At 52.4% G+C, this 57671-nt stretch carries 53 protein-coding genes, 3 tRNA genes and 4 pseudogenes (1 of these 60 running past the window's edge); 39 read left to right on the plus strand and 21 right to left on the minus strand.

The window, feature by feature from the left end; all coding sequences use genetic code 11:
• The 4 genes and pseudogenes from AB9F27_RS19345 to AB9F27_RS19360 all read left to right on the plus strand — a co-directional run.
• Positions 1–121 (plus strand): annotated as a pseudogene (locus AB9F27_RS19345) (IS30 family transposase); the annotation flags it as partial.
• A 101-nt stretch (positions 122–222) separates the two neighbouring features.
• Positions 223–435: a hypothetical protein gene (locus AB9F27_RS19350; protein WP_335586351.1), complete on the plus strand. Its 213-nt coding sequence runs from the start codon at positions 223–225 to the stop codon at positions 433–435.
• Between the two features lie 59 nt (positions 436–494).
• Positions 495–689, plus strand: a complete 195-nt coding sequence (locus AB9F27_RS19355) for a DUF2892 domain-containing protein (RefSeq protein WP_335586350.1) — start codon at positions 495–497, stop codon at positions 687–689.
• Between the two features lie 756 nt (positions 690–1445).
• Positions 1446–2576: a site-specific integrase gene (locus AB9F27_RS19360; RefSeq protein WP_335586349.1), complete on the plus strand. Its 1131-nt coding sequence runs from the start codon at positions 1446–1448 to the stop codon at positions 2574–2576.
• A 344-nt stretch (positions 2577–2920) separates the two neighbouring features.
• Here AB9F27_RS19360 and AB9F27_RS19365 read toward each other — a convergent pair whose 3' ends face one another.
• From AB9F27_RS19365 to AB9F27_RS19380, 4 genes are all read right to left on the minus strand, one after another.
• Entirely contained in the window at positions 2921–3634 is a 714-nt protein-coding gene (locus tag AB9F27_RS19365; protein WP_335586348.1) for a helix-turn-helix domain-containing protein, read from the minus strand.
• Between the two features lie 154 nt (positions 3635–3788).
• The gene (locus tag AB9F27_RS19370; protein ID WP_335586347.1) at positions 3789–4751 is read right to left on the minus strand and encodes a substrate-binding domain-containing protein; all 963 of its coding nucleotides are present in this window, start codon (positions 4749–4751) and stop codon (positions 3789–3791) included.
• Positions 4752–4854: 103 nt separating this feature from the next.
• The gene (locus tag AB9F27_RS19375; RefSeq protein ID WP_369758022.1) at positions 4855–6123 is read right to left on the minus strand and encodes an ABC transporter permease; all 1269 of its coding nucleotides are present in this window, start codon (positions 6121–6123) and stop codon (positions 4855–4857) included.
• A gap of 35 nt (positions 6124–6158) precedes the next feature.
• Complete coding sequence (locus AB9F27_RS19380; protein ID WP_335586345.1) at positions 6159–7706, minus strand: sugar ABC transporter ATP-binding protein; 1548 nt, start codon at positions 7704–7706, stop codon at positions 6159–6161.
• A gap of 490 nt (positions 7707–8196) precedes the next feature.
• Between AB9F27_RS19380 and AB9F27_RS19385 the strand changes: the two genes are divergently transcribed.
• Complete coding sequence (locus AB9F27_RS19385) at positions 8197–9774, plus strand: bifunctional UDP-sugar hydrolase/5'-nucleotidase (protein WP_369758023.1); 1578 nt, start codon at positions 8197–8199, stop codon at positions 9772–9774.
• An 83-nt stretch (positions 9775–9857) separates the two neighbouring features.
• Positions 9858–10538, plus strand: coding sequence for an SOS response-associated peptidase (locus tag AB9F27_RS19390; protein WP_335586343.1), 681 nt, complete (start codon positions 9858–9860; stop codon positions 10536–10538).
• A gap of 4 nt (positions 10539–10542) precedes the next feature.
• On the opposite strand, the gene AB9F27_RS19395 is transcribed toward AB9F27_RS19390, so the two are convergent.
• The 6 genes from AB9F27_RS19395 to AB9F27_RS19420 form a co-directional block, all read right to left on the minus strand.
• Positions 10543–12444, minus strand: a complete 1902-nt coding sequence (locus AB9F27_RS19395; protein WP_369758024.1) for an acyl-CoA synthetase — start codon at positions 12442–12444, stop codon at positions 10543–10545.
• Between the two features lie 111 nt (positions 12445–12555).
• Complete coding sequence (locus tag AB9F27_RS19400; protein ID WP_335586341.1) at positions 12556–14337, minus strand: ABC transporter transmembrane domain-containing protein; 1782 nt, start codon at positions 14335–14337, stop codon at positions 12556–12558.
• Positions 14338–14451: 114 nt separating this feature from the next.
• Positions 14452–14525: transfer RNA gene (locus tag AB9F27_RS19405), tRNA-Gly, on the minus strand.
• A 108-nt stretch (positions 14526–14633) separates the two neighbouring features.
• On the minus strand, positions 14634–15875 hold the full coding sequence (gene arsJ, locus AB9F27_RS19410; protein WP_335586340.1) for an organoarsenical effux MFS transporter ArsJ: 1242 nt from the start codon (positions 15873–15875) through the stop codon (positions 14634–14636).
• Positions 15872–16870: an ArsJ-associated glyceraldehyde-3-phosphate dehydrogenase gene (locus AB9F27_RS19415; protein ID WP_335586339.1), complete on the minus strand. Its 999-nt coding sequence runs from the start codon at positions 16868–16870 to the stop codon at positions 15872–15874. The genes arsJ and AB9F27_RS19415 overlap by 4 nt, the downstream gene beginning before the upstream one ends.
• A 17-nt stretch (positions 16871–16887) precedes the next feature.
• Positions 16888–17697, minus strand: coding sequence for a helix-turn-helix domain-containing protein (locus tag AB9F27_RS19420; protein ID WP_335586338.1), 810 nt, complete (start codon positions 17695–17697; stop codon positions 16888–16890).
• Positions 17698–17837: 140 nt separating this feature from the next.
• Between AB9F27_RS19420 and AB9F27_RS19425 the strand changes: the two genes are divergently transcribed.
• Positions 17838–19343, plus strand: coding sequence for an altronate dehydratase family protein (locus AB9F27_RS19425; protein ID WP_335586337.1), 1506 nt, complete (start codon positions 17838–17840; stop codon positions 19341–19343).
• A gap of 41 nt (positions 19344–19384) precedes the next feature.
• Here the strand turns inward: AB9F27_RS19425 and AB9F27_RS19430 are convergent, their stop codons facing one another.
• Positions 19385–20317, minus strand: coding sequence for a 2-hydroxyacid dehydrogenase (locus AB9F27_RS19430; RefSeq protein ID WP_335586336.1), 933 nt, complete (start codon positions 20315–20317; stop codon positions 19385–19387).
• A gap of 108 nt (positions 20318–20425) precedes the next feature.
• A complete protein-coding gene (locus tag AB9F27_RS19435) occupies positions 20426–21118 on the minus strand; it encodes a DUF1045 domain-containing protein (protein ID WP_335586335.1) in 693 nt (230 codons plus the stop codon).
• Positions 21119–21365: 247 nt separating this feature from the next.
• Between AB9F27_RS19435 and AB9F27_RS19440 the strand changes: the two genes are divergently transcribed.
• Positions 21366–22016: an HAD family phosphatase gene (locus AB9F27_RS19440; RefSeq protein ID WP_335586334.1), complete on the plus strand. Its 651-nt coding sequence runs from the start codon at positions 21366–21368 to the stop codon at positions 22014–22016.
• Between the two features lie 697 nt (positions 22017–22713).
• Here the strand turns inward: AB9F27_RS19440 and AB9F27_RS19445 are convergent.
• Complete coding sequence (locus tag AB9F27_RS19445; protein WP_369758025.1) at positions 22714–22992, minus strand: hypothetical protein; 279 nt, start codon at positions 22990–22992, stop codon at positions 22714–22716.
• A gap of 371 nt (positions 22993–23363) precedes the next feature.
• Between AB9F27_RS19445 and AB9F27_RS19450 the strand changes: the two are divergent.
• A pseudogene (locus AB9F27_RS19450) lies at positions 23364–23687 on the plus strand (DUF1214 domain-containing protein); the annotation flags it as partial.
• A gap of 32 nt (positions 23688–23719) precedes the next feature.
• Here AB9F27_RS19450 and AB9F27_RS19455 read toward each other — a convergent pair.
• Entirely contained in the window at positions 23720–24919 is a 1200-nt protein-coding gene (locus AB9F27_RS19455; RefSeq protein ID WP_369758026.1) for an NADH:flavin oxidoreductase/NADH oxidase family protein, read from the minus strand.
• A 283-nt stretch (positions 24920–25202) separates the two neighbouring features.
• Positions 25203–25277: transfer RNA gene (locus AB9F27_RS19460), tRNA-Thr, on the minus strand.
• A 346-nt stretch (positions 25278–25623) separates the two neighbouring features.
• Here AB9F27_RS19460 and AB9F27_RS19465 point away from each other — a divergent pair.
• The 12 genes from AB9F27_RS19465 (at position 25624) to rlmF (ending at position 33225) form a co-directional block, all read left to right on the plus strand.
• Positions 25624–25812: a hypothetical protein gene (locus AB9F27_RS19465; protein WP_335586332.1), complete on the plus strand. Its 189-nt coding sequence runs from the start codon at positions 25624–25626 to the stop codon at positions 25810–25812.
• An 8-nt stretch (positions 25813–25820) separates the two neighbouring features.
• Positions 25821–27086 (plus strand): UDP-N-acetylglucosamine 1-carboxyvinyltransferase, encoded by a 1266-nt coding sequence (murA, locus tag AB9F27_RS19470; RefSeq protein WP_369758027.1) that lies wholly within the window; start codon positions 25821–25823, stop codon positions 27084–27086.
• Positions 27083–27562 (plus strand): DUF2948 family protein, encoded by a 480-nt coding sequence (locus tag AB9F27_RS19475; RefSeq protein WP_335586330.1) that lies wholly within the window; start codon positions 27083–27085, stop codon positions 27560–27562. Before murA ends, AB9F27_RS19475 begins: the two co-directional genes overlap by 4 nt.
• 4 nt (positions 27563–27566) lie before the next feature.
• A complete protein-coding gene (gene hisD, locus AB9F27_RS19480) occupies positions 27567–28868 on the plus strand; it encodes a histidinol dehydrogenase (RefSeq protein WP_335586329.1) in 1302 nt (433 codons plus the stop codon).
• Positions 28869–28876: 8 nt separating this feature from the next.
• Positions 28877–29362, plus strand: coding sequence for a UPF0262 family protein (locus AB9F27_RS19485; RefSeq protein WP_335586327.1), 486 nt, complete (start codon positions 28877–28879; stop codon positions 29360–29362).
• Entirely contained in the window at positions 29363–29824 is a 462-nt protein-coding gene (locus tag AB9F27_RS19490; RefSeq protein WP_335586326.1) for a low molecular weight phosphatase family protein, read from the plus strand.
• A 111-nt stretch (positions 29825–29935) separates the two neighbouring features.
• A complete protein-coding gene (gene infA / locus AB9F27_RS19495; RefSeq protein ID WP_039004513.1) occupies positions 29936–30154 on the plus strand; it encodes a translation initiation factor IF-1 in 219 nt (72 codons plus the stop codon).
• A 3-nt stretch (positions 30155–30157) separates the two neighbouring features.
• The gene (locus AB9F27_RS19500) at positions 30158–30730 is read left to right on the plus strand and encodes a Maf family protein (protein WP_335586325.1); all 573 of its coding nucleotides are present in this window, start codon (positions 30158–30160) and stop codon (positions 30728–30730) included.
• Entirely contained in the window at positions 30727–31755 is a 1029-nt protein-coding gene (locus AB9F27_RS19505) for a ribonuclease E/G (protein WP_335586324.1), read from the plus strand. Before AB9F27_RS19500 ends, AB9F27_RS19505 begins: the two co-directional genes overlap by 4 nt.
• On the plus strand, positions 31756–31938 hold the full coding sequence (locus tag AB9F27_RS19510; protein WP_082802157.1) for a DNA gyrase inhibitor YacG: 183 nt from the start codon (positions 31756–31758) through the stop codon (positions 31936–31938).
• 79 nt (positions 31939–32017) lie between these two features.
• Positions 32018–32092 (plus strand) — tRNA-Phe (locus AB9F27_RS19515).
• Between the two features lie 206 nt (positions 32093–32298).
• Positions 32299–33225, plus strand: a complete 927-nt coding sequence (gene rlmF / locus AB9F27_RS19520) for a 23S rRNA (adenine(1618)-N(6))-methyltransferase RlmF (RefSeq protein WP_335586323.1) — start codon at positions 32299–32301, stop codon at positions 33223–33225.
• A 489-nt stretch (positions 33226–33714) separates the two neighbouring features.
• On the opposite strand, the gene AB9F27_RS19525 is transcribed toward rlmF, so the two are convergent.
• Positions 33715–34521 (minus strand): MBL fold metallo-hydrolase, encoded by an 807-nt coding sequence (locus AB9F27_RS19525; RefSeq protein ID WP_335586322.1) that lies wholly within the window; start codon positions 34519–34521, stop codon positions 33715–33717.
• 440 nt (positions 34522–34961) lie between these two features.
• On the opposite strand from AB9F27_RS19525, the gene AB9F27_RS19530 reads away from it, so the two are divergent.
• From AB9F27_RS19530 to AB9F27_RS19545, 4 genes and pseudogenes are all read left to right on the plus strand, one after another.
• Complete coding sequence (locus tag AB9F27_RS19530) at positions 34962–35144, plus strand: hypothetical protein (protein WP_335586321.1); 183 nt, start codon at positions 34962–34964, stop codon at positions 35142–35144.
• A 214-nt stretch (positions 35145–35358) separates the two neighbouring features.
• Complete coding sequence (locus tag AB9F27_RS19535; protein WP_369758028.1) at positions 35359–35592, plus strand: hypothetical protein; 234 nt, start codon at positions 35359–35361, stop codon at positions 35590–35592.
• A pseudogene (locus AB9F27_RS19540) lies at positions 35591–36475 on the plus strand (transposase); the annotation flags it as partial. The gene AB9F27_RS19535 and the pseudogene AB9F27_RS19540, both read left to right, overlap by 2 nt.
• 322 nt (positions 36476–36797) lie before the next feature.
• Positions 36798–37211: a VOC family protein gene (locus AB9F27_RS19545; RefSeq protein WP_335586320.1), complete on the plus strand. Its 414-nt coding sequence runs from the start codon at positions 36798–36800 to the stop codon at positions 37209–37211.
• 497 nt (positions 37212–37708) lie between these two features.
• Here the strand turns inward: AB9F27_RS19545 and AB9F27_RS19550 are convergent.
• Positions 37709–38209: pseudogene (locus AB9F27_RS19550) on the minus strand (DDE-type integrase/transposase/recombinase); the annotation flags it as partial.
• A gap of 356 nt (positions 38210–38565) precedes the next feature.
• Here AB9F27_RS19550 and rpsU point away from each other — a divergent pair.
• Both rpsU and AB9F27_RS19560 read left to right on the plus strand, forming a co-directional pair.
• A complete protein-coding gene (gene rpsU, locus AB9F27_RS19555; protein ID WP_082802156.1) occupies positions 38566–38772 on the plus strand; it encodes a 30S ribosomal protein S21 in 207 nt (68 codons plus the stop codon).
• A 1547-nt stretch (positions 38773–40319) separates the two neighbouring features.
• Entirely contained in the window at positions 40320–40568 is a 249-nt protein-coding gene (locus tag AB9F27_RS19560; RefSeq protein WP_335586513.1) for a ParB N-terminal domain-containing protein, read from the plus strand.
• Positions 40569–40843: 275 nt separating this feature from the next.
• Here AB9F27_RS19560 and AB9F27_RS19565 read toward each other — a convergent pair whose 3' ends face one another.
• Positions 40844–41734: an NAD(P)-dependent oxidoreductase gene (locus tag AB9F27_RS19565; RefSeq protein ID WP_335586512.1), complete on the minus strand. Its 891-nt coding sequence runs from the start codon at positions 41732–41734 to the stop codon at positions 40844–40846.
• A gap of 257 nt (positions 41735–41991) precedes the next feature.
• On the opposite strand from AB9F27_RS19565, the gene AB9F27_RS19570 reads away from it, so the two are divergent.
• Positions 41992–43233: a lytic murein transglycosylase gene (locus tag AB9F27_RS19570; protein ID WP_335586511.1), complete on the plus strand. Its 1242-nt coding sequence runs from the start codon at positions 41992–41994 to the stop codon at positions 43231–43233.
• 24 nt (positions 43234–43257) lie between these two features.
• On the opposite strand, the gene AB9F27_RS19575 is transcribed toward AB9F27_RS19570, so the two are convergent.
• The gene (locus AB9F27_RS19575; protein ID WP_335586510.1) at positions 43258–44106 is read right to left on the minus strand and encodes a LysR substrate-binding domain-containing protein; all 849 of its coding nucleotides are present in this window, start codon (positions 44104–44106) and stop codon (positions 43258–43260) included.
• A 114-nt stretch (positions 44107–44220) separates the two neighbouring features.
• On the opposite strand from AB9F27_RS19575, the gene AB9F27_RS19580 reads away from it, so the two are divergent.
• From AB9F27_RS19580 to AB9F27_RS19595, 4 genes are all read left to right on the plus strand, one after another.
• The gene (locus AB9F27_RS19580) at positions 44221–44925 is read left to right on the plus strand and encodes an SDR family oxidoreductase (RefSeq protein ID WP_335586509.1); all 705 of its coding nucleotides are present in this window, start codon (positions 44221–44223) and stop codon (positions 44923–44925) included.
• 127 nt (positions 44926–45052) lie between these two features.
• Positions 45053–45757 (plus strand): ABC transporter permease, encoded by a 705-nt coding sequence (locus tag AB9F27_RS19585; RefSeq protein WP_369758029.1) that lies wholly within the window; start codon positions 45053–45055, stop codon positions 45755–45757.
• The gene (locus AB9F27_RS19590; RefSeq protein WP_335586507.1) at positions 45751–46467 is read left to right on the plus strand and encodes an ATP-binding cassette domain-containing protein; all 717 of its coding nucleotides are present in this window, start codon (positions 45751–45753) and stop codon (positions 46465–46467) included. The genes AB9F27_RS19585 and AB9F27_RS19590 overlap by 7 nt, the downstream gene beginning before the upstream one ends.
• Positions 46464–47270, plus strand: a complete 807-nt coding sequence (locus AB9F27_RS19595) for a substrate-binding domain-containing protein (protein WP_335586506.1) — start codon at positions 46464–46466, stop codon at positions 47268–47270. The genes AB9F27_RS19590 and AB9F27_RS19595 overlap by 4 nt, the downstream gene beginning before the upstream one ends.
• A 10-nt stretch (positions 47271–47280) precedes the next feature.
• Here the strand turns inward: AB9F27_RS19595 and rhaI are convergent, their stop codons facing one another.
• Together rhaI and AB9F27_RS19605 are read right to left on the minus strand one after the other, a co-directional pair.
• Positions 47281–48555 carry an L-rhamnose catabolism isomerase gene (gene rhaI / locus AB9F27_RS19600; protein ID WP_335586505.1) on the minus strand — a complete coding sequence of 425 codons (1275 nt, stop codon included), beginning with the start codon at positions 48553–48555 and terminating at the stop codon, positions 47281–47283.
• A 12-nt stretch (positions 48556–48567) separates the two neighbouring features.
• Positions 48568–50670 (minus strand): bifunctional rhamnulose-1-phosphate aldolase/short-chain dehydrogenase, encoded by a 2103-nt coding sequence (locus tag AB9F27_RS19605; RefSeq protein WP_335586504.1) that lies wholly within the window; start codon positions 50668–50670, stop codon positions 48568–48570.
• 189 nt (positions 50671–50859) lie between these two features.
• Between AB9F27_RS19605 and AB9F27_RS19610 the strand changes: the two genes are divergently transcribed.
• The 7 genes from AB9F27_RS19610 to AB9F27_RS19640 form a co-directional block, all read left to right on the plus strand.
• On the plus strand, positions 50860–51663 hold the full coding sequence (locus AB9F27_RS19610) for a DeoR/GlpR family DNA-binding transcription regulator (RefSeq protein WP_335586503.1): 804 nt from the start codon (positions 50860–50862) through the stop codon (positions 51661–51663).
• Positions 51664–51698: 35 nt separating this feature from the next.
• Entirely contained in the window at positions 51699–52694 is a 996-nt protein-coding gene (gene rhaS, locus AB9F27_RS19615) for a rhamnose ABC transporter substrate-binding protein (protein ID WP_335586502.1), read from the plus strand.
• 84 nt (positions 52695–52778) lie between these two features.
• Positions 52779–54314: a sugar ABC transporter ATP-binding protein gene (locus AB9F27_RS19620; RefSeq protein ID WP_335586501.1), complete on the plus strand. Its 1536-nt coding sequence runs from the start codon at positions 52779–52781 to the stop codon at positions 54312–54314.
• A 4-nt stretch (positions 54315–54318) separates the two neighbouring features.
• The gene (locus AB9F27_RS19625) at positions 54319–55302 is read left to right on the plus strand and encodes an ABC transporter permease (RefSeq protein ID WP_039004491.1); all 984 of its coding nucleotides are present in this window, start codon (positions 54319–54321) and stop codon (positions 55300–55302) included.
• Positions 55299–56303 carry an ABC transporter permease gene (locus AB9F27_RS19630; protein WP_039004490.1) on the plus strand — a complete coding sequence of 335 codons (1005 nt, stop codon included), beginning with the start codon at positions 55299–55301 and terminating at the stop codon, positions 56301–56303. The genes AB9F27_RS19625 and AB9F27_RS19630 overlap by 4 nt, the downstream gene beginning before the upstream one ends.
• Positions 56300–56617, plus strand: a complete 318-nt coding sequence (locus AB9F27_RS19635) for an L-rhamnose mutarotase (protein ID WP_335586500.1) — start codon at positions 56300–56302, stop codon at positions 56615–56617. Before AB9F27_RS19630 ends, AB9F27_RS19635 begins: the two co-directional genes overlap by 4 nt.
• Positions 56614–57671 carry the 5' portion of an FGGY-family carbohydrate kinase gene (locus tag AB9F27_RS19640; protein WP_335586499.1) on the plus strand. 310 nt of this gene lie beyond the right edge of the window, so 1058 of the gene's 1368 nt are visible here — the first part of the coding sequence; it begins with the start codon at positions 56614–56616; its stop codon lies beyond the right edge, outside the window. Before AB9F27_RS19635 ends, AB9F27_RS19640 begins: the two co-directional genes overlap by 4 nt.

Here is a 57671-nt window from a genome sequence, read left to right on the forward strand (position 1 = left end):
GGTTCATTCGCAAGCCAAACTCAGCGCTATTGCCAGACAGTTGAACGAACGCCCCCGCAAGACCTTGCAATATCAAACCCCAGCTGAGAAGTTCGCCCAGTGTGTTGCGTCGATCAGTTGATCCCGCCGCGCATAGTGACCAATGCTGCACCTGAACATGCAATCTGCTTCCGTCCCATATACGCTTGATTGGATTGAAACTCGGGATGATCAGTTGAGGCATTGGAAGCTGCATATGTCATCCTCAGCCATGGTCATCCAGAAAACATGGATCAAGTGCAACGTTTCATCCACGATTATCTCGTGTATCTTCGCACCAAAATCGGAGAGCATATAGACGAAAGCGGCGATTTGACCTACGCTTTTTATATTGACCAATCGTCCTACACGCGCCTTGATACATTTGAAGAACCCGCGACCAAGAACGCGGGTTGAGTTTATGAGAAGATGGAGTTTGAGTAATCGAGCAACAAGTTTAGCAAAGGAAAAATACTATGGAACTTACAAAAAACGTTGGATCAACAGATCGCATGATAAGACTAGCCGTCGGCGCAATTCTCGTAGTCCTCACGCTCATGGGGACGATTGGTGTCTGGGGCTGGTTGGGTCTAATTTTAATTGGAACGGCATTTCTTAACTTCTGCCCACTTTACAGAATTCTTGGCAAGAGTACCTGTAAGATGAAATAAGCTTATCAAGCTGAGATCGTGGGACTGTCGGCGAATTTAGAAAAAAGAAGATTTGCCGACATCGGCCCAGCCACATACAAAGCACTGCGCTCCTGACAGCAGCCGAACTGAGGCTAAGAGACCCCCCTTACGACAATCTGGTGATCTGTCGGGATTTTTTCGGAGATATTCATCTTGATTCATACTTTCTATATAGGGAGAAAGCCGATAAGATTGATCTGTCAGGATCATCGTCTCTTTGCTTTCTCGTATGAGTTCGCTTTGATGCGATATTTTTGAAGCCATCATGCTATCTTTTAACGAAATTAGCGCTTGAGCATTGTCTGGGTTCAGGATGTAATTTCTGTTGTAATACGACTTACCTACAACTTCTGATATCACGCAAGCCATTATTATTATTTAATAAAAGTAAAACATGTGTGGTTTACTTTATCAAAATATCTACTTGTAGAAAAAGCGTTTACTTACAAATAGTAAAATAGTCATTTCTGAGAAGTGACCTACGAGAGTTTTACTTTTAGCCGGTTCAGAAAACTAATTATTCGAAAGCCGCTAGCACCAAGCCAAAAAAAGAAAAGTATGTATTTCCAAAGTTTGAGGCAAATTGAAGCGAATCACTGACAGCGGTGTCGCCGAACTGGGGAAGAGAAAATCCTCAACGGAATTCAAACGAAAGTTGTACCGCCCACAAAGGCGTTTCAGTATCGTCGACTCAATTGTTACGAAGTAACGACAACAGAAACGGAAGCAGGACGGATGGCTTTTCTGATTAAAAGACTAAGAAAGTCCGGAAAATGCTGGAAGATGCACTGGGGCGTCAAAGACCAAAAGACAGGCAAGACGAAGATAAAAACCAAGATGTTCGACGGCACTGATAAGAAAACCGCACTCCTAGAGGCTCGGCGCATCGAAGCCGAAATGTCCCAAGCTGGGGATTATGGTGACGGGGCACAACCGCTGGCGGCATTCCTCAAGGTTTGGATGCCTTACGCCTCCGAAGGCCTGAGCAATTCCACTCTTATGCAATACGCTTGGCAGGAACGCGTCTTAATCGAATGGTTTGGGGACTTACCCCTCAATAAAATAAACGCCCTGACCTTCGTATCCTTGGGCCGTAAGGCGAAGGAAAGAGGCTTTCAGCCCTACACCATTCAACTCTTCACGAAAATTCTAAAGCGAATCGTGCGGGATGCCATGGCATGGGATATTTTACCTCCGACGCTAGGGCCGATGTTGTCGACCGTAAAAATGGTGAAGAACCCACGAAAGCAACCGCCCATCCGTTCGATAGAGGAAACAGAACTTCTAGCAAGCAGGGTACGGGCCGCTAACCCAACCGCAGCGGACATGCTGTTGGTCGCGGCCTTTACAGGCGTTCGTTGGGGCGAAATAGCGGCTCTAACGCCAGCCGATATCGACCTCGATACAAAGCGCCTCCATATTGCTAAAACGGTTGCTTACGAGAAAGGGGGCGTGACAGTTCAAAACGCCCCCAAATCGAAAGCGGGCAACCGATACCTGCCCTTAAGCGAAGAACTGATCCGCGTTTTTACACCACGTGTTAATACCACAGCAGAACACAATCTTCTCTTTCCTGCATTTAGAGGCGGCCCATTATCGCACAGCGTTTGTAGTAAGGTGATTAGCGGTCCAGCCGAGGAGTTGGGAGTGGCGACGGGTTGGCATGCGTCGCGTCACTATTTCGCGTCGCATCTTTTGCGAAATGGCGTTCCCCTTCCGGCGGTATCAAAGATGATGGGGCATTCCTCCCCCCAAATTACAGCGTCGCTCTATAGCTGGGTTCTCGATAATTTCGAAGCGGAGGCACAGGTGTTGGACGCCTTGCGGTATAGGGTGGCGAAGCCGAAGCTGCGGGTGGCTAAGTAGTCTTTAATTAAACAAAAATGGCAGAGATGAGACCAGAGGCGACATCGGTCAGGAGTGCAGTGTTTGGTGCTATGGGCGGGAAGGCGACAATCGCTACAGGTGAGAACTCTGATAGACTTTGCGCCAAAGAGGACCTTCGATGCGTGATCACTCCAAAAGGGCCGTCGTTGACATTTAGGGCGGAAACCTACTATTCGTTGTGATGGCTAATTCCATACGACGACGGTAAATTTATTCTTAGACAAGTTGACAATCTTGCCCAAAATAGTTTTTGAAACGACCTTGGAGCGATTGGCGAGTATTTGACAGCGAAGCGGCAGTATTTTCGGAGAAATCTCGATAAATTATAATTGCGGCAAATAAATTTTGACGCGTTGCTGCAATAATTCGACCGCTACCAGAAGGTGAGATTTGCTCGATTCTTTGTCACTCTCGGAAATCATCGCCGACATATAGGGGATCGTAATTGCTGCGATTACAACGTCTCCTTGCCCACCCATGACGGGGGCGGAAAGCTCTGTAATTCCTGGAAATTCTGGGTTAGGGGCCTCAGTTAATTTCGACAAAGAATGTGTCGCATCCGTGTTTTGGGATGCCGTTAAGATGCAGACTCTTGCCGAACTATCGGCCACCTTGCTGCGGTGCCCGACTTGGACAGAAATGGAGTAGCCTTTGGTCGCCTCGGCCTGCGCGACAACAAGGACCGCATCGTCGTCCAGAACGGACAAATGACAGGAAAGCGAGACTTGTTCGGACAGTTCCGCCAACACTGGCATGGCAACTTCAGCGATCCGATTATTTATGGAACGATTGGAACCAAGTACAGAAAGGCGATCAGTAAGAACATAGTGATCATCAGCAGCACGGGAGATGAATTGCCGCTCTTCGAGAACAATCATCATGCGGAAAATCTCGTTTTTGGAACGCCCGACACCTGCTGCAATTTGCGACAACGACAGTTCCTTGTCTGACAGTGAGAGCAACTCAAGAATATCGAGGCCTTTTTCCAGCGCTGGCGCTGAATACTTCTGAAGCTTCGTGAGATTGCTGGACGCCATGACTCGTTTTCTGCATTTCCGGTTAGCGCGGGATGATTATTTCACTATTGCGAACTAGCACCAGAGAAAATTTGGCGCAAGGGAGCCATTTACCCCTTGCGCCTTGGATCATAGTTGACGGGAGTTTGTCAATTTTGATCCGTTTTTATACGCCTTATTTCAACCCGTTGCGCACAAGGATCTCATCGGCATTCGCACTTGTGATTGCCTCGGTTCCCATCACAACTGATTTTTCAACTTGCTCGCCGTCAAGGTAACGAAGGGCTTGGCGCAATCCTTCAGCACCTGGAGTTGGGTAAAGAAAAGTTGCGGCAAGTTCGCCATTGGCAACCCAAGTCACACCTTCACCCGGTAAGCCATCGACGCCAACAAAGATGATGTCTTTGTCACGTCCCGCGTCTTTTGCAGCGAGGTATGCTCCATAGGCCATTGGGTCGTTGTGGCCGTAGACAAGGGTGATATCTTCGTAGTTGCGCAGGGCAGTTGCCATGATGTCATAGGCTTGGTCTTGCTTCCAGTCGCCCGATTGGCGATCAAGAAGGAAGGTTACACCTGCCTCATCGGCAACGGCTGCGTGAACAGGGTCCGAACGATCAAAAGTAGCCTGAATTCCGAGGCCACCATAGATTTCAACAATGGTGCCTTGTGCATTGCCAGCACCACCGAGAGCCTCGAGGATGAACTCGCCAGCCGCTTCGCCGATAAGGACGTTGTCGCCGCCGACCCACTGTACGAATTTGTCGGTATCAACATTGCGATCTAGAACAAAAACAGGAATGCCTGCATCGGTTGCTTTTTCAACAACACCAGTAAGACCCGCCGCTTCTTTGGGAGAAATCAAGATGGCGTCAACACCCTGCTGAATGAAGTTTTCAACTTGGGCAACCTGCTCTTCAGTGCGGTCATTTGCGTCGGCCCAAAGGAGGTTCACGTTCTCATGCAATTCCGCTTCGGCCCGCAGGTCCTTATTAAACTGCACGCGCCAAGGCTCGACAGTCGTGACCTGCGAAAAACCAATTGTATAATCTTTGTCCTGCGCCATCGCACTCATGGGCAAACCGACCACAAATGCGGCCGACAGGAGGGATAACCCCTTGCTAAACTCACGTCTTTTCATAACAGTCTCCTTGTTCAATGGACGGCACTCTTGTGCCCTTTTTTGTTCGCTCTAGCTTCGCGTATTTTCCACAATCCGAAGCTAGAGCATTTACTTTTCGGGCTCAGTTTCGCTTGAGTTTCGAAAAGATCTGGGTCAACTGACCTTCCTGAATGAGCACGGCGGCCACAATAATGACGCCCTTCAGGACCAGTTGAGTATTGCTGTCGATGTTGTTGAGTTGCAGAATATTGCCGAGAAAACCAAAGATCAGCACGCCGACCATAGTGCCTGCGACGGTGCCTCTGCCGCCCATCAGGCTAGTGCCGCCGATGACAACGGCCGCAATGGCATCCAACTCTAAGCCCATTCCTGCGTCGGGTTTTCCCTGCCGAAATTGTGCAACATAAAGGATGCCCGCGAGTCCAGCCAGCGCGCTTGATATGGCATAGGTCACGATTTTGGTGCGATTGACGTTTAGCCCCGCGAGGCGGGAAGCCTGCTCGTTACCGCCAATGGCCAAAAGATAGGCACCATAGGTCGTGAACCGTGTCAGGATGAAAAATACGACTAGGACGAACAGGAAAATCAGCCCCGGTGCGGGAACGACTCCCCAAAGCAAAGTGCGCAGAATCTCAAAGTTTTCGGTCGCGTTGGTGCCAGTGTAAACGGGATAGACGGCTGTATCTTGACCCGCAATCAACCGCGCCATTCCCAGAGCGCCCACCATCATCGCGAGGGTGACAATAAAGGGTTGCAGGCGGCCATAGACAATCAAGGCCCCATTCATGGCCCCAAACACCGCACAGACACTCGGAACCGCAATCAAAACAGCCAGTACACCAAATTTTGTTGGGACTTGCCCGATCAGCCAGATCATTAAGCCCATCGAAACAGCGCCGCTGATCAAAGCAGTCATAGTGAGGGTCTTGGGGCTTGTTTGCGCTTCGCGTGCTGTGCCGCCACTATTGGTGATGCCGCGCAAAACACTGATGGCGGCCCAGCAAAGGATGAAAACCACGGCCCCGACCGCAGGTACACCAATGTAACTCGCGGTCGTCCAGCCTTCTTGGGTGAGCAGCATAGCGCAAATGACGGTGCCCAAAGCGAGGATGGAACCAACAGAGAGATCAATCCCCGCAATGAGAATAACGAGCGTCATACCAACGGCAACAATCCCCGTCACGGAAACTTGGCGAAGAACATCGGTCATATTGCCAAGAGATGTGAAAATGTTTACGCCCTTAGAGGTTACAGGGGAGGATAAGGCCCCGAAAACCAACAGAAAACCTAAACCCCAGTACAGTTTTGTTTGCATGATCATTTGAAGCCCTTTGGCCCGCAACGATCTGGTTTTGTCAATTTCTGCGACCGATTTTTGCTTCGCTGTCATGTCATTTCCCAAGCTCATGTTTTCACGCTTCCCCGTCACTCGAACTGCATGGCGAGTTGTTTGATCGTATCAAGGTTCATTTCGTCTGGACCTAAAATGCCCGAAATCCGCCCTTCGCATAGCACCATCACCCGGTCACAAATGGCCAGAAGTTCGGGTATTTCGGAGCTGGCGAGCAGGACGGAAATTCCTGAATCGGCCAACTCGCCAATCAGGTCATAGATTTCGTCTTTTGCGCCGATATCGATGCCACGGGTTGGTTCATCGAGCAGCAGGATCTGCGGCTCCATCCCCAACCATTTTCCGAGGACTACTTTCTGCTGGTTGCCCCCACTCAGATTGCCAACCACGTGATCAACGCCCCTTGCGGCAATGCGCAACCGTTTGATCGCAGTGAGCGCCTGTTGGGTTTGGAATGGCCCCATGCCAATGCCAAACTGATCAAGCCCATGCAATTGCGGCAAGATAATATTGTCAGAAATAGAGTGGTTGAGGATGAGTCCCGTTGATTTGCGGTCTTCGGTAATCAGGGCCAAGCCGTGTTCGATACCGCCCGCCGGATTATGTAAATTGACGGGATGCCCGTCGATCTGAACTTCGCCTTCCATCACGGGACCACGCGCCCCAAATATGGTTTCAAGGAGTTCGGTCCGCCCCGCCCCAAGTAAGCCCCCAACCCCCAGAATTTCGCCACGCCGCAGCCCAAAGCTTACATTGCTCAGAACACGACGGCCTTGCGCCTCGGCATTTAAGCCGGACACTTGGAGCGCCAATTCGTCCGATGGTTTGGTTTTGCGTCTGATTTTCTCGACCTCAATCCGACGACCCACCATCATCTCCACCAGATCTGCGGGCGTAGCATCTCTGGCCATCGTCGTGCCGATCATCAAACCATCACGCAAAACGGTAATGCGGTCGGAAATCTCGAAAACTTCGTCCATGCGGTGGGAAATATATAGAATGGCCACACCCTGCGCCGCGAGGTCGCGAATGACTTCCATTAGGATATCCGCTTCGATCTGCGATAGGGCGGAGGTCGGCTCATCCATGATAAGAAGGCGCGCATCCATCAAAAGTGCGCGGGTAATTTCAACTAGTTGTTGCTCGCCCACCCTAAGATCTTTGACCTTAGTGTCGACATCCAAGGTGAAACCAAACCGCGACAGGGCGTCTTGGGCGATCGTGCGTGCTTTCTTTTGGTCAAGGAACAACCCGCCCTTCATCGGCTCGCGCCCCAAGACGACGTTCTGTGCAACTGACATCTCTGGGATCAGGCTAAGTTCCTGATGCATGATGATAACGCCTTGCTCCTCCGCCTCGCGCGGATTGCGAAAAGAAACGGGTTTGCCATCGATTGTCATCGTGCCAAAACTGGGCTCAATTACACCACTGATGATCTTGACCAGAGTTGATTTCCCTGCGCCATTCTCGCCCATAAGGGTATGAATCTCACCGCCGTGAATCGCCAGTTTTACATCTGAGAGAACAGGAATTCCTGAATAGGTTTTTCCGATGCTGTCGAGTTCAAACACGAAGTCCGACTCAGACCGTGTTGACGCACTTGGGGTTCCCAATACCTGCACTTGCGTTTCCCCTCCCAAAGATCTGCAATTATGTTCTTCAGGTTTCATATATGAAGAGCGCTTCACTTGTCAACGCTGCTCTCAGATTGGGATCGACGGATCTTCTCCAAGTAGTCTCATCGAAGTAAGCAATGCACTAGAGCTATTGAGAAAAGCTCGATTGGATGGTTGTCGGACACTAGCGCCACGAAACCTCGATCCTGCCATTAGCCTCCTTCAGAAGATGCAAATGCGAACGTTCGCTTGCCGCCTTTTGTTCATAACCGAACAAGAATGGGTAGCGTAATGGGTAGCCATTTATAGCGAAAAACTGCGAAATAGCCCAAAATAGCGAATATACCCCTGAACAGCCCAATATCCACAAAAAGACAGAAGCCGTTGTCATATGTCCGTAACACCCTGAATATACATATTTTACAAACGCAGCCTTTGACTCTGAAGCTGCATTTGGTCAATCTATCGCTCTAGAACAATAATAGGGAGTATTAATATGTTCGCCCGTCTTTTCACATCCGCGGCCGTTTTGGCCCTCACGGCAGGTGCTGCCGCCGCCGACTACTCACTCACCGTTTTACACACAAACGATTTCCACGCACGGTTTGAGCCCATCAGCAAATATGACGCTGGCTGTAGCGCCGAAGACAACGCCGCTGGCGAATGCTTTGGTGGCTCTGCACGTTTGGTGACGGCCGTTGCCGACGCCCGTGCGCGTTCAAATAACTCAATTTTGGTGGATGGCGGAGACCAGTTCCAAGGCACGCTGTTTTATACTTACTACAAGGGTAAACTCGCCGCCGAAATGATGAACAAGCTCGGCTACGACGGCATGACCGTTGGCAATCACGAGTTTGACGACGGCCCAGAAGTTCTCGCAGGCTTCATGGATACGATCAACTTTCCTATTCTGATGTCCAACGCGGACGTGTCCCAAGAGCCTGCTTTGGCTGGTAAACTTGCTAAATCCGCGATCATCGAACGGGGTGGCGAGAAAATCGGCCTAATCGGATTGACGCCACAAGATACCGATGAATTGGCCAGCCCCGGTGACTTGGTGATTTTTACCGATCCTGTTGGTGCCGTGCAAGGTGAGGTCGACAAACTGACCGCCGAGGGCGTGAATAAAATTATCGTTTTGTCGCACTCGGGCTATAGCGTTGACCAAAAAGTTGCCGCCGAAACCACGGGTGTAGACGTGATCGTTGGTGGCCATACCAACACATTGTTGTCCAACACCAACGAGCGTGCCGAAGGCCCATACCCAACAATGGTTGGCTCAACGGCCATCGTTTCGGCCTATGCTTATGGTAAATTCCTTGGCGAATTGAACGTCACGTTTAACGACGCTGGCGAAGTCATCTCTGCCACTGGCGAGCCTATCATCACGGACGCCTCGGTTGCTGAGGATGCCGCGACGGTTGCACGTATTGCAGAAGCCGCAGCCCCCCTCGAAGAAATTCGCAGCAAAATTGTGGCGACCACTGGGGCAGCGATTGATGGATCGCGTGACAATTGCCGCGCCAAAGAATGCGAAATGGGGAACCTTGTTGCCGATGCGATGCTTGCGCGCGTCAAAGATCAAGGCATCCAAGTCGCGTTGGCAAATGGCGGCGGACTTCGTGCAGGTTTAGAAGCTGGCGAAGTTACGATGGGTGATGTTTACACGGTTCTTCCGTTCCAAAACACGCTGGCAACGTTCCAAGTGAATGGGGCAACGCTTAAGGACGCGCTCGAAAACGCGGTGCTGCAATATGACGATGAGACCAAAAACGGTCGCTTCGCGCAGGTTGCGGGGATGACGTTCACCATCACGGGTTCCGAGGCCTTTGGCAATCGTATTTCCGAGGTTATGATTGATACGGGCGCGGGCTATGAAGCGCTTGATCCAGCCAAAGTTTACGGCGTTGTTTCGAACAACTACGTGCGTGGCGGCGGCGATGGCTACAGCATGTTCCGCGACGCGATGAATGCCTATGATTTCGGCCCTGATCTTGCGGATGTTGTCTCTGAATACCTTGCGGCAGCAGGCGGCTACGAGCCCTACCTTGATGGCCGCATCACCGTGAAATAAGTTTGGTTTACGCTGACTGAACCTAAGGCGCGCCAGCCACGGCGCGCCTTTTTTGTAACAAGGTGTTGGCGAGGAGCGAGAGAATGTGCGGACGATTTGCGATCACTTTGCCCGTGGAGGCCATGGCCCAGCTTTTTGCGGCGGCCCCCGCCAATGATTTACCGAACGTTCCGAATTATAACGTTTGTCCGACGACCCAAATCCACGCAATTATGGCCACAGATCATGGCCGCCAATTACGGGCCATGCGGTGGGGTTTTATTCCCAATTGGTACAAAAAGCCCAATGACGGCCCGCTTTTGATCAACGCGCGGGCGGAAACGATTGCGCAGAAACCCGCGTTTGCTAAAGCGTGTCGGGAACGGCGGTGCCTCATCCCTGTGAGCGGCTTCTATGAATGGACCAAAACGCCTGAGGGCGCGCGTCTACCGTGGTATATCACGCCGCGCCACGAAGAGGCCGCCGTGTTCGCAGGTATTTGGCAGGATTGGGAGTACGACGGGGTGCGCACGAGAACAGCCGCTATTGTGACAGTTGCGGCAAACAAAACGATGTCGAAAATCCACAAACGGATGCCCGTTTCCCTTGCGCCGGATCAATGGGCTAGTTGGCTTGGGGAGCAGGGGAAGGGGGCCGCACTCTTGATGCAACCCGCGCCCGAAGATCGCTTTGCTGCGTGGCGTGTTTCCCCCGAGGTCAATTCCAATCGGGCCTCAGGGGCGCAGCTTATCCGTTCCTTGGATGCTGATAATTCTGGGTACTAACCGCCTAAGAAGGCTGTTCTGGAAGCCATTCCCATGGGATTGTGAAGGCCCCAAGAACTTGGGTGATTTCAATCGTGCTCACGACTTCGGACATCTCAATTTGCGCAACGAGTCCGCGTCGTCTGCTTTCGATCACCGAACACACGCTCACCTGCAAGCCCGCTTTTTCCAAGGCCGCATTGTACACCCGCGTAATGGCGCGTTTGCGCAAGTCGGGTTTGAAGACTTTGCCCACTGCTGTTTTCGGCAATTCATCCAAAATTTCGATGTATTTGGGATGGGCCGCGCGCTCTGGGATTCCCTTTTTACAAAACTCCATAAGCTCTTGGACCGTCACTTCGGCATCTTGTACTGGCTCGACATAGGCGCAGGGAATTTCGCCTGAGTGTGCATCCGGTTGGCCAATCGCACCCGCAAATCCAACTGCGGGATGCCCCGCCAAAACTTCTTCGATTTCCGCGGGGTCGATGTTGTGACCGCCACGGATGATCAAGTCCTTGGCGCGCCCTGTAATCCAAAGATATCCGTCCGTGTCGACGCGCCCTAAGTCGCCCGTGCGAAGGTAGATGTCGTGGTGGAAAAGATCGTGGTTTTTGTCGACCTCGGTATAGGTTGATCCGGGAATGACTCCCGGATTATCGATACAGATTTCTCCGACTTCATCGACGGGGGCCTCGACAGGGCCATCAGGTGTTTGGCGCAGGATTTTTACGTCGGTATGGGGAAAGGGCACACCAACGGAGCCCTTTTTTTTCTTGCCGCTCGTGGGATTGCACGACACGAGGCACGTCGCCTCGGTTAGGCCGTAGCCCTCGGTAATCGTGACGCCCGTGGCTTCTTCGAAGCGACGGAAAAGCTCAATCGGAAGGGGGGCGGATCCAGACATCGCCGTGCGAAGCGACGATACATCTGCGTCAACTGGCCGCTGCATCAGCGCAGAAATGGCGGTCGGAACGGTGATCATAAACGTCACGTTCCAACGCTCGATAAGTTTCCAGAAGTTATCCAGCACACCTTCGCCACGGTAACCCGCAGGCGTCGGAAAGACGACATGCGCACCCGAAGCAATCATCGACATCATTATCGGGTGACAGGCGAACACGTGGAACAGGGGCAGGGGGCAAATCACCACGTCATCGTGGCTAAACAGCAAGCGGTGCCCAAGCCAGCCGTTGTAAATCATACCAGAGTATTTGTGCTGGGCCACTTTGGGCATGCCCGTTGTGCCGCCGGTGTGAAAATATGCCCCAACTCGGTCGCCAGCAGAATCTGAAAAGTCGAGTTTTTCGCTCGAATGCTTGGCGATTTCGGCGTTGAAATTCAGCACGCGCGCCTTGTGGGTGGCGGGGTTTTTCGGACGGATAAGCGGAACTATCCAACTCTTTGGCGGGGAAAGATACCGCAGCAAATCAACCTCAACAACCGTCTCGATACTCGGCACCATCGCAACGGCCTCGGCTGCCTTTTGAGCGACATCCGACTTGGGGAAGGCGCGCAAAGTCACCAGAACTTTAGCTCCTGTTTCACGCAGGATCGACGCGATTTGGCTCGCTTCAAGGAGGGGGTTGATCGGGCTGACGATCCCCGCAATTGACCCACCAAGAAGTGTTAGGACGGTTTCGTTTGCATTGGGCAGAAGATAGGCAACAACGTCTGTTTCCCCAATACCTAGAGAACGGAAAAAATTGGCGGTTTGCGTTGTTTTTCCGAACAACTCATTCCAAGTGAGAGTTTCGGCGCGATCTTTGGGGCCCGACGTGATCTGAAACGAAATGGCGGGCCGCTCCCCGTATTTTTTCGCGGTGGCGGCGACAAATTCATACATAGTTTTGGGAAGATCACGATCCTCCCATCGCGCTTCTGCTTCAATAGCATTGCGGTCGTCAATTGATGAAAATTTGTTCATCACACTCTCTCCCATTGGGCACGTCCCCACGTGCTCTTCTCCCCAAGGAGGATGATTGCAAACGACTATTTTCGCAAGGGAAAGTCCAAACGACGGAACGTAAGGAGAAAGTTACGCTACGCCATTTCCGTCCGTAAACTGCAACCGCGCCAGACGCGCATAGAGGCCGTCCTCGGCGACAAGGGATTCATGTGTGCCGTCGGCAATGATTTTTCCGCCATCAAACACAAGGATGCGATCGGCTTTTTTCACGGTTGCCAAACGGTGGGCCACAATCAGGGTCGTGCGCCCTTGGGCCATTTCATCGACCGCGTTTTGAACCGCACGTTCGCTTTCGGCGTCTAAAGCACTTGTCGCTTCATCGAGCAAAAGGATAGGCGCGTCGCGCAAAATGGCACGGGCAATGGCGATACGTTGCTTTTGCCCGCCTGAGAGCATAACACCGCGCTCGCCAACTTGGCTTTCGTATTTCTCGGGTAACGCCATAAGGAAATCATGTGCGGCAGCAGCTTTTGCGGCCTCAAAGACCTCGGCATCCGTGGCGTCGGGGCGGCCGAAACGAATGTTCTCAAGAGCGGTGGTCGCAAAAATAATCGGGTCTTGGGGCACAAGCGCGATCTGTTCTCGAAAATCGGTTCGGGTCAAGTCGCGCAGGTTGAGCCCATCAATGGAAACGACGCCGCTGGTGGGATCGTAGAAACGCTGGAGCAACTGAATGACGGTCGATTTTCCCGCACCAGATGGCCCCACAAGCGCAACCGTTTCGCCCGGTTTGATCGCAAGATTGGTGCCAGAAAGGGCTGCAATTTCGGGTCGCGCAGGATAGTGGAAGGTGACGTTGTCAAAGACGATTTCGCCGCGCACGGGTTTCGCGAGCGTTCTCGGATTAGCAGGGTTTTTGATCGCATCTTCGGTGTTGAGCAGTTCAACAAGGCGCTCGGTTGCGCCAGCTGCGCGTTGAAGTTCACCCCAAATCTCGGAGAGAGCGGCAACCGATCCCGCGACCATAACCGCATAGATCACGAATTGAACGAGGGCACCGATGCTCAGACTGCCTTGGTTGACGTCATGTGCGCCCATCCAAAGAACACCGACGACACCCGAGAAAATAAGGAAAATAACAACCACAGTCATCAGGGCGCGTGTGGTTATCCGCTTCATTGCGACGACATAGGATTGCTCCGTTACATCGGCGAAATTCTTGGAGGAAAGGGCTTCGTGTGTGAAGGCTTGAACGGTTTGCACCGAGGAAAGGTCTTCGCTTGCGCTGCCGGAGGATTTTGCGATCCAGTCTTGGTTTTCGCGACTCAAAATCCGCAAACGGCGACCAAGAACAATAATGGGAACGATAACGGCAGGAACGATAAACAACACCATCGCGGCCAGTTTTGCGCTGGTCAAAAGCATTAGGGCCATGCCGCCAACGAAAATCAGCGCATTGCGCAAAGCGATTGAAACGGAGGAGCCGATGACCGACAGGATAAGCGTCGTATCGGTCGTGATCCGACTTAGAACTTCTCCGGTCATGATCTTTTCATAAAACGCGGGGCTCATGCGTATAACGCGGTCAAAAACAGCTTTGCGAATGTCGGTGACGATACGCTCGCCAAGGCGGGTCACGAGGTAGTACCGCAAACCCGTGCCAAGCGCGAGAATCGCTGCAATTGCGAGGGCTGCGCCAAAGTAGCTGTCGATGAGTGCTCCGTTGGAGGCCGTAAAGCCGTCCACAACACGACGCACTGCAATGGGCAGAATGAGCGAGGTTGCCGCCGTTAGAACAAGCGCGAGACAGGCGGCGAGGACAAGCCCGCCATAGGGACGCACAAAAGGAACAAGTCCGCGCAAAGCGCCCATTTGTTTGGATTTTTCGCGGTCTTCATCTAATTGGGCCATGGAGCCCCCCGTTTGTTTGCGTCCCAACCCACATAATGGCCTGTATCGGAAGCAACAAGCGCTCAAACGCCGCAGAATGGTTTTTGGAAGCTATTTCGGCAAATTGGGGGAATGTGGAGCGGGTAGAGGGAATCGAACCCTCGCCTTAAGTTTGGAAAACTCGTATGATACCATTTCACCATACCCGCGTCGTTTGAGAGTAGTATTTCAGCTGTATTGGAGCGTCAAGACGTGAAATCCGCAAAGCGCGGAATTTGACAGGAAAATTTGCCTGCGTGAAGGTACGCCTGTTTGCGCTAATTCCCGAGTCTTCGTGTGCATGCCCAACTCAGAAGGATCATTCCCGCGGCCGTTCCAAGGCAGAGAGCGAGCCCTCCGATTTGATAGGATACCCCCGAGAGGAGCGTCCCAGTCAAGCGCCCAACTGCATTCGCCATGTAGTAAAATCCCACGTCCATGGTGACCCGTTTTTCATCCGTCATCGCCAAGATGAGGTAGGAGTGGAGCGACGAGTTTACCGCAAAAATTGCCCCGAATATAAGGAGGCCGGCGACGATGGTTCCAGTGAGCATCGGAGATGTGCCGGGTGCCAGAAGGAGGATTGCGGTTAGGACAACAGGAACCACTGCGAGACCGAGTGCCCATTTCTGTGCCAAAACAGCGTATTCATGTTCGCCGCGTTGGTGCGCGCGCAAGAGCTTTGGCGCGCTGGCTTGCACCATCCCATAGAGAATCGTCCAGACCGCCATAAAACTCCCGATCAAAAAGAACGCGGCGCGGTTGGACTCCTCCGAGCCATCCGAGAGGACGGCGTAAAAATAAATGGGAATCCCCACAACAAACCAAACATCTCGCCCCCCGAATAGAAAAACACGCGCAGCGCTGAGCCAGTTGATGTTACGGTTTTTAGAGAAAACCTCTTTGAACTTGGCGTCTTTTCGCCCTGTGGGAAGGCCTGAGGGCATTCCCACAAGCACGGCAATCAGAACAAGTCCCAACACGCCCGCCATCGCCAAGACTGCAGGCACAAAACCAAGGGTCGCCAAAAGCGCGGCGCCAAGGAGAAAGCCCAAGCCTTTGACCGCATTCTTGGAGCCAGTCAAAATCGCGACCCACTTAAACAGGCCGCCTTTGGCCTTGGGTGCCAAGATTTTGACCGCACTTTTTGAGCTCATTTTTGCGAGGTCTTTGGCAACGCCAGATGCGCCTTGCACGAGCATGACGAACACGACCGAGGCCCCGATGCTCCAGTTTGGATCAAGTAGGGATAGCGCGAGTAGGGCCAAAACTTGGAGCGCCAATCCCGCATAAAGCGTCGAGGTCAGCCCAAAGCGTGCGGCAATCCAACCTGCTGAAAGATTGGTCACAATCCCCGCAACTTCATAAAGCACAAAGAGATATGCGAGCTGAACCGGTGAAAATCCGAGGGTATGGAAGTGCAAAAGCACCAACATGCGCAGCGCGCCGTCCGTCAGCATGAAGGCCCAATAGGCGGCCGTTACAGCGATATAGGCCGAGAATCCCCGCGTTTGTGTCACAGGGAATCGCCAACCATAAAGGCCACGTCGACCAGTCGGTTTGTATAGCCCCATTCGTTGTCGTACCACGCGTAAACCTTGAGTTGGGTACCGTTCACGACCATGGTTGAAAGCGCGTCTATGATGCAACTGCGAGGGTCATTTGTGTAATCCGAGGACACAAGCGGCCGTGTTTCATAACCCAAGATGCCCTTGAGGGAACCAACGGAGGCCACGCGGAAAAGCTCGTTCACTTCTTCAACACTCGTCTCGCGTTCCATTTCAAAAACGCAATCCGTGAGCGAGCCGTTGAGCAAGGGAACGCGCACGGCGTGGCCGTTAAGTTTGCCTTTTAACTCTGGATAGATGAGCGTGATTGCCGTGGCCGACCCCGTTGTCGTGGGGATCAAATTGGTCAGGGCCGAGCGTGCGCGCCGCAAATCAGAGGCGGGGCGGTCGACGATTGTTTGGGTGTTAGTGACGTCGTGGATGGTGGTGATTGAGCCATGGCGAATGCCGATCCCTTCGAGCAGAACTTTGACCACCGGCGCGAGGCAATTGGTCGTGCAACTTGCGGCGGTGATGATTTTGTGGGTTTCGGGATCATAAATATAGTCGTTGACGCCATAGACAATATTGGCGGTTGGGCCGCCCTTTACGGGGGCCGATACGACGATTTTTTTGACGCCTGCTGCAAAATAGGGGGCCAGTTTAGTTTCGGTTTTGAACGCTCCTGTACAGTCGATCACAACGTCGACTCCTTCGAGCGGCAACTCATCGAGATTGCGCGTGGAGGTCACAGGAATATGCGTTCCGTCGATTGTGATGCTGTTGTTGTCGGCCTCGAAGTTCGCGGGCCAACGCCCGTGAATCGAGTCAAACTCCAGCAAATGCGCGTGCATTTTGGGGTCTCCCACAGCATCATTAATAAAGGCGATTTTTGCGCCGCGCTCTAGGAGGGGACGCAGGGCGAGTTTTCCGATGCGGCCAAGGCCATTGATGGCAAATGTTGTCATGTCAAAAGGCTTTCTGATTAATTACGCGCGATATCGTCGACCGATTTTTGGAGGTCGGCACGGCTGGCTGTTTCAAAAGGGAGGGTGGCAAAACGCGAGATGCGTGTGTTTAGCATTTCATAGGTGTTTTCAAAGCGGTCTCGGGATGCTTTGTCCAAGGAGTTGGCTGCTGGGACGGGGTCTTCGATGCCCCAATGGCTGCCGATGGGGGTACCATGAAGCGCGCCGCTGTCTTGGTTTGCTGCGTTGTCACAAACGGTGAATACGAAATCGAAGTCGGATGTCGTTTCGCCCAAAACGGTGGTGATGTTTTTGGAGTGCAGGTTTTGAATGTTGTGGCCTTTGGATAGCAAAACATCGCGGGCTATGGCGTGGACGCCTGCGCGCGGTTCTGTCCCTGCGGACGCCACAGTGAAAGTGCGACCTTGCCAATCGCGCAGGATCGTTTCGGCCATAATGGAGCGCGCCGAGTTTCCAGTACATAGGAACAATACGCTGGGTTGTGTCGCTGGTTTTAACGGGTCGGTTGGAAGGCATAAATCGGCGCGCCCGCCACAACAGTCGCTAAATAATCCCGAAACGATTTCCTGTGAGGCCGCAATATTCGCACTATAAAGGAGGCTTGTGCCAAGGCGGCGCTGGTGTACAAGTCCAGCCGATTTTAATGCTGAGAGATAGACAGACGTCGTGCTTGGTTTGAGATCTAGAACCGTAAGGATTTCAGCAACAGGCAGCGCGTCCGGATACCGCCGGATCAGCAGTCGGAAAATGGCCATCCGCTGTGGGTGACTGAGAGTGGCGAGGCGGTCTAGAAGTTTAAATTCCATAATTCGTGAATTAAGGAATTATAGCGCAAGGCGCAACTGTTTTCTGCCGGAATTAAAAGTAATCACATTTGCATCTTTCGTATTTTTTTGCAAAATGTACAATAACGCCTAACCCCCCTCGTTTTCGCAATGGAAATCCTATGTCAAAAACCGTCCGCCTTGCCCCGAATGATAATGTCGTTAGCGCGATTGAAACCCTCAATCCCGATGAGGACGTCAATGGAATATCGCCAAAACAGCAAATTCCGCGCGGGCATAAAATGGCTACGCAAGCGATTGAGAAGGGGGCGGCGGTATTGAAATACGCGCAAGTCATTGGCTATGCGAAAGAAGATATTACCGCGGGGGATCATGTGCACACGCACAATCTTGAGTTTCGGGCTGTCGATCAAACCTATGAATTCTCAACCGATATTCGGCCCGTTGCCCCCGCCACGACTGTGGATACCTTTATGGGGTACCGGCGTGAAAACGGCAAAGTTGGCACACGCAATTATGTTGCGGTTTTGACGTCAGTGAATTGCTCGGCAACGGCGGCGCGGATGATTGCAAACCACTTTACGCCAGAGGTTATGGCGAAGTATGAAAACGTCGATGGAGTTGTTGCTTTCGTGCATGGCACGGGCTGTGGCATGGCGGGGGATGGCGACGGTTTTGAGGCGCTTCAACGGGTAATGTGGGGCTATGCGGCGCACCCAAATGTTGCGGCTGTTTTGATGGTGGGCTTAGGCTGCGAGATTAACCAGATTGATTGGTTAGTCGAGGCATGGGGCCTTAAGCCGGGGCCAAAGTTTCAGGCGATGAATATTCAAGACGTGGCTGGCCTGCGGAAAACGATCGAGATTGGCATTCAAAAGGTCGAAGCCATGCTGCCATTGGCCAATGAAGCACGCCGCGAAGCTTGTCCCGCCTCGGAGTTGATGGTCGGTTTGCAATGTGGTGGATCGGATGCGTGGTCTGGTGTGACGGCCAATCCCGCGTTGGGTTTCGCCTGTGATTTGTTGGTCGCGCAAGGAGGCACGGGCGTATTGGCCGAGACGCCAGAAATTTATGGTGCGGAGCATTTGTTGACGCGCCGCGCAGCAACGCCAGAGGTGGGTGAAAAACTCATCGGCCTCATCAAATGGTGGGAAGAATACGCCGCCCGCAACAAGGGGTCGATGGACAATAACCCGTCTCCGGGGAACAAAAAAGGCGGGCTTACAACCATCCTTGAAAAATCACTCGGGGCTGCGGCCAAAGGGGGAACTTCGCCCCTAACGGGCGTTTTCAAATACGGTGAAACAATCCGCAGCAAAGGGTTCGTCTTCATGGACAGCCCCGGATATGACCCCGCGTCTGTGACAGGGCAAATCGCCAGTGGATGCAATTTGATCGCCTTTACCACGGGGCGCGGGTCCGCCTTTGGGGCCAAGCCAACGCCGTCGATAAAAATTGCGACGAACACCCAGATGTTCACGCGGATGGAAGAAGATATGGATTTGAACGCGGGGTCGATTCTCACAGATGGCGAAACGATTGAGGCGGCGGGGCAGCGGATTTACCAGATGTTCTTGGACGTGGCCTCTGGAACCCCTTCGAAATCCGAAGCGCAAGGGCTTGGCGATTATGAATTCGTTCCATGGCAAATCGGCGCGGTAATGTAACTCTTGGGTCGTTGAATGTTAGAAAATCCAGTGCTGGGGGATTAGCCCACAGGGGAAACCAAAGGGCGGCCCTCTTTGGCGCGAAGCAAGTTTTGCACCACTAGGTCGCCCATCGCGATGCGTGTTTTCTCGGTGGCGCTACCTTGGTGTGGCGACAGCACAACGTTCGGCAGCTTCCAAAGATCCGGTGACATTTTTGGCTCTAGCTCAAACACATCGAGCGCCGCGCCGCCCAAGGCTCCAGACTGCAACATTTCGACCATAACAGGTTCGTCAATGAGCGTTCCTCGCCCCAAATTCACGATCGCTCCCTTTGGGCCCAATGCCGTGAGAACCTTGCGATCCACCAACTTTCGCGTGGCTACATTGTCGGGAACAACGGCCACAATCCAATCGGATGCCGCCGCCATTTCCTCAAGCGAGGCATAGTACGGAAAGGGTTCATAGGCCTGTGGGTTGCGGCCATGATAAACCACCTGCATTTTGAAGGCTTGTGCGCGGCGGGCAATTTCTTTGCCGATCCGTCCTAGCCCCAATATTCCAACCGTTGCCCCCGTAAGTTCGCCCGTCAGCGGATACCCGCCTTCGAGCCATTTGCCCTGCCGCGTGAAGGAATCCGCATCGACGATTCTGCGGCAAAGAGACAGCATCAATCCAAGCGCAAGTTCCGCGACGGCATCGCTTAAAACGTCGGGTGTGTTGGTGACGGAAATACCCCGTTTGCGCGCGGCAGTGACGTCGATACCATCATAGCCAACGCCAAAACTTGAGATGACTTTGAGGTTGGGAAAGGCGTCCATCATTGCGTCGTCACAGCCAACATGACCGTTCGTCGCCATGAATTTCACATGCGCGCAGTTGCTCAGAAACGTTTTTTTATCAACGGCTTCCCAGTATTTCAGGATGGTGAAGGACTCCGAGAGGTCCGCCATGACTTTAGGGGGCATGGGGGCGATCATGATTAGGTCATTCACTTGGAGTCTCCTTGGGCGTTTTGTTTTTTTGCGAGTGTACCCTATTTCACGGCGCGGCCAAGAGGCCACAAATTGGCCGGTGGTTACCCATGCTCTTGGGGGAAGACTTTAGGGCACTTTCTTTCCAGAAAGAGGGAGCCGGTGAAGTGCGTGAAAACGTCCGTCCCCCGCTTCGCCAGCCAGAATTAACGAACAGAATGGCATGGGGCGCCCCAAGTTATGGGCGAAGTGTGTACGGGCCAAAGCTTCTAAATGTTCCAAGTCTTTGGGCGGCAAATGACCACTCAAAGTGATGTGAAATTTGAACGCGTCCAAAACATACGGATACCCCCAATTTTTCAAGTTGGTTTCCTGCAGGGGCGTTAGGTTGGCCTTGCGGCGTCCGGCCAATTCCGTCTCGCTGAGAGGGGCGCGAAAACGGTCCAGTTTTTGCAGAACGGCGGCGGCGAGACTGGCAAGATGGTCGATGTTCCCTTCCGGAGTAAGCGCCAAAGTCGACTTATCTATTGTGAGGCTTAGGGCTTCAATTTCAACAGGAGCATGGACAGCACAAAGCGCCTTGGTTTGAGACAAAAGACTCTCATATGTTGTGCCTTTTGCAAGGTGAAAGGGAGGTTTGATTGTTCCATGAAAGCCGTATTTCCTTGGAGCTTGGGTTGCAATACGCAGGGCGGTTTCGGAGGCTTTTGGGTGTGGCACGGCGCAACCCTTTTCCAAATCCCACCCAAGCCAAGCAGCGCCAGAATCGGCAAACATACCCGCCTCAGGTGTCATGAAAATGCTGTATCGATTAAACAACAATGGGGAGGCTCCTTTGGGATTTTTCAAATATGACACCTCCATTGATACGCGAACTTGTGCAGATTATCCTGCCTAAATGAGCGGATTTGCGGCCTTTTTGCAAAAAAATATGCGATTATATTGCCCACAATGTCGCCCGTTGCGCGCTGCGGTCGGGTATTCCCATTGTGCGTGGGGTGTGGTTTGAGGGGCGCAAAGGTTTCAAGCGGGCGGGCAGGTCTAGGTCGGTCATAAAATGGGATATAACATGAGTTTACGCGGCGCGATTTTCGATATGGACGGCCTCCTTTTGGACACGGAGCGCCTCACCATCCTGTGCTATCAACGCGCTGCCGATGACGTTGGCTTGATTGATTTCGAGCCGGTTCTGTTGGGTCTCATCGGGGTTCGGCGCAAGGAATCAGAAGACATTTTGCGCGCAAGAATCGACGATTTGGCGATCTTTGAGGCGTTTCTAGAGAAAAGTACCGCCAATTCCGCGGCGATTAAAATTGAGGACATTCCCATTAAGGCGGGAGTCGTCGAATTGCTCAAGGCCCTGAAAGCAAAGGGACTTCCTTGTGCTGTTGCCACCTCAACCCAAACGGAAAAAGCGCGTCACCATCTTGAAGTCTCTGGCCTTCTTGGTTTTTTTGAAACAGTGACGGGCGGAGATCAGGTGGTTTCCCCTAAACCTGCACCCGACATCTATCTGCGTGCTGCAAAATCGCTTGGTCTGAAGGCGACGGATTGCGCTGCCTTTGAGGATTCCGATCCCGGAACCCGCGCGGCAGTTGCCTCTGGAGCACGGGTGGTGCAGATTCCAGATATTTTGCAACCATCCCCAGAAGTTCGCGCTCTTGGTCACGTAATCGCGCCGACTCTCCTACTTGGGGCAACGCAAATCGGGTTGATTTAGGAGGCGGACAACCAAAGCTTTTCGCGGATATAAAACTACGGGAGAAGTGAAGCGCCTAACGAGAGAGAACTCGAACTCTCTTTTCAAAGCGCTAGAGCAATGGGAGCGATCATGGCGAAACTAATGAATAATTTCAATATGTTAGAAAAAGACGCGCTCTGAGAAGCTGAAGCCTTTCTCGCGGCGGCGCAGCTTTGATGAGCGGGGAAGTCTCGTACACGGTGCTTATACCCGTGATCGCCGGTTCGGTGATGACGGCACACTCCGCGCGAAAAATTTCCAGTTAAGACTAGTCTGATCGTTCGGAAACTGATGAGCGGTAAGTTCTGCAATACGACATTCGAGAACAGTGGCGGCGGTAACAAGCCTAAAATAGAGGGAAGTGTCCCAAAAATTGGTACGCATAGCCGATAATTTGACAATTGCGCGTCCCAAGAATTGGTACTTATATACATCTAGACATAGGCTGTAGGTTTTAGAGTGCAAGAGAAACACTCCAAGCCTAGGCAGTTGCTAGAAACATTCACCAACTAAACCCGAAGTCTACCCTATGCAAAGTTGGTCCAGCAACTTTAGCTGTGGCGCTTTATGGGTAATTCCTATGCTTGGTGGAGGTGGTTCTTGGAAAAGACATAGCCCGCCCAAAAAAGGACGGGCCATATTTTATTTCAAGAAAAGGATTTGAGTTACCTTAGTTTCAGTCGTTGCCACTGCCATTATCATTGTCAGGGTTCGGTGCGCCGCCCAATCCTTCCTTAAGGGACTGTACCTGTTCTCCAAGTTTGTAATCCGGATCAAAGTCTTCTCTGTAATCCTTGATCGCCTGTCCGAGGTTAGTTCCGTTAGCCTTGTGGTCCTTGGTTGCTTCGGAGACAATTCCTCCGTGCACACCAGGATCGTCAGGCTGCCCAGCAAGAGCTGCGGACCCAATCAAAAGTGCAGATATCGCGGAAAGTGAAATTAAACGGTGCATCATTTTAAACTCCCTACTCCAAAAAACGCAATAAAGCCTGACTCGAAGATGGAGCTACAAGAAGACAGGCATTTAAAGCATAACTTGAGGAAGCTCTCCAAAATTGATCTATGTCAATTGATGTAGGATGCACGGAGTTGCAATTTACCGACGTGCGTTTCGATCGATGAGCACACACGCTCTTTTCCGCAATTTGCATCGCCACAATTGTCATCATCTGGATTAATCAATGTGTCCTGCCCCTAGCACACCTAGTTTGGGACCGGAGTGGGTAAACATTTTGTTAAGCGGTCCAAACGAAAAAAATGCATCCAGCGCACTCACTCGCTTCGTCAAAAATGTTTTAACCACAGGGGGCAAATTCGGACCATAAGCAACGTACAACCAACCGCTATACAGTGCATTTTCCAGCGGGCCAGCTTCCTCCGGTTAACTCATTTTGGTCACTGACCATGTATGACCTACCCGCAAGCTTGCTCGTCGAAAATCCAATCAATCGCTACCTTCTGAAACCACCGATGCTACCGCAGTCAGTTAAGGAAGCCGATAGTGGAATAATTTTCTACATTCAGAACGAGTCGCCAGAGAAGGACAAGGAAGCTAACTGGCGGCTTGCGCCAAGGGTCTTTTCTGGTCAATCTTACGTGTTTATTGCCCCATTTGTTATCTATAAAAAGAATGACTTAAGCCCCGAATGAGGCTTCATTTCGGGTTACTCAATGCGATCCCATCAAACGTCGTCACGATTGAAGTGGCGTTTCCAGATTTCAGTTCGGATTCTATCTCGCGCTTCATAGTCGTCAATTGCTTTTTCAAGGTCGCCGACTTCGTCTGTCTCTTTGTCGGTAGCGATTTCGGTTAGGCGCATGGTGTACCAGGCCGTTATCCCGCCTTCCGGTGCATCTGTGAACCTTGGGAAAATTGGTTCAGGCATTTGGCCTGCCGACCAAAGATTGGGGAGGGTTGGTTCAAGGACCAACGCACGGGCTAGGCCAATTACATCGACTGCACCGCTCAAAACGGCTTCTTCCGCTTGCGCTCGCGTTTTGAAGCCGCCTGTTAACATCAAGGGCTTGGATGTCACCGTTCGGGCGCGTTTGGCAAATGCAATGAAGTAGGGCCCACGTCCCGCGCCGTCAGAAGCGGACTTAGCGCCTGGGAAATACGTCCCTCCGCTAATGTCGATAATGTCCACGGATGACTTGTCCAAAGCAGCCACAACCTGAAGTGCGTCGTCTTCGTTAAATCCACCTTCTAGCTGATCTGAGGAATTGAGTTTCACAGCAATAGGGAAGTTGGAACCGACGGTCGCGCGTGTAGCCTTAATGGATTCAAGTAATAATTTCATACGGTTGGCGATAGGCCCACCATACGCATCGCTGCGCTTGTTGAACAACGGTGACAGAAACTGACTCAGCAAAAATCCGTGTGCTGCATGTATCTGTACCCCGCCAAAACCAGCCTGCTGTGCCAACTTAGCCGTCTTTGCGAACTCCAAGGGGACCTGCTGGATTTCATCGAGGGTCATTCCCTCACAACGAAGGCCGGGAAAATCAAGCGCGCTTGGCCCCTTGGGTGTGCTAATGGGCGCATAGGCAAGCGCACCCGCGTTACCGAGTTGCAACCAGAGCTGGGTCCCGTTTTCCCCACCATGTGCGGCAAGATCACGAAACTTATCCACGTCAGAACTTCTATTGAGCACCAGATTGCCCGGCTTTTCAGCATAATTAGGCATGGATTGCACTTCGCCGATAATCGATACGGCCAACCCACCTTCTGCCCAGCGCTGATACAGCCTGTTTTGCGCGGGCGTTGGATGGCCCGCGCCATCACCCAATGAGTCCGACATTGCCGATTTTGCGATGCGGTTTTTCAAGACCGCGCCACAGGGCAATTCAAGCGGTTGAAACAGAACCTCATGGTGTTGCATATGAAAATCTCCTGTTAAATTCCCGCGTTAGATAACTTGTTTGTAAAAAAAATCGACGCAACAACCCTAATATAGTTGAAGGCCCGTTTCAGACTTTACGAAATGGGTGAGCTTGGTGACGGTCGAAGTCAAGGTAGGTAGCCGAGGGAGAAAAGACAAACGTAAGAGTGTTACGTTCATTTCTTCGGCTTAGCTCAAAGCAATTAACCGCTGCCATAGGTTCTCTAGAATTAAGCTAGGCTGGCTGTCTGTTTTTGCCGAGATAGCGCACATGTATAAAACATGGTGCTGCTGGGGAGAATTGAACTCCCGACCTCGTCATTACCAATGACGCGCTCTACCACTGAGCTACAGCAGCCTATAAACTTTGGGCCTTTGGACATACGCCCTACTAATACCCTACTAGTATTTTCCTCAACCTGCTAACGCAAGGGTTTAACACAACATTTTCTCAAGGACCCACCCCTTACCAATGACGCGCTCTACCACTGAGCTACAGCAGCCCGTTTGCACGAGGCTTGGCGGCTGATTAGACGCAATTCGGACGCGAGGCAAGGGTCTTTTCGCCCAATTACGGGTGACCATATCCGGTGTGCGGAAAATCCGGCTGTTTTTTTACCATGTAGGCTCAAATCTCGCGGAATAGATTTGGATGGGGTCTCGGTTACTGGACGGCCTCCCTTTGCTAGGATAGACAGTCAAACATGAGCCAAGAACCAGTAGAGAAAAGTGCAAAGGCCCCAGCTTCCCGAGTTGCGGCCAAGCCAGCGCAAAAAACGGGGAAAACCCGTGACGACCGATTAAAGTCGGCGTTGAAGGCGAATATGGCCAAACGTAAAACCCAAGCACGTGCGCGGAGCGCCGTGAATGATCAAGATAATCAGGCAGAGTAGGGCAAAAAATGGATTCAATTGTTGTTAAGGGAAATGGCCCGCTCAAAGGGCAAATCCCGATTGCTGGCGCGAAAAATGCCTGCCTGACGCTCATGCCTGCGACGTTGTTGTCAGAGGAGCCGTTGACGCTCACGAATGCGCCGCGCTTATCTGACATCAAAACGATGTCTGCCCTTCTGGAGTCGCTGGGGGCCGAGGTTTCGAGCCTTCAGGATGGTAAAGTGTTGGCGCTGTCGTCACATAACATCGACAACCACGTGGCCGACTATGAAATCGTGCGCAAAATGCGGGCATCGAATTTGGTGCTTGGTCCGATGTTGGCCCGCTTAGGGCACGCTATTGTTTCCCTGCCCGGAGGTTGCGCGATTGGGGCGCGTCCGATGGACCTCCATATTGCGGCGCTTGAGGCGATGGGCGCGGAAATCGAACTCAAAGAGGGGTATTTGCATGCGATTGCACGCGGCGGATTGAAGGGCGCGGTTCACGAACTTCGGTTTGCATCTGTTGGGGCTACGGAAAATACCGTGATGGCCGCAACCTTGGCGAAGGGAACGACCGTTCTCAAGAACGCAGCACGCGAGCCTGAAATCGTCGATTTGGTCCATTGCCTGCGCAAAATGGGCGCGCAAATCGAAGGCGAAGGCACCTCGACGATCACGATTCAAGGCGTTGATCGCTTGAACGGCGCAACCCATCCCGTTGTGACTGATCGCATTGAATTGGGCAGCTATATGCTTGCCCCTGCGATCGCTGGCGGCGAAGTTGAATTGCTTGGTGGGCGGATCAATTTGCTAGCCGCTTTCTGTGAGAAACTGGATGCCGCTGGCGTAAGTGTCACTGAGACCGAAAAAGGCCTGATGGTTGCACGCAAAGGCGACTTAATTCATTCGGTGGATGTGGTTACCGAAGTTTATCCTGGGTTCCCGACAGACCTCCAAGCCCAAATGATGGCGCTTATGTGTACGGCTGATGGCACCAGCGTTTTGGAAGAGAAAATCTTTGAAAACAGGTTTATGCACGCGCCGGAGCTTATCCGTATGGGGGCGAATATTGACGTTCAGGGCGGTGTTGCAACCGTTAAAGGCGTGAAGCGTCTCAAGGGTGCGCGCGTTATGGCGACCGATTTGAGGGCCTCTGTGTCGCTCATTTTGGCTGGCCTTGCCGCTAAGGGTGAAACCGTCGTTTCGCGGGTATACCATGTGGATCGCGGTTATGAACATGTGGTCGCCAAATTTGCCGGAATCGGCGCACAAATTGAACGGGTGAAAGAATGACACAGGACGCCAGCTTTGAAGACGGAGCAGAGAAGCCAATCCAATTGGTGGCCGTTGATGCGACCGATCTAGGGGTCATCTCGGGCCTTGTGCAGGACGCTGTTTTCCTTGGCTCGGAAATGACATGGCTTCCCGCGCAACGCCGTTTTGCGATTTTGTGCAATCGGTTCCGTTGGGAAGATGTTGCGCAAGCCAAGGCACGCAACCGCCCTGTCGAGCGCGTGCGGTCAATCCTTGCCTTTGAGGACGTAACCAAGGTCTTGAGCCAAGGTATCGATCCGCAGCAAAAAGACACGGTTCTGTCTGTCCTGACGGTGCATTTTGAGCCGACTGAGGATGGCGCGGGACGCCTTGTTTTGACCCTTGCGGGGGACGGGGCCATTGGGCTTGATGTGGAATGTATTAATGTCTCATTGCAGGATGTGACGCGACCTTATATTGCTCCATCAAAACACATTCCTCACCATCCGGAGTAAATAGATGCCTCTTTTCCTGAACGCCCAAGACGCCAATTTCGAGGCGGATTTCGCAGCGTTCCTTGGGACAAAGCGCGAAGACAGCCCTGATGTAGATGCGGTCGTGGCTGAAATTATTGCCGACGTGCGGGCGCGGGGCGACGAGGCTGTGATTGAGTTGACGCGCAAGTTTGATCGGTTTGAGGTTACGGCAGAAACGATCGCCTTTTCGAAAAGCGAAATCGATGCGGAGTGTGCGAAAGTAAGCGTCGAGGACGCCGCAGCACTTGAGATGGCGGCGGAGCGTATTCGGGCCTATCACCTGCGCCAAATGCCCGAAGATGCCAGCTTTACAGATGATGTTGGTGCCACACTTGGTTGGCGTTGGAGTGCGGTCTCTGCGGCGGGACTTTATGTTCCCGGAGGCCTTGCCAGCTACCCAAGTTCAGTACTGATGAACGCGGTTCCAGCCAAGGTGGCAGGGGTTGAGCGCTTGGCAATTTGCGTGCCGACACCTGATGGCGTTTGCAACCCACTCGTGCTTTTTGCGGCGCGGCTTGCGGGCGTTGATACAGTTTATCGGATTGGCGGGGCGCAAGCGATTGCAGCCCTTGCATATGGGACGGCGAGTATCGCCCCCGTTGATAAAATTACCGGACCGGGCAACGCGTTTGTGGCGGCGGCGAAGCGGCGTGTTTTTGGCAAAGTCGGTATTGATATGATCGCGGGACCCAGTGAAATTCTGGTGATCGCGGATAAGCACAACAATCCAGATTGGATTGCCGTGGATTTATTGAGCCAAGCCGAGCATGACGAAAGTGCCCAAAGCATCCTCATCACCGATGATGCTGATTTTGGCCTTCAAGTTGTTCAAGCCGTTGAAAAGCGCTTAGAAACGCTTGAGCGGGCGAAGATCGCGGGGCCAAGTTGGCGCGATTTCGGAGCGGTCATTACGGTCGCGACCCTCGATGATGCCGTAACGCTGTCTGATCGAATTGCCCCCGAGCACCTCGAAATTTGCGTTCAGGATGCCGATGCAATGGCCGCAAAAATCAAACACGCAGGTGCGATCTTCATTGGCGCATTTACGCCCGAAGCCATTGGCGATTATATCGGCGGCCCAAATCACGTATTGCCGACCGCACGTTCAGCGCGTTTTTCTTCTGGCCTCTCAGTCATGGATTTTCTCAAGCGCACCACCCTCTCAAAAATGACGCCAGAGGCCCTGCGCGCAATCGGCCCGTCAGCAGAGCGATTGGCCAAATCCGAGAGCCTTGAGGCCCACGGCCTGTCTATCCGCTTGCGGCTCGACAGCTTAAACGAGTAGCATTTTATATGACCACCGATCGAATTGCAGAAATTGATATTGATGATGGTGGGCTTGCACCTCCGACTCCGCAAATTGAACAAGAACGCCGCGTGGCGATTTTTGATCTGTTGGAGGAGAACAGTTTCGCCCTTCCTCCGCGCGATGATCGAGTACCCCCCGTTGGCCCATATCACCTGAAGCTTGCCATTCGTGAGCGGCGTTTGGTGTTTGAAATATCTGACCTTAAAGAGGGGCTTGCGGCAGAATTTCATCTGGCGCTGGGCCCGTTCCGTCAGGTTGTGCGCGATTATTTCCAAATTTGTGAAAGCTACTTCGCAGCGGTTAAAAACCTGCCACCCGGACAAATCGAAGCGATTGATATGGCGCGGCGCGGTATTCACGACGAAGGCGCACGCGTCCTTCAGGAACGTCTTGAGGGCAAAGCCACGTTGGATCACGCAACATCCCGTCGGCTTTTTACCCTTATTTGCGTTCTGCATTTCGGAGGGTAGATGGCGAAGTCGCGTCCGACGTCAGTTCTGTTTTGTTGCGATCATAACGCCGTGCGTTCGCCAATGGCGGAGGGCATTATGAAGGCGCTCTACGGAACATCCATTTATATCCAGTCGGCGGGTGTTAAAAACGATCTGGAGATTGATGGGTTCGCAATTGCGGTTTGCAAGGAAATCGGGGTCGAACTTTCACGGCACCGAAGTCGTTCGTTTGACGAAATGCAAGAGTGGGGCGACGACCTTTCGAGCTATGATTTGGTCGTCGCATTGTCACCCGCAAGCCAACGTCGGGTACTGGATTTGACCCGCATATATCATATCGAGATTGAATATTGGCCGATTCTAGATCCGACTGGCCTTGGCGAAGGGCGCGAGGATCGCCTGCTAAGTTATCGCCAAACACGGGATCAAATCCGCGATCAGTTGCTAGAACGTTTCGGAATACCCGAAAATTCTCTCTAAATCGGAAATTACCCCGCAATTTGGTGAAGTAGTTCTTGAAAGTCCGCCCAAGGACGCGCATTTAGTACACGCTCGCGGAGATACCGCGGCAAGCAACCAATTGGAGAAAACATGGCCAAAGAAGAAGAGCTCGAATTTCCGGGCGTCGTTAGAGAGCTTTTGCCAAATGCGACGTTTCGAGTCGAGCTGGAAAACGGCCATGAGATCATCGCACATATGGCAGGAAAAATGCGCAAGAACCGCATTCGTGTCCTTGCTGGAGACAAAGTTCAAGTCGCGATGACCCCGTACGACCTTACCAAAGGTCGCATTAACTATCGCTTTAAGTAAGCTATGCTGCTCGTTTTAGGCTCCGCAAGCCCACGTCGCGCTGAACTTTTGGCGCAGATTGGCGTGGAGCCTTTTGCCGTGCGCCCTGCCGATATTGACGAGACGCCAAAAAGCGGCGAATACCCTCGCCCCTATTGCCAACGTCTTGCCCGTGAAAAAGCGCTAGCCGTTGAAGCCGCTGACGATGAGATCGTTCTGGCGGCGGATACGATTGTGGCGATTGGTCGCCGCATTCTTGGAAAGCCCGCGCATGCGGATGAAGCCCGCGAATTCTTGCGGCGTCTATCTGGCCGGCGGCACCGTGTGGTCACGGCGGTCGCTCTGCGCCAAGGCGATAAAATTACGGAAAAAGAAACCGTTACCATTCTGCGGATGAAGCTCCTCACTGACAAAGATATCGAAGCCTATATTGCGACGAATGAATGGCAGGGCAAGGCGGGGGGCTATGGCATCCAAGGCTATGCCGCACGATTTATTCCTTGGATTAATGGTTCATATACGGGCGTCGTTGGCCTTCCGTTGACGGAAACGGCACAATTGCTTGAAAGCGCGGGTTACCCGCTGGAGGTCTCATGAAGGGTCGCACTGTAGTCTTGGATACCTATAAAGGACGTGCTGCCGCAGCACTCCTTGATAATGGGAAACTCTCCGATTTTTTGATCGACCCCGCCGATAAGAATGTTCCCATTCCTGGGGCTATTTACCGTGCATTTTGTGACCGGCCTATGAAGGGGCAGGGCGGAATGATGGTACGTCTTCCTGGCGTGACTGGATTTTTGCGTGAGGGACGGGGACTTGCTCCCGGTCAACCCATTCTGGTGCAAGTGACCGGCTTTGCGGAAGAGGGAAAGGCCGTGCCTGTTACGGCAAAAATCCTGTTCAAAAGTCGCTACGCAATTGTCACCCCCAATGCGCCAGGTTTCAACATCAGTCGCGGTATTCGGGATGACGATAAACGCGACGAATTGTTGGGAATTGCTCATTCTGTAATGGGGGAAAGCAAATTTGGCCTCATTTTACGTTCGATTTGTGAAACATCAGATCCAGAAGAAATTGCTGAGGATGTCGCCCATATGCTGGGTGAGGCCGAGGGCGTTTTGGGGGCCGAAGGGAATGCGCCCGAGTTGCTGCTTGATGGCCCTAACGCTCACCTTCTTGCGTGGCGAGATTGGCCAACACCGGACACAATGTCGGACGAAGCAGGGGCCTTTGTGACCTTCGAAGTCGATGAGTTGATTGATCAGGCCTTGTCGTCTTTTGTGCCTCTCTCGGGAGGGGCGAGTATGTATGTTGAACCAACGCGTGCACTCGTTGCGGTCGATGTGAACACAGGCGGCGATACCTCTCCTGCGGCTGGCCTCAAAGCCAATATTGCTGCGGTACGAGACCTGCCGCGACAATTACGCGTGCGAGGCCTTGGCGGGCAAATCACATTGGATCTGGCGCCCATGCCCAAGAAAGACCGTCAAACCCTCGAAAGCATTATTCGTATTGCCTTCAAAAGTGACTCTATAGACACCTCTATGGCTGGGTGGACGCCGCTTGGCCATTTTGAATTGCAGCGCAAACGCGAGCGTCTGCCCTTAAAGGATGGTCTCTAAATGTCGTGCCCGATCTGTAATGGTAAAAGCGATCCTAAGTACCGCCCCTTTTGCTGCAAAAAATGCGCGGATATTGATTTAGGGCGTTGGTTTAACGGCACATATACCACTCCAGCCGAGGAAATTGAGGACCTTGCGGATGCTCAGTCGGAGTTGGAAAAGCCTAATTCGCACCTGCATTAGTTTTTTCGCACTTTGCCCCTAGACACCATGCCTCACCGCGTCTAGAACACCGCAACCCGAACGTTTATTCGTTCCCCGTGCCCGGGTAGCTCAGGGGTAGAGCAGTGGATTGAAAATCCTCGTGTCGGTGGTTCGATTCCGCCCCTGGGCACCATTCGGAAAAATGCATTTATAAATTTTCGCGAATGCCGCACTTCAGTACTTGCTGCACTGTGCCGCGAAGGCCCTTTTGCTCGCGACACGAATGGCCCTAAGGCTAATCATGCACTAACTTTCAACTTGGACCACCCAAGTGAGGCTGCTCAGGATCAACACACGGTTTGGCTAGTTACTTCCACCACCCTTAATGAAGGCTCCCCCATGGCCACCAAAACTAAGTTGCACCCCCGTAATCAACACAGAGAAGGTTACGATTTTGTGCGTTTAGTCGCGCATTCACCTGAACTTGAGGCATTCACGATCAGCAACCCTGTCGGTCAGACGACTATTGATTTTCAAGACGTGTCGGCGGTCCGTATGCTTAATCGGGCGTTGCTAAAGACTTATTACAATATCAATTTTTGGGATATCCCAGCCAATTACCTATGCCCTCCGATTCCCGGTCGTGTCGACTACATCCACTATTTGGCGGATTTGCTTGCTTGCAGCAACAATCAAGAAATTCCGCGTGGGCGGAATGTCAAAGCGTTGGACATAGGCACTGGTGCTAGCTTGGTGTACCCCCTTACCGGCCAGAGTGAATACGGCTGGCACTTCACTGGCGTCGATATAGACCCCGCCGCTATCAAATCGGCACAGCAGATATGCCATTTCAACAATCTAAAAGTAGACCTCAGACAACAAAATAAACCTGAGAATATCTTTAGAGGCGTGATTGAACCCCATGATTCTTTTCACATCACCATGTGCAACCCGCCTTTCCATGCATCCATCGAACAAGCTAATAAGGGCACCCAACGTAAATGGCGTAACCTTGGCAAGGGGCATTCAAATAAACTCAACTTTGGCGGTCAAAACGCTGAACTTTGGTGTCCGGGTGGCGAGATAAATTTTATCGCCCGCATGGTTGAACAGAGTATGGAGTTCGCCGAGCAGTGCCTGTGGTTTAGCTCATTGGTGTCGAAAAAAGATAACCTCCAGCCACTCTACAAAATTTTAGGAAAAGCAAAGGTTGCTGATTTCAAAGTAGTCGAAATGGCACAGGGGAAAAAAACAAGTCGTTTTATTGCTTGGACTTACATCAAAAAAAGTCAGCGATCTTTGTATGTGAATGAAGCTCGTAAATAGAACGGATGGCACCCCACCAGACCGGACATTGCATCGCCTCGCGGCCGGTAATCAACCAAGGCGCGTGTCTTTTTTCCCTAGAGGGGGATGATCACTGAGATCGTAACGTTCGAGATTTAACATGCGAAGAATCAACAGCGCGTCGTCGCGCTCTTTGAGGGCAACGCCAAAATTTGGCGAGCGCACCCAAATGCGTATTGGCTTATCACTTCGGCTCGGCAGCGAACGAATTCGATAAGTATAGGCGTTAGAATTTGATCAGCGGTTGACGGGTGATAGCAAGCCGATTGAGCCAGCAGTCAGCCAAGTCGAATTTTCCATGGCATGCCGCGCTAAGATGTCTCCCAGTCGTTTAATGTTAAAGTCATCGCAACTTTCAAAGACCTCCCCGCCTTGAAAACGGTTCTTCACCAATTGGGAGGCATGGAATGAAAAGAAACGCCCAGACGTTTCTGTCTGAGCGCTTCGTCTTAATTGATTATCTACGACTTAAGCGTTTCCAGCACCCGTTCCGTACCAATCCCCTTGGTCTACTTTTATTGCACTATCTAGAAGTTTGGCGAATTCTTTTGGATCTTGTGTGCCGCCGTCACTTCCACGGTAATGATAAGGAATGACAACAGATGGTTTGAACTCTGCTACAGCGCTTGCAGCAGCATTAATATCCATTGTGAATGGTAAATTCATACACAACAGCGCTACGTCGATATTTTGAAGCGCCCTCATTTCGGGGATGTCTTCAGTATCTGAGGAAAGGTACACGCGCGTGCCGCCGATATTCAAAACGTACCCGTTGTCGCGCCCCTTGGGATGGTATTTCATACGGTCTTCTGTGGTATTGTAAGCCGCAATTGCTTCAATCCCGATATCACCAAAGGCTGTTGTCTCTGCATTCCCAATCACCTCAGCGCGTGCAGCCAACTCTTCAGTCATTTGCTCTTGAGCGCCTTTGTTTGAAATGAGGGTAGTGTTTTCCCCCATGACGCCTGCGAGCGTATCGTTGTTTAGATGATCGCCGTGCTGATGAGTTACCATAACGAGATCCGCGGCGGGCATACCTTCATACAGGGCTAAATCTCCAACTGGATCAGCATAAATCACACCCATAGGTGTCTCAATAATGAGAGAAGCATGTGCGATTGGAATAATTTTAACGGCTCCATTCCCGAAAATCATACCATGGCCATTAGCAAAAGCGAGTTGTGGTAGAACGGAAATTGACCCGGCGGCGGCCGCGGCGGAGCCAATGAAATTTCTTCTCGAAAGCATGTGTTTCTCCCTGTTGTTAAATTTCACCCAAATGGCGTTTAATAACTAAATATACGTAGCTCGCCTCACATTGGATCAACTCTATTTCCGTTTCACAAAATACATTTTACATTTATTGCTGCCGAGCAAGGTCTGTCACGCATATTTGACCAACGTCTTGACACTTCACGGAGAGGCGCGATTGCCGTTTCCACCTTTCCACCTTTCCACCTTTCCACCTTTTCACACCGAACCTGTTTTGTGCCTTTGTATCTCGATGCTTTAGAGCGGTATCCATGGGAGTCTTGCTTAAGAAACTTCCTTTTCGAAGGTTTGCCAATTGGGCGCGGTACAACCCGTTGTTTTGGGAAAATGAGCGGTTGTTGAGAAGTTGGCCCCTAAGATTTTAGGCGCTTTTCTTATTTTTGTCCAAAGATCTTCACCTTTTTATACTTCCATCGAGCGGATCAGAAAATGGGAATCTAATCATGATTAGATTGTTAGGGCATTCTGGGCTGGTGGTCTGCCTGCCAATTCTTTCGAATACCACTGCGATGGCCTGTGGTCGGCCGACGCTCGCGGGGACGAATAAGGCGATTCCGTCTTCCGGAATAAACAGCCAATCGTTGCTCAACAATGCGATACTCATCGAAGTGAAACACGAGCGCTAAATTTAAAATGGGTTTAGAAAGCATTAGCGCATGAATCGCTACCAACTGACCGGGAGTCAGATTTACGTAAAGGATCGTGCGACATGCAGTTTTGCTGACAACAAGGGACGGCAAATACTACCCCACAATGCCTGACGTCAGCGCCATTGGATCCAAATAGGGTGGTTTGATAAGAGATAGTTTTTGGCTCATCGTAAGCACTGAGGAGTGGGACATGAGACAAACAAATGGAACACGAAAAAGTCCTGGCGAGAAAATCGTCAAGGATATCAAGCGGGCCACCCGCAAACAGTATTCCTCTGAGGAGAAGATCAAGATCGTTTTGGACGGGCTACGCGATGAAGACAATGAGACCTTGTCCGCCATTGGTCCGAGGACAGTGGTCGAATGCCGTACTGTGCCGTCCATTGTCCGGCAGTTGATACGCAATATCAACGAGAGGGGCTGACGAGGTGCGGCGGAAAGTTGTCAAGCTCGCCTTGAAGGAGACAGAACTGTCCCCGCGAGAACTGGCCGTGACTTTCACAGACAAGGAAAGTTACTTTGTATCCGAGGCTTCAGTCTACCGTGTCCTAAAAGCGCACGACCAAATCACCAGTCCGGCCTTCATCTCACGCCATTGATTGCAAATCGATCGTGCCTATAAAAGCCGCCAAAGAGTTCAAAGACAAAACCACGGCGATCAACCCGCTTTGGCAAAGGGACTCCACTTACCGCAATGTTCTGGGCTAGAGGTGGTTCTATCTCAGCACTATTTTGGACGATTACAGCCGCTACATTATCTCGTGGAAGCTCTGTACAAACAGGCGGACAGAAGACGTGACCGATACGTTGGATTTGGCCTTGGAAACCTCTGGCTGTGACCACGTCCACATTGTTCACAAACCACGACTACTAAGCCTCTCTGATTGATACTGCGTATCAACTGCCGAGCAATGTATAACGGCTCCAGCTAGGTCTCTGGAGAGTTGGCCGAGCGGTTGCAGGACAAAGGCATGAAGCACTCACGCGGAGCGCCGTATCACCCTCAGACCCAAGGCAAGATCCCTCTCATCACTGCAAGCGGCGACTGCCGGGCAGTGGAGCGTTGGCACCAAGCCCTGAAGAACCGGATATTGCTGGAACACTATTTCCTGCCATGCGATCTCGAAGCCCAAATCGAAGCTTTCGTCAATCATAACAACCATCAGCGCTATCACGAGAGCCTCAACAACGTCACGCCCGCCGACGCCTACTTCGGGCGCGACAAAGCCATTCTACGACAACGAGAAAGGATCAAATGCAAGACACCGGAAACGTGCCGCTTGCATCACAGGCAACGCGCCGCATAATACAACCAACCAGATGAGCCAACCTCTCGCTCAAATTAAGTAGCTCTTGGCCCCATAAACACTGACGACGCACAAATTAGGTCTCGAAAAACTGTCACATTAAGCGCGTGTAGGCAGCCTGACAATATTGGCACAAAAATGGCCAAGAGTAGCGTAATAAAACGTTGCGACATTAGAGGACAACCCTTTGTTTGGAGGCACCGCGGATGTCAGATTCTGCTATCGCTGAGCAGTCCGTCGTCAGGGTTTTTGGCACCAATGGCGCGATTAGGTGCTTTTGCTAGGAAGATGTTGTAGACATATCAAAAAAAGGAAAACGACGATGCTCACTCCCTTCCACCTGGCGTACAATGTGACGGACCTTGATAAAGCGCGCGCTTTTTATGGCGATGTGCTTGGCTGCATTGAAGGGCGCTCGACGGAGACGTGGGTAGACTATTCATTCTTCGGCCACCAAATATCGCTGCATTTGGGAGCGCCATTTGAAACGCGTTCGACGGGGAAAGTTGGCGAACATATGGTTCCCATGCCGCATTTGGGGGTTGTCCTTCTGATTGAGGATTGGAAGGTGCTTGCGGAACGCTTGAAAGAGAAACGTGTCGATTTTTTGATCGCGCCTAGCCTGCGTTTTGAGGGTGAACCCGGCGAGCAGGCAACGATGTTTTTTCGGGATCCGTCTGAAAACCCTATTGAGGTGAAAGGCTTTGCAGATTTGAGTAAGGTGTTTGCGTCCTGATCAAAGGAGCCTATTCAGCCAAGTTCTTTCGGATTTGGTTGGCTGTCCCTTAAAGCCGTTTCTGTCAAAATAAGACAGTTGACACACCGCGCATAGATTTTACTTCCGTCTTTTCAGGCTGGCTTTATCAAGCGTGCCCATATCTCTTTACTTTCGAACGGTACTAACCCCGACGTGGATGGCGGTCTTCATGTTTGGCAATTAGATGCCCCCAATCACTTTCATTTGGGCGGAAGCGTGCGTTGTCGAAAATTCGTCGGACCATCTCATAGTCAATCATATGACGCGGTTTTGATCTAGAACGACCATTGCCACTGGTTTTCTAGCTGTTCGCTGCTGCGAGTGCCTAAGTCCTTTCCGCGGGGTTAATCGTTCCTTCTTAGAACTTTCAATTCAGCCTCAAAGACTTTCCTGCCCGCTTGGCCCATCTCCCTTGAATTTACACCGCATGAAATATTCAGGAGGAGCTGGTCTTGTGACGGTTCATTTCCTGTCTCTCAGCTCGTTTTTGCGGCCCTTCGTTCAGATGCCAAGGGGCTTTTGCCTCCCCGCGATGAATGTCGGCGGCGTAGATTACAAAATCCATTGATGTACTGGAATGTTGCGCCTTCAGCCTGCCGCCGCGTCTCCCATCGGTTTCTCCAAATTAATTCTGCCGTGATGGATTTGAAAAATGTTTCCATCATGGAATTGTCCATTGCCCGGCAGAGCTATACGCAGCGTGATCCCGAGAGGAGGAGCAATTCCCTTTGCCGCTCATGGATACTTTGAAGCCGCGTTTTATCAGGCATTTCTGGTAATCATGCGATCAGAATTGCGAGCCACGATCCGTATGGTAAACGGGGTAGCCGCCGTAATGCCACGGTCATAGCCCACGCGCGTATTGCCAGATTTCGCTTCATGCGATTGCTACCCGCTGCCTTCTCCTCGCGAAGCAGAAAAACTTCCTTCCGAAGGCGCTGTTCTCTTTCTCGATATCTTGATGAGGCCCAGACATAAGGTCAACCTACTTGTGTGCTTCTGAACCCACTTGTTCAGTGTCGACAAACCCACGCCTAAATCTGATGCAACCTGTAGCCGCGCCAGGCCGCTAGTGGTTGCGATGCGGACCGCATCACGCGTGTATTTGGTTGCCATTGACAACGCATCCTCTTGCCCACGGGACTAGTTATTTATGGAAAAAGCCACTAAAGTTCGTTGCGGGCCGAAGCTACGTGAAAACTTTTGTCACTGTTTGTGGCGATTCAGTTAGGTTCAGCAATGTACCCTGTAGACATTTTGCTCGTTGCTTGCTAAAGGACCATGTCCTGCAATTTTTTGCAAATTTTAAACTTAGGAAGGTGGTGAAAACCACATGCAGGTATCTGTTCGTGATAACAACGTCGATCAAGCTCTTCGTGCGCTGAAAAAGAAACTTCAGCGTGAGGGTGTTTTTCGTGAAATGAAGCTCAAGCAACATTTCGAGAAACCCTCTGAGAAGAAAGCTCGTGAGAAAGCCGAAGGCATTAGTCGTTCGCGTAAATTGGCTCGCAAGAGTCGGGAACGTGAGAACGGCCTTTAGGCACTCCTTTCTAATCGATTTCATGAAATTGGCGGGGTAACCCGTTTCTTAAAACCCCCGCGCCTCGTCGACGGGGGTTTTGTTTTTTCTAAATCAGTAGTTTAGCGGAAATACGCAGCCCGGATTTTAATCGCTTGGCCATATTCCCATCCCTTCTCAAGGCAACGGAATATTCAATTATGGGGTGTTTCGACACGGTAGAAGAAGATGTCCAAAGGGCAGGACACCATTATCACCGCATGGCGTATCTGTGATCAATTCTTGAAAGTGGCTTGTTCTGGTAATGATGAATATTAGTTGTCACCTTTGTCTGATCTCGAAGGTGTAATTCCAGCCAAAGCACCAAGTGCCGCGGCATCGCGGACGTTGATGCCTTCATTCTGAAAGACTACCGTGATGGCGGCTGTGTTGCTTTGAAATGCACCTTGCGGAGCTGCTAGATTCTGGCATTGGGCCAAGTCATTTCTATAGTTAGGCCCAACTGGCTCTAATTACAGGTTAATAATAAGAGCCAGAGTTCGCACAGGCTGCAATCAATGCAAGAAGTGGAACGGCTTTTGAAAAACTGAAGGTGGTCATTGAAAGACCTTTTGGAACTGAAGTACTGTTGTATTATGCGATCGGGAAAAATTAAAATTCGAGGACTGAGCTGTATTAAGTAGAAAAATTTCCTTTTTGCACCGACAGCCCAAGTTTGATTGAGTAGGAACGTAAAAGTCAAATTAGTTCCAGAGCGCGTGATTTGTTGGGGCAATTTCAGTATTATCAGGTTTTTGAAGCTGGACCTTGAGGTGCGGAAAGTAGAACCATGCTTCCGATCTCGGTTCTCATTAATTTGGGTGTGGAAAGGTCTTGGTCGTTGGCTGATGCCTCTTCGAGGACGAGTCGAACTATGCTGTTAATTGACGTTCGGAGGTGAGTTCTAACTGTATTCTTCAATTTGGTATCGGGGACCGCAGAAAGATGTGAAAAACTATGAACCGAAGCGCGTTGTCACCTGCCTCGACCAATGACCATTCACAAGGTATTTGACGGTTGATTTGAATGCTCGCGTCTTCGCACGCAAGGTCAAAAGGCCGTCGAAACAACTTTGACGACTTGCAAAAATATTGGAATTACCCGGACCTGCATCGCCGTGTTTAGGGTCCCCCTGTTTGAATTCCATTTTTTTCCGCAGGCCTGCGGTGGATGCACGTTTCGAAAGGTTTTCAACCTTACCTTGGGGCCTCTTTGAGTTTCGCATCCTGACTCGTTGGTCATTTTCTACACCGAGAAGTAACGTGTGGATCGATGTCACTCGATTGGAAATGTAAATACGATCATTCGCTGGAAATCCAATGAATCGCCCTCTAAAACCTGGGGGCCTAGACAGTTGATTATAGATGTCGGACAGGGGAAACCGAATTGGTCTTCAAAGACGTCTTGAGAGGATTATTCAGGCGTTTCAGCGCCTCCTTCGATTATTCTCTATTTTCTATTCAGCCAATCTTACGGCCAATCCTCTCATTGGGCTGGCTAATTTGGGAAAACCGATGCAGTGTCGGGATATGTTGACTAAAGAGAGCTTTTTAATTTCGGAGATCCGCGTTCCAGCCAAGCGCAAAAAGACACTTGATCTCGGCAAATTGCAGGCGATTGCGGAGGATATGCTTGAAAATGGTCAGACGACCCCAATCAGACTGCGGACTGGAAAAACAGGTTTCGTTTTGATCGAGGGGTATCATCGCCTAGAGGCGCTGAGGGCACTAGGTGAGGATAAGGTCGAAGGCTATCTGGTACGCGCGCAGTTGCACTAGAAACAGCAAGTCCGCAATCTGCTGTATTCGTTCATTTGTTAGGCGGCCACTGCGAGGAAATGCCTGCAATAAGGCAGTATGACCAACGATGCGTCCGTCCTCATTGCATCGAAGTAAACATAAAAATGCACCAATCATTAAATGATTAATCGCGGACAGTAGATCGCTGCTTAGGTAGCTTGTCAGTCCTTCGTTTGGCAGCGAGGTGGCGCAGGCCGTATGTCGGCTTTCTGCGCCACCCGATGCTCCGTAATCCGGCCGTTATCTTGCTCAGGTCATTCCGCGTTTACGTATTGGCGCCAATTGTGCTGCTCTTTAAATCCTAGCACTTCTCGGATCTTTAAGTTCGAGAACAATGCTTCGTTGTCCGCCAGTTCTCTGTTGAGTTGCACGCCTGGAAAGAAGCGCTCGAGAATTTCGGAGTTTGGAATATTAACTGAATTGGTGTCATTTCCCGCATTGAAAATCTGATAGCCGAGGCCGTCTTTCTTGAGGCATAGGTCCACAATTTGACCAAGGTCCCGCGCGTCAATATAGCAAAAAATATTACGGCGACGAACGCCGGGGTCCGCGAAAAACGCAGGAAAATTCTCGTATTCGTCGGGTTCAATGACATTGCCGATCCGAAGTCCGTATATGTCTATGCCGGAACGTCTTTGAAAGGCGCGGCCCGTTTTTTCGTTGACGACTTTGCTCAAACCGTAGCTGTCCATCGGGTCGACATCATAGTCTTCATCGACGGGTAAATAATGCGGATTGACAGTACCATCCGAGAAGCAAACCCCATAGGTGGTTTCTGAAGATGCAAAAATAACTTTGGGAATTCCCATCTTCACTGCGGCTTCGATCACGTTGTAGGTGCCCACGGTATTGATCCGAAAAGTCTCGTGATCTGGCTTGATCAGAATGCGGGGGACGGCAGCGAAATGCACGACGGCATCGAACTTTGGCACGCCCGTTCCCGCTTCCATTTCGTCAAAATTTGCATAGCTTGTCATCACGTTGAACATGGAGCCTGAGTCGGTGATGTCGGCTAGGAGGTTGTCGATACCCGCTTCGTTTAGGGGCGTAAGATCGACGTTGACCACCCGATGCCCTTGATCGCGCAAATATCTGCACACATGCCGACCAGCCTTACCTGAACCCCCTGTAAATAGAATACGCATTTTCTGTTCCCCACTTCATTGGTCAAAATTTGGCCTGCGCCTAGGGTCGGTTCCCAGAGTGTCGCTTTCGGGAAATTATATTCCATTCAAACAAGATCACAAGGGCGGTATCCGCGGTTGATTGCCTGAAAGGCGTTTTGGAATGTTTCCGATTGAGCCACAGTAGGTTCGCGTTTAACACACAGAGGCGCGGCAGTATTCTCTGCTGAACCTGAGTGAGAATTTATTTCTCAAGGACATTTCGGAAGGACCCTCGAATGAACATGACACGCAGATGGATTGTGAACGCGGGTTTGGCCGCGTTTTTGGCGGGCTGCTCATCGGGCGGTGGGCGTCGCGACGTTGGCGGCCTTGTTGAGGATCCGGGGCTGCGTCCTCAGGCCAACGCAGGGTACGACGCATGGGTCGCTTCCTTTCGCTCGCGGGCACAGGCGCAGGGAATCTCGCAAGCTACTCTCAACGGTGCGTTTCGCAATGCAGGCTTCCTGCCTGGGGTGGTTGAACGGGATGGAAACCAAACGGAATTTTCCCGCTCACTCGAAGATTATTTGGCCATTGTTGCCTCCAATGACAAAGTCATAGAGGGGCGCTCCAAGCTTCAGCAGCGTGCAAAGCTCTTCTCGGAAATTGAAGCGCGCTACGGCGTGCCCGGACAAACTACGGACGCGATTTGGGGAATGGAAAGTAACTATGGCGCGCGCCGTGGCGACATTTCGGTCGTCTCGGCAACGTCGACCTTGGCCTATGACGGTCGCAGGGGTGTCTTTTTTGAGAAGCAACTTATCGCGGCTTTGCAAATCCTTCAGCGCGGCGATGTCGCCCCCGATAATCTGGTCGGAAGCTGGGCGGGCGCGATGGGGCACACACAATTTATCCCCACAACATTCGCCGCCTATGCTGTAGATTTTGAGGGCGACGGACGGCGCGACATTTGGTCTGACGACCCCACCGATGCCCTTGCTTCTGCGGCGGCATATCTTTCGGCATCTGGTTGGAAACGGGGGCAAATCTGGGGCCTTGAGGTCATTTTGCCATTAGGTTTCAATACATCCCTCGCAGGGCGTGGAAAGCGGAAGTCAGCATCAGAATGGGGCGCGCTTGGCGTCAAAGCTGCGCGTGGATCGATCCCAAATCACGGCGGGGCCGCGCTCTTGCTGCCCGCAGGTTCCACGGGACCGGCCTTTCTTGTGTTCCAAAACTTCGATGTCATCCTACGCTATAATAACTCGGTGAATTATGGCATCGGCGTTGGGTATTTGTCGGATCGGATTGCCGGCGCAGGCCCGTTGGTGACAAGCTTCCCGCCTGACAGCAACGGCATGACGATTGATGATCGTCGCAAACTACAGGAACGCTTGACTGCACGAGGGTTTGACACGGGCGGAAGTGATGGCGTCATTGGTCCCAAATCCCGCGACGCAATTCGGGATTATCAACGCAGCGCTGGCTTGTCGATGACGGGCGAGCCGTCGTTAGATCTCCTCCGACGGCTCGGATAAAACTATGGCTAGCCGCCCCAAATTCTAGCGGGGCGGCAGAGCGCCCAAAAGCCAGTCGCGCACTGCAATGCTCGCAGTTTTCTGCGCAGCGTCTTTTGGCCACACGAGGTAAAACCCAATGTTATCGCTGGCGGGGAGGGACCACAGCACTTGCTGGGCTTTGTCAGTCAAGTTGACGAAAATATGCGGGATAAGCGCAATCCCTTGGCCGTTTTGAGCGGCATCCATCGCGAGCGCGGTCTGGTTGAACTGAAGAAAACGGCGCTCTGGGGCGATTTCTTCGGCGTTAATCAGGGAATCCCAGTGTTTGTGGCTGTCCTGAATGAGGGTGTAGCGGGCGAAGTCTGATACGCGGGTAATCGGCAGATCATGGTGCCCTATTGCGACAAGGTTTAACGGGGCAAAAAGGGCCCAGTTGAGGTTTTCGGCAAAGGGCGGCGCGCCTTGACGGATCGCCAAATCAATTCCGTCGTTCTTAAAATCAGCGAGGCCTTCCTCGGCGCGAATTTGCAGCTCTATTTCTGGGTGCGCCCGCTCAAAATCAGGCAGGCGAGGCACCAACCATTTTGTCGCAAACGATGGCGGAACACTCAGGGTTATGCGTCGCCCGTCTGGTTTGAAAACGGCCGTAGCTTTGGTAATGATCGCCAGCGCTTGGTGGATTGATCTGTGATAGGTTTGGCCTTGTTTGGTGAGTTTTAAACCGCGCGGCAAGCGTTCAAAAAGCGGTTGCCCCAGATCCGTTTCCAATTGCCGAATCCGTTGTGCGACGGCCCCTTGCGTCAGATTTAACTCTTCAGCTGCAAGGCGGAAGTTCTGATGGCGCGCAGCGGCGTCAAACATTTGAAGGGTGTTGAGGTTGATGTTTCGCACTGTAGCTCCGGCATACGCAGTAGATTTCCTACAGTCTGGCGCGACAAGACATGATTGGTCAAGGGGTGTTTCTCGCGCGATACTCGGTCCAAACCAACAAATAGGACTTACCCCATGACACACTCAAAAGTAGCCTTGATCACAGCAGGCGGCAGCGGCATCGGAGCAGGCGCCGCGCGCCATTTGTCCCAACAGGGATTTCACGTCGGCATCCTGTCCTCCTCGGGAAAAGGCGAAGCCTTGGCGAATGAACTCGGCGGAGTCGGTGTCACAGGCTCCAATCTTGACGGCGATGCGCTTCAATCCTTAGTGGATCAAGCGATGGCTAAATGGGACCGCATCGATGTGCTCATTAATTCCGCGGGGCACGGCCCAAAGGGACCTATTTTGGATATCAGCGACGATGAATGGCACCTCGGGATGGAGGCGTATTTGATGAATGTGATCCGTCCAACACGTCTTGTGACGCCGATCATGCAGTCCCAGAAAACTGGCTCAATCATTAATATCTCAACCTACGCGGCGTTCGAACCCGATCCGCTTTTCCCGACCTCTGGGGTTTTTCGTGCGGGCCTCGCGGCCTTCACCAAGTTATTTTCCGACAAATATGCGGGCGATCAGGTTCGGATGAATAATGTACTTCCAGGCTTCATCGACAGCCTTCCCGAAACCCAAGATCGCCGCGCGCGCATCCCAATGGGTCGCTATGGTTCGGTCAAGGAAGTCTCGGCCCTCATCGCCTATCTTGCGTCCGACGACTCTGCCTATACGACTGGACAAAATTTCCGGATTGATGGTGGGCTCACACGTTCAGTCTAAAGAAAATTCCCTTTGGGCGGATAATTTTCCTGCCCAAGGGTGGATATCGCTTTGAAACTGTCATTGAATGGGCGACAACGTTGAAAAACCCCCAGTATTTTGGGGAGTAGTAAGGTTGTAGTGACGCATGACGGAGATTTTTGAAGGGTTGAAGGCGGCTTTGCTTTTGCTCATCACCTTTGACAAAGACCTAGTCGATATCACTCTGCGCTCGCTTCAAGTTTCGCTTAGCGCGACGCTTATTGCCTCCCTTATTGCCTTGCCTTTTGGCACGTGGCTTGCAATTCGTCGGTTTCGATTGCGGCGCACGGCGATCGCAATGTTGAACGCGCTTATGGGGCTCCCGCCCGTCGTGGTCGGCCTGTTTGTCTACTTGCTGTTCTCACGTTCGGGGCCGCTTGGGGTGCTCGGATTGCTCTTTACGCCCACGGTGATGATCATCGCCCAAGTGATTATCATCGCGCCCCTTATTGCCTCCATTGCGCATCAAAGCATGCGCGAACTCTGGGCGGAATATCACGATCTTCTGATCTCGATGAACACATCCCCACGCCAGCGCATAGCGACACTTTTGTGGGATGGCCGGCGCGCCTTGTTGACGGCCTCTCTTGCCGGATTTGGGCGTGCCATTGGCGAAGTCGGTGCGATCATCATTGTTGGCGGGAATATCGACCACGTCACGCGGGTTCTCACGACGGCAATTGCTTTGGAAACGGGGAAAGGCGATTTTGCGCTCGCAATGGGGCTTGGATTTGTTTTGATCGGATTGGCTGTGGTGGTAAACCTTGCCATCCACGGGCTGACCCGCACCGAAAGGGAGGGGCGATGGTGACGTCTATTTTACCGTTAAACCTTAACGAGGCCGTGGTTTCGCGTAAGGGAAAACGCCTCATTGGTCCCGTGACACATGAAGTTTCTGGCCATGGGATCACGATAGTATTGGGGCCAAATGGCGCTGGAAAAACGACGTTTTTGCGCTTGATGCATGGCGTTGAGCGCGTATCACAGGGGAGCGTGAATTGGGCGCAACCTGTGGAGATCGCTGAAAATTCCCAGTCCTTCGTCTTCCAAAGCCCGATCATGCTGCGTCGCAGTGTTGAGCAGAATCTTATGTATCCTCTCGATCTGTGCAAAACTCCGAAAACGGAGGCCAAGGAGCGCGCACGAGAATGGGCCTCGCGCATTGGATTACTCGCGAAACTGGATCAACAGGCGCCGCGCCTATCTGGCGGGGAAAAACAAAAGCTGGCCCTTGCCCGTGCGCTTATTCGGCGTCCAGAAGTGCTCTTTTTGGATGAACCCTGTGCCAGCCTAGATGGGCATGCGACACGCGAAATTGAAAAAATCCTTCTGGACACGGCCGCATCCGGCACGCGTATTCTGATGGCGACCCATGACTTGGGACAGTCACGCCGTCTAGCAACGGATGTTGTATTCATGTTGTCGGGGCGGATTCACGAAACAGGCCCAGCCGCGCAGTTTTATGCGACACCAAAACACACTGAAACCAAAATGTTTTTAAACGGAGATATTGTAGAATGAAACCCATCGTTTCTTCGGGACTTGTCCTCTTACTGACAACCAGCGCCGCATTTTCAGACAGCATGAAGATGGCTGTTACGACGTCATTTCACAACTCCGGCCTGTCCGATATTTTGCTGCCAGCGATCAAAGAAGACCTTGGCTTTGACGTAGAATTACTCGTGGTTGGAACAGGGCAAGCCTTGCGTTTGGGCGAGGCGGGAGACGTGGATGCGATCCTTGTGCACTCCCGCAGTGCCGAGGAGAAATTCCTTGAGCAAGGCTATGGCACACACCGCCGCGAAATCATGTACAACGACTTCGTTTTTATTGGTCCCAAGGCAGACCCTGCCAAAATTGCAGAAGCAAAAGACGCAACCTCAGTTCTCGAAAATATTGCGACATCTGAGGACATTTTTGTGAGCCGAGGCGACGACAGTGGTACCCATAAAAAGGAACAATCCCTGTGGGAGAGTGCGGGTGTCGACCTAAAGGCTGGCGGCGATTGGTACCGCGAGCTTGGGTCTGGCATGGGGGCCACGCTAAATACTGCGGCGGGAATGGACGCCTATGTTATGTCAGATCGCGCGAGCTGGTTGAATTTTGGCAACAAAGCGGATCTTGAACTTCTGTTCGCGGGCGACCCCGCTTTATTCAATCAATACGCCTATATCCCTGTGAACCCCGAATTGCATCCGCACGTTAAATCCGACATGGTGGAAACATTGGAAGGGTGGCTCACGGGGGAGCATGCAAAAATGTTGATCGATGGCTACACCATCAATGGCGAGACATTGTTTACCTTCAATGCCTCCCCAATGTGATCGCTTCTCTCTAGACGATACCGCCTCCTGCACCACTCACTTGTGGACGTATTGCCGAGACTTGCGCGCGGTAGTTTGAGGCGCGGTAGGCGGCAACGGGATCGATTGCGCCTCCGGCTTCAAGACGGGCCATTGCAAGAATTGGCTCTACGTCGGTGCGGAAACCATGCTTAAGAGTTGTGGTTGCCATCAGCGCGTCATTGCTTTCTTGGAAGCCCTCAAGCGCCGCCCGATCCACCAAGAGCGCCTGCGCATAGGCGCGCTGAACTTCGGTGGCAGAAACCATAAGGCTTTCAATTGGGTCCGTCACATTATGGCTTTGATCGAGCATATGCATCGGGTTGAAGTCGGGATTGTTTTCCGCTTCGACCAACTCGTTGAACACAAGGAACAAACGGTAAGGATCAATGCTTCCCGTATCGAGATCGTCATCGCCGTATTTGCTGTCGTTGAAGTGAAAGCCGCCAAGTTTGTCAAATTGCGTCAACCGCGCGACAATCATTTCGATGTTCACGTTCGGCGCGTGGTGGCCAAGATCAACGAGGCATTTTGCTTTGTCGCCCATCTGTTGCGCGATCAAAAGGTTCGTGCCCCAATCCTGTACCACCGTCGAGTAAAACGCGGGTTCGTACATTTTATGCTCGGTCAGCAAGGTCCAGTCTTCGGGCAGCGCGTTATAGACCTGACGTGTGGCCTCAAGGTAGCGCTCAAATTGACGGGTGAAATTCGTCTGGCCGGGGAAGTTTGAACCATCGCCAACCCAGATCGTCAGGGCTTTGGACCCGATTTCACGTCCCAAGGCGATACAGGCGATGTTATGGTCAACGGCTTGTTGACGGGTGGCAGCATCGGTGTGCGAAAGCGAACCAAACTTATAGCTATGCTGTTGGTTTTCCTGATCCTGAAAGGTGTTGGAATTCATTGCGTCAAACGTCAGGCCAACTTCCTCAGCCTTGCTATTGAGGTCCGCCGCAGGCTGCGCATCCCACGGGAAATGCAGCGAGACAGAAGGGGTGGCGCGGGTAAGTTGGTGGATGACGCCACAATCATCAAGCTTGTCGAAAATATCGCGTGGCTCGCCCGTTCCAGGAAAGCGCGCAAAGCGAGTGCCGCCGGTGCCAACGCCCCAGCTCGGGACGGCCACGCCGTATTTCGCAACCTTGGATTTGATCGCTGCGATGTCAATTCCGCGCCGATCAAGGGCTTCGCCAAGGGCGTCGTAATCTGCCTTGAGTTTTTCGTTTGCAGCATCGTTTGCTTGGGCGATGATATCAGATTTGATCATAAATTTGCTCCTTTAGCGGGTGAAGGCTTGGACATTGCCAGCATCCACATTGATGATATTGCCCGTCGATTTGGACGAAAGGTCGGAGGCAAGGAAATACGCGGCTTCGGCGATATCCTCAGGCAATACTGAGCGTTTGAGCATGGAACGCTCGCGATACATTTCCTCAAGCCCGCTTTTGTCGGTGCCGTAAGTGTCTGCGCGTTGATCGAGCCAATCGCCTTGCCAGATTTTGGACCCTTTCAGAACCGCGTCTGGATTGACAACATTTACTCGAATGCCGCTTGGCGCGCCTTCCAGTGCCAAGCAGCGGGCGAGGTGAATTTCGGACGCTTTGGCGGTGCAATAGGCCGAGGCATTGGGCGAAGCGGCCAAGCCGTTCTTGGAGGCGACAAAGACAATCGCGCCCCCCATTTTCTGCACGTTGAACACGTTGAACGCTTCACGGCTCACAAGAAAATACCCCGTCGAAAGGATCGACATGTTCTTGTTCCAAAGCTCGAGCGTGGTTTCCTCAATTGGGGCCGAACTTGCGATTCCCGCGTTTGACACCAGAATATCCACGCCGCCAAATTCTGCCGCAATCGTGGAATAGGCGTCAATCACTGCGGCCTCGTCGGTCACGTTCATATTGACCGTGCGCACGACATCTTTTGAGTATCGCTCTGTGAGGATCTCGGCGGTTTCCGCTAAGGCTGCGTCGTCGATATCCGCCAGCATCACGCAAGCGCCTTCGCGCAAATACCGCTCCGCCGTGGCTGATCCGATGCCCCCCGCGCCACCCGTTACAAGGGCGACCCGTCCTGCCAGCGATTTCGGTGTAGGCATGCGTTGTAGTTTGGCTTCTTCGAGCAGCCAATACTCGATGTCGAAGGCCTCTTGCTCGGGTAGGCCTTGGTACTCAGAAACCGCGTCCGCGCCGCGCATTACGTTGATTGCATTGACGTAGAATTCGCCAGAAATCCGCGCCGTTGCTTTGTCTTTGGCGAAGGTGATCATGCCAACGCCGGGCACAAGATAGACCACGGCATTTGGATCGCGCAGATCAGGGCTGTTGTCGTGTTTGCACCGTTCGTAATAGGCTTTGTAACCCTCGCGGTATTCTGTCACGGCAGCTTCCAAGCCAGCCAATGTTCTGTTGATATCGGGATTTGCTGGATCAAAGTTGACCACAAGCGGGCAGATTTTTGTGCGCAAGAAATGGTCGGGGCAGGAGGTTCCAAGGGCGGCCAAACGCTCCATATCGATGGCGTTTACAAATTCCAAAACCGCATCATTATCGGTGAAATGGCCGACCATATGCTGCTGGCCCGATACCATGCCGCGAATGGCTGGCATCAAACGCGCCGCTGTTGCGCGGCGTTGATCCGCCTTGAGGCTCCGGTGTTTTTCGCCCCCAAAGGCTGCCTTGCCCGCGGTTTCCTTGGCGAACCAATCCATCGCGGCTTGAATGATCTCAAGAGTTAGATCGTAGCAATCCCGAGCGTCATCCGCCCATGTGAACAGCCCGTGACTCTCTAGAATCACGCCCTTTGCATCAGGGTTTTTGGCGCAGAAATCCGAGAGCCAAAGGCCCAATTCATACCCAGGTTTTTTCCATGGCAACCAGCCGATGCTATCCCCAAAAACCTTCTGTGTCAGTGCTTTGCTGTCTTTGGCCGCGGCAATCGCGATGATTGCATCGGGGTGCATGTGATCGACGTGTTTAGCTGGGACATACGCATGCAACGGTGTGTCGATGCTGGCCGCGCGCGGGTTCAGGTTGAACGTGCAATGGGGCAGGAGACCGACCATTTCATCCTCAAACTCCACGCCGCGATAGATACCACGCAATGCATTCAGCTTTTCCATATAGAGGGTCGAAAACCCATCCATCTTGATTGAGCCAACATCGCCCCCAGAGCCCTTGACCCAAAGCACCTCGGCCATATCGCCTGTGAGCGGATCTTTTTGCATAACTTTCGCGGAAGTATTGCCGCCACCGTAATTGGTGATTCTTTTGTCCGACCCCAAAAGATTGGAGCGATAGAGCAGTTTTTCTGGCTCGCTCATTTTTGCGGCGTGCTCTGCATCCCATTTGTTTTCAAGGCGTTGAAGGTCGGTGCTTTTGGTCATTGTTGTCTCCATGGACGACAGGAAAAGAGTTGATTACTTGAGGGTAATCTGACGGGAAGTAGCACTCAGGTCAATCACTTTCAGTCATAATCAATCATGCTGCAGTGCAGAATGATTGATTATGATAATTAATGATTGACAATTAGTCGCGACTCGCCGAACGTTAGAGCAACCCAAAGGGGAAGAAGTATGCACGAGAAAGACCGTCACCGCGTTATCCTATCCGCCGTTCAAGATCGGTCATTGCTGACCGTTGTTGATCTGTGCGCCTTGACGGGAGCCTCTGAGGCAACCGTGCGTCGGGACATCAATACACTCGATGAACAAAAGCGTTTGCGCCGTGTACGGGGCGGGGCCGAAGCTCTAACGGCGGCTCCCTTTGTGGGCCTTTCCGGTCGCCCCTATTCCGTGAATGAAACGATGAACAACGCGGCCAAACAAGCAATCGCGGCAGCGGCGGTGGACCTTTGCGAAGACGGAGAGCCGATCATCATTAACGGGGGAACAACCACGTTTCAGATGGTGCATCCGTTAGCGTCACGGCGGATGCAGGTCTTTACTAACTCCTTCTCCATTGCGGAACATTTGCTAAAGAATTCGCGCAATACGGTGATGCTTTCGGGGGGAATAATCTACCGTGAGCAAAATATCGTTTTGTCGCCTTTTGACAACGACGTGACACGTAATTTTTATGCGCGCCGTATGTTTATGGGGGCGCAGGGCATCGGCCCACTCGGTTTGATGGAGCAAGACCCCTTGCTTATCCAAGCTGAACAAAAACTGATCGGACAGGCGGACGAATTGATCGTTCTGGTCGATAGTTCCAAATTCGCAAACCGTTCCAGCCTTGTGCTTTGCCCGCTGAAACGGATCGATACTCTCATCACAGACGACGGCATCGACGACCGCACGGCGGCGATGTTGGAGGCGGCGGATGTGACACTAATCGTCGTGCCCTCGGGGACGGCGCAAAAAGAAGGGGTGGCTTCATAGCTTGCCCAATTTAACCACTCTTAAGGGAGGAAACCATGAGTGTACTTAAGAAACTAGCTGCTTCGGCGGTTATTGTCTCAGCAATGTTCGCAAGCCCCGTAATGGCTGCGGAAAATGTTCGAATCGCACTGGTCGTCAAGGCGCTCGGTATCGGCTTTTTCGAAGCTGCCGCAGAAGGCGCTCAAGAGGCCGCCGACGAGCTTGGCAATGTCGAGATCATCTATACGGGCCCAACAGACACAACAGCCGAAGGCCAAATTGAGGTCATTAATGCGTTGATCGCGCAGAATGTCGACGCGATTGCAATCTCCGCGAATGATACCGACGCCCTTGTGCCTGCATTAAAGCGCGCCATGGACCGTGGAATCACCGTCATCAGCTGGGATTCCGGCGTGGCAGCAGAGGGGCGTCAATTGCACCTCAACCCATCCTCGAACCCTTTGATCGGCAATATGATCATCAAGCTAGCTGCAGATCACTTGCCTGATGGCGGTGAAGTTGCACTGCTTTCGGCTACGACAACATCGACCAACCAAAATATCTGGATGGAAGAGATGAACAAAGTTATGGGCGACTATACGGGCATCGAAGTTGTTGCTACGGTTTACGGCGATGACCTTGCTGATAAATCCTACCGCGAGGCCACAGGCCTTATGCAATCCTATCCTGACCTCGACGCAATCATTGCGCCAACATCTGTTGGCATCGTTGCAGCCGCACAAGCTGTGGTTGACGCAGGAAAAGTTGGCCAAGTGAACGTAACCGGCCTTGGCTTGCCGTCGGAAATGGCCGGAGCCATCGAAAGCGGCGCGTCGCAATCCTTCGCGATTTGGAACCCAATCGATCTGGGCTATTCCGCAACAATGTTGGCCTATGAGTTGAGCCAAAATGGCGTTGTCGCTGCTCCCGGCGCGGAAATCCCCATGGGCCGCATGGGCAATTTGACACTTGATGACGCCAACGAAGGCGCGATGGCTGATCCGTTTGTTTACGACGCCAGCAACATCGAAGCCTTCAAGTCGATCTTCTAAGATTGCTTGCATAATCTGGTCTGGTGCGGGTGTCCTGCGCCAGACCCTTTCAAAAACCCCCTTCATTTCCGAAAGAGTGCCGACATGACAGAGCGTGCAGCACCAGCCAATACGCCCGTTGTCTCAATGGATGCCATCACCAAAACCTTTCCGGGCGTGAAAGCATTGGATCAGGTCACCCTTGATCTTTATCCGGGTCAAGTGACGGCTCTTGTTGGGGAAAACGGCGCTGGAAAATCCACGACCGTCAAGATTTTGACAGGTATTTATCAACCGGATGGCGGCACAATCCGCATCAACGGCGAACCGATTACCTTCAGCAGCCCAAATGCGGCGTCCGACGCTGGCATTACGGCGATCCACCAAGAAACCGTGTTGTTTGATGAGTTGTCGGTGGCTGAAAACATCTTCATCGGCCACGCACCGCGCACAAAATTTGGCCTGATCGACAAGGCCGAAATGCAACGTGCGGCGCAAATACTCCTCGACGAAATCGGCGCACTTTTCAGCACCAATGCACAGCTCCGCGACCTCGGAATTGCGAGCAAACACCTTGTGGCCATCGCCCGTGCTCTTTCTGTTGACGCGCGTGTTGTGATTATGGACGAACCCACAGCGGCCCTCTCTCATAAAGAGATTGAGGAGTTGTATGAGCTGGTTGAAACGCTCAAATCCCAAGGTAAAGCGATCCTGTTTATCAGCCACAAATTTGATGAAATTTTCCGCATTGCCGACCGTTATACCGTGTTTCGTGACGGGACATTTGTGGGCGACGGACTGATCTCTGACATCGACGAAAATGCGCTGGTCAAAATGATGGTTGGTCGCCCTGTGGAACAGATTTTTCCTGACCGCAAACACGATGTCGGCGAGGAAGTTTTGCAGGTGGTTGGATATGCGCATCCAACGGAATTTGACGATATCGGTTTCTCCCTCAAGCGTGGCGAAATTCTTGGGTTCTACGGGCTTGTGGGGGCAGGGCGCTCGGAGTTTATGCAGTCGCTGTTCGGTATTACAAAACCCACCAAGGGTGTGTGCAAAATCAATGGCAAAATTCGCGTCATCCGCTCGCCTGCGGATGCGGTCGCCAACGGGATCGTTTATGTGCCCGAAGATCGCGGCAAACAGGGCGCAGTGATCGGCCTGCCAATTTTCCAAAACATCACGTTACCGTCGCTCAAACGCACTTCACGAAATGGCTTTTTGCAACTCGCCGAGGAATTCAAACTGGCACGTGAATATGCAGAACGGCTCGATCTGCGGGCGGCCTCACTGGATCAAGACGTGGGTAATCTCTCTGGCGGGAACCAACAAAAGGTGGTCATTGCGAAATGGCTCGCCACTCAGCCACAGGTCATCATCCTTGATGAACCCACCAAAGGTATCGACATCGGGTCAAAAGCGGCGGTGCATGAATTCATGGCGGAATTGGCCTCGCAGGGACTTTCCGTTATTTTGGTCAGTTCCGAAATCCCAGAAGTGATTGGCATGTCCGACCGTGTGATCGTAATGCGCGACGGGCTGATTGCGACGGAACTTTCTGGTGATGACTTGCGCCCTGAAACACTCGTACGTCATGCCGCTGGCATCTCTCCGGCACCCCAAAATCAGGAGGCATAGGGCTATGCTATCTCGTAAAATTCCCGTGCGCGAAACTATCCTAGCGGGTGCCATTGGCCTCTTGCTTATCTTGGCCGCATCGCGATTTAGTGGCTTTGTCGCCCCTGCAAATCTTGCCAATGTCTTCAATGACACCGCCCCGTTGATCATACTGGCCTTGGGCCAAATGGTCGTTATCTTGACCCGTTGCATCGACCTCTCGGTCGCGGCAAATCTTGCGCTCACAGGTATGGCCGTGGCAATGATCAACGTGGCTTTTCCCGACCTGCCCATTCCAGTGATCATTGCGATTGCCATCCTTCTTGGCGGGCTGATGGGGGCGATTAACGGTATCTTGGTGTGGAAACTGTCGATCCCGCCCATCGTGGTGACACTGGGTACAATGACAATCTTTAGGGGCATGATTTTTTTGATTTCCGACGGAAAATGGGTCAATTCCCATGAGATGAGCGCCTCTTTTACCGGCTTCCCGCGCGCTGAAATTCTTGGATTGCCAATCCTCTCTTGGGCTGCAATTGTGGCCGTCGTGATCTTTGCTGTGGTGATGTCGCGCACGCCTTTAGGTCGGTCGATCTATGCCGTGGGGGGGAATCCACACGCGGCCGTTTACACTGGCATCAACGTGGGCAAAACGCAGTTTTTTGCCTTTGTGATCTCCGGCGCACTGGCTGGCCTCACTGGGTATCTTTGGGTGGCGCGTTATGCCGTGGCCTATGTGGATATCGCCGGTGGGTTTGAACTCGAAGTTGTGGCCGCTTGCGTGATCGGCGGCATTTCGATTGCGGGTGGGATCGGCTCGGTCGGCGGTGCCGTTTTGGGAGCCCTCTTTTTGGGGGTCGTGAAAAACGCGCTTCCTGTCGTCAATATCTCTCCGTTCTGGCAGTTGGCCATTTCCGGTAGCGCCATCCTGATCGCCGTGGCCTTCAACGCCAGTGCGGGCCGCACCAAAGGCCGCATCATCCTCAAATCAGCGGAGAAATCCACATGAGTGATACGTTAGCGCCCCTGCGCAATATCCCCGACCGCCTGAACAGCCGCGCTTTTCGCACGTTCCGGAGTTGGGAAAGCCTCCTGCTTGCCGTTGCAGTCGCCATTTTTGTGGTCAACAGCTTTACCTCGCCCTATTTTCTGAACGCTTGGAACCTGAGCGATGCAACGTTCAATTTCACCGAAAAGGCGATGATCGCTTTTGCAATGGCCCTGTTGATTATCGCAGGGGAGATTGATCTTTCGGTGGCCTCCATCATTGCCCTTGCAAGTACGGCAATGGGCTTGGCGGTTCAACACGGGGCTGGAACGCCTGAACTGGTGGCGATTGGCTTGACGGTCGGGCTTTTGTGCGGGGCGTTCAACGCGGTTTTTGTTACCGTTTTGGGCCTTCCGTCGATTGTTGTGACCATCGGCACCATGAGCCTGTTTCGCGGGATCAGCTATATTATTTTGGGCGACGACGCCTTTCGCGGCTACCCCACAAGCTTCGCATGGTTTGGGCAGGGGTATATATATTGGGTCTTCACGGTCGAGATGCTGTTCTTCGTTATCATTGCGGTGATCTATGGCGTGTTGCTGCATAAAACCAGCTTTGGTCGCTCGGTTTATGCCATTGGTAACAATCCTACTGGCGCACTCTTTAGCGGCATTCGCGTGCAACGGGTGAAGTTCATCCTGTTCCTGCTTACGGGATTGATGTCGGGCGTGGCCGCGATTTGCCTCACGTCCCGCCTTGGGTCTACCCGCCCAAGTATCGCGCAGGGGATGGAGCTTGAGGTGGTCACCATGGTTGTTCTTGGCGGTGTCAATATCCTTGGTGGGTCTGGCTCCATTCCCGGTGTTGTTATTGCGGCTTTCGTCATGGGGCTTGTCACCTTTGGGCTGGGCCTGTTGAATGTGCCAGGCATCGTCATGTCGATATTCATCGGCCTGCTTCTGATCGGTGTAATTGCATTGCCGCGGCTATGGACTATGGCCGCAAGGGCGAAGAAACGATGAGCGAACGGTATGTTTTTCGGATGCGTCTAAACGTGGGAATGGCGAACGAGTATCAGCGCCGCCACGATGCCATTTGGCCCGAGCTTGTCGCGCTTTTGCACGAGGCAGGGGTGAGCGACTATAGCATCCATTTTGATGCGGAAACCAACCTGTTGATTGGAATACTCCTTCGCTCCGACGGGCATGGAATGGGCGCGCTTGCGGACCATCCCGTGATGCAAAAATGGTGGGCGCATATGGCGGATATAATGGAGACAGAGCAGGGCGGCGCACCAGTTGCCACGCCCCTCCCAATGTTGTTTCACATGCAATGACGAAACCGCGCCACATAGCCGTTATCGATATTGGCAAGACCAACGCGAAACTGGCGCTTGTTGATCTTTCGACCCTAAAAGAAATTGCTGTTGTCACCCGCCCCAATACCGTTCTGGCGGGGCCGCCTTGGGCGCATTTTGATACCGAAGGGCATTGGGAATTCCTGCTGGCCGCGCTCAAGTCGTTTCATCGTGAACACGGTGTGGGCGCGATTTCGGTCACAACCCACGGGGCGTGTGCCGCATTGCTCGATGCTCAGGGCGCCTTGGCAGCACCCATTCTTGATTACGAACATCCGATCCCTGCGGAAATTTCGGCGCGGTATGATGCCTTGCGCCCCCCCTTCTCGCAAACTGGATCGCCGCGCTTGGCTCACGGGCTGAACGTTGGCGCGCAACTCCTTTATCAGTTTTCTCAGGACCTAGATTTAAACGCGCGTACGGCGCATATCGTTGGGTATCCACAATATTGGGGACATCGGCTTACTGGTGTCGTGGCGAATGATGTGACGTCCATCGGCTGCCACACGGACCTATGGAACCCGCATGAATCGCAGTTTTCTGACCTCCCACAGCGACTTGGTATCGAACAAAAAATTGCGCCCGTGCATAAATCCGGCGACGTTCTGGGCACGCTTCTGCCTGAAATCGCGATGGTCACTGGCCTACCAGCCAGCACCCCCGTGGTCTGTGGCATTCACGATTCAAATGCTTCTTTGTATCCGCATTTACTAACGCAAAAGGCCCCATTTTCGGTTGTTTCAACGGGCACATGGGTGATTGCGATGTCCGTCGGGGGGGGGAGTTTTGCCAATGATCCCAGCCGCGACACCCTGATCAATGTGAATGCTCTCGGAGATATGGTACCTTCTGCGCGCTTCATGGGGGGGCGAGAATTCGAACTAATTCAGAACGGGCACCCCTTCGAGGCGTCCGAAAGCGACGAGCAAACCGTGTTGTCAGGCGGGATCAAGTTGCTGCCGGCCGTTGAAATCCAAAGCGGGCCGTATCAAGGGCATGAAATGCAGTGGCATGGCGGTGAACCCGCTGAAGG

This window comes from Falsihalocynthiibacter sp. CO-5D18 (assembly GCF_041205445.1).
In the GTDB taxonomy this organism is placed as follows: domain Bacteria; phylum Pseudomonadota; class Alphaproteobacteria; order Rhodobacterales; family Rhodobacteraceae; genus Falsihalocynthiibacter; species Falsihalocynthiibacter arcticus.

Excerpts from the sequence above, each read along its gene's own strand:
- AB9F27_RS19355 (WP_335586350.1), top strand. The coding sequence starts at position 495 with ATGGAACTTACAAAAAACGTTGGATCAACAGATCGCATGATAAGACTA.
- AB9F27_RS19360 (WP_335586349.1), top strand. The coding sequence starts at position 1,446 with ATGGCTTTTCTGATTAAAAGACTAAGAAAGTCCGGAAAATGCTGGAAG.
- AB9F27_RS19365 (WP_335586348.1), bottom strand. The coding sequence starts at position 3,634 with ATGGCGTCCAGCAATCTCACGAAGCTTCAGAAGTATTCAGCGCCAGCG.
- AB9F27_RS19370 (WP_335586347.1), bottom strand. The coding sequence starts at position 4,751 with ATGAAAAGACGTGAGTTTAGCAAGGGGTTATCCCTCCTGTCGGCCGCA.
- AB9F27_RS19375 (WP_369758022.1), bottom strand. The coding sequence starts at position 6,123 with ATGACAGCGAAGCAAAAATCGGTCGCAGAAATTGACAAAACCAGATCG.
- AB9F27_RS19385 (WP_369758023.1), top strand. The coding sequence starts at position 8,197 with ATGTTCGCCCGTCTTTTCACATCCGCGGCCGTTTTGGCCCTCACGGCA.
- AB9F27_RS19390 (WP_335586343.1), top strand. The coding sequence starts at position 9,858 with ATGTGCGGACGATTTGCGATCACTTTGCCCGTGGAGGCCATGGCCCAG.
- AB9F27_RS19395 (WP_369758024.1), bottom strand. The coding sequence starts at position 12,444 with ATGAACAAATTTTCATCAATTGACGACCGCAATGCTATTGAAGCAGAA.
- AB9F27_RS19400 (WP_335586341.1), bottom strand. The coding sequence starts at position 14,337 with ATGGCCCAATTAGATGAAGACCGCGAAAAATCCAAACAAATGGGCGCT.
- AB9F27_RS19415 (WP_335586339.1), bottom strand. The coding sequence starts at position 16,870 with ATGACAACATTTGCCATCAATGGCCTTGGCCGCATCGGAAAACTCGCC.
- AB9F27_RS19420 (WP_335586338.1), bottom strand. The coding sequence starts at position 17,697 with ATGGAATTTAAACTTCTAGACCGCCTCGCCACTCTCAGTCACCCACAG.
- AB9F27_RS19425 (WP_335586337.1), top strand. The coding sequence starts at position 17,838 with ATGTCAAAAACCGTCCGCCTTGCCCCGAATGATAATGTCGTTAGCGCG.
- AB9F27_RS19440 (WP_335586334.1), top strand. The coding sequence starts at position 21,366 with ATGAGTTTACGCGGCGCGATTTTCGATATGGACGGCCTCCTTTTGGAC.
- AB9F27_RS19445 (WP_369758025.1), bottom strand. The coding sequence starts at position 22,992 with ATGATGCACCGTTTAATTTCACTTTCCGCGATATCTGCACTTTTGATT.
- AB9F27_RS19455 (WP_369758026.1), bottom strand. The coding sequence starts at position 24,919 with ATGCAACACCATGAGGTTCTGTTTCAACCGCTTGAATTGCCCTGTGGC.
- AB9F27_RS19465 (WP_335586332.1), top strand. The coding sequence starts at position 25,624 with ATGAGCCAAGAACCAGTAGAGAAAAGTGCAAAGGCCCCAGCTTCCCGA.
- murA (WP_369758027.1), top strand. The coding sequence starts at position 25,821 with ATGGATTCAATTGTTGTTAAGGGAAATGGCCCGCTCAAAGGGCAAATC.
- AB9F27_RS19475 (WP_335586330.1), top strand. The coding sequence starts at position 27,083 with ATGACACAGGACGCCAGCTTTGAAGACGGAGCAGAGAAGCCAATCCAA.
- hisD (WP_335586329.1), top strand. The coding sequence starts at position 27,567 with ATGCCTCTTTTCCTGAACGCCCAAGACGCCAATTTCGAGGCGGATTTC.
- AB9F27_RS19485 (WP_335586327.1), top strand. The coding sequence starts at position 28,877 with ATGACCACCGATCGAATTGCAGAAATTGATATTGATGATGGTGGGCTT.
- AB9F27_RS19490 (WP_335586326.1), top strand. The coding sequence starts at position 29,363 with ATGGCGAAGTCGCGTCCGACGTCAGTTCTGTTTTGTTGCGATCATAAC.
- infA (WP_039004513.1), top strand. The coding sequence starts at position 29,936 with ATGGCCAAAGAAGAAGAGCTCGAATTTCCGGGCGTCGTTAGAGAGCTT.
- AB9F27_RS19500 (WP_335586325.1), top strand. The coding sequence starts at position 30,158 with ATGCTGCTCGTTTTAGGCTCCGCAAGCCCACGTCGCGCTGAACTTTTG.
- AB9F27_RS19505 (WP_335586324.1), top strand. The coding sequence starts at position 30,727 with ATGAAGGGTCGCACTGTAGTCTTGGATACCTATAAAGGACGTGCTGCC.
- AB9F27_RS19510 (WP_082802157.1), top strand. The coding sequence starts at position 31,756 with ATGTCGTGCCCGATCTGTAATGGTAAAAGCGATCCTAAGTACCGCCCC.
- rlmF (WP_335586323.1), top strand. The coding sequence starts at position 32,299 with ATGGCCACCAAAACTAAGTTGCACCCCCGTAATCAACACAGAGAAGGT.
- AB9F27_RS19530 (WP_335586321.1), top strand. The coding sequence starts at position 34,962 with ATGATTAGATTGTTAGGGCATTCTGGGCTGGTGGTCTGCCTGCCAATT.
- AB9F27_RS19535 (WP_369758028.1), top strand. The coding sequence starts at position 35,359 with ATGAGACAAACAAATGGAACACGAAAAAGTCCTGGCGAGAAAATCGTC.
- AB9F27_RS19545 (WP_335586320.1), top strand. The coding sequence starts at position 36,798 with ATGCTCACTCCCTTCCACCTGGCGTACAATGTGACGGACCTTGATAAA.
- rpsU (WP_082802156.1), top strand. The coding sequence starts at position 38,566 with ATGCAGGTATCTGTTCGTGATAACAACGTCGATCAAGCTCTTCGTGCG.
- AB9F27_RS19560 (WP_335586513.1), top strand. The coding sequence starts at position 40,320 with ATGTTGACTAAAGAGAGCTTTTTAATTTCGGAGATCCGCGTTCCAGCC.
- AB9F27_RS19565 (WP_335586512.1), bottom strand. The coding sequence starts at position 41,734 with ATGCGTATTCTATTTACAGGGGGTTCAGGTAAGGCTGGTCGGCATGTG.
- AB9F27_RS19570 (WP_335586511.1), top strand. The coding sequence starts at position 41,992 with ATGAACATGACACGCAGATGGATTGTGAACGCGGGTTTGGCCGCGTTT.
- AB9F27_RS19580 (WP_335586509.1), top strand. The coding sequence starts at position 44,221 with ATGACACACTCAAAAGTAGCCTTGATCACAGCAGGCGGCAGCGGCATC.
- AB9F27_RS19585 (WP_369758029.1), top strand. The coding sequence starts at position 45,053 with ATGACGGAGATTTTTGAAGGGTTGAAGGCGGCTTTGCTTTTGCTCATC.
- AB9F27_RS19590 (WP_335586507.1), top strand. The coding sequence starts at position 45,751 with ATGGTGACGTCTATTTTACCGTTAAACCTTAACGAGGCCGTGGTTTCG.
- AB9F27_RS19595 (WP_335586506.1), top strand. The coding sequence starts at position 46,464 with ATGAAACCCATCGTTTCTTCGGGACTTGTCCTCTTACTGACAACCAGC.
- rhaI (WP_335586505.1), bottom strand. The coding sequence starts at position 48,555 with ATGATCAAATCTGATATCATCGCCCAAGCAAACGATGCTGCAAACGAA.
- AB9F27_RS19605 (WP_335586504.1), bottom strand. The coding sequence starts at position 50,670 with ATGACCAAAAGCACCGACCTTCAACGCCTTGAAAACAAATGGGATGCA.
- AB9F27_RS19610 (WP_335586503.1), top strand. The coding sequence starts at position 50,860 with ATGCACGAGAAAGACCGTCACCGCGTTATCCTATCCGCCGTTCAAGAT.
- rhaS (WP_335586502.1), top strand. The coding sequence starts at position 51,699 with ATGAGTGTACTTAAGAAACTAGCTGCTTCGGCGGTTATTGTCTCAGCA.
- AB9F27_RS19620 (WP_335586501.1), top strand. The coding sequence starts at position 52,779 with ATGACAGAGCGTGCAGCACCAGCCAATACGCCCGTTGTCTCAATGGAT.
- AB9F27_RS19625 (WP_039004491.1), top strand. The coding sequence starts at position 54,319 with ATGCTATCTCGTAAAATTCCCGTGCGCGAAACTATCCTAGCGGGTGCC.
- AB9F27_RS19630 (WP_039004490.1), top strand. The coding sequence starts at position 55,299 with ATGAGTGATACGTTAGCGCCCCTGCGCAATATCCCCGACCGCCTGAAC.
- AB9F27_RS19635 (WP_335586500.1), top strand. The coding sequence starts at position 56,300 with ATGAGCGAACGGTATGTTTTTCGGATGCGTCTAAACGTGGGAATGGCG.